This is a genomic window from Fuscibacter oryzae (assembly GCF_016765795.1).
GTDB classification, from domain to species: Bacteria; Pseudomonadota; Alphaproteobacteria; order Rhodobacterales; family Rhodobacteraceae; genus Fuscibacter; species Fuscibacter oryzae.
The window spans coordinates 1-56,515 of sequence record NZ_JAESVP010000010.1 but is presented as its reverse complement, the minus strand read 5'-3'; the positions used below and the strand labels follow the sequence as shown (position 1 = coordinate 56,515).

General features: G+C 62.5%; 53 protein-coding genes and 3 riboswitches (1 of these 56 cut by a window edge). Of the genes, 29 read left to right on the top strand and 24 right to left on the bottom strand.

What is annotated here, in order from left to right:
- Together JI744_RS16555 and cobF are read left to right on the top strand one after the other, a co-directional pair.
- Positions 1-314, top strand: the 3' portion of a protein-coding gene (locus tag JI744_RS16555; RefSeq protein ID WP_202662286.1) for a CbtA family protein. Its footprint begins 472 nt before the window's first position; only the last 314 of its 786 coding nucleotides appear in the window; its start codon lies beyond the left edge, outside the window; its stop codon occupies positions 312-314.
- A gap of 52 nt (positions 315-366) precedes the next feature.
- On the top strand, positions 367-1,155 hold the full coding sequence (gene cobF / locus JI744_RS16550) for a precorrin-6A synthase (deacetylating) (RefSeq protein ID WP_202662285.1): 789 nt from the start codon (positions 367-369) through the stop codon (positions 1,153-1,155).
- Here the strand turns inward: cobF and bluB are convergent.
- Entirely contained in the window at positions 1,128-1,808 is a 681-nt protein-coding gene (gene bluB / locus JI744_RS16545) for a 5,6-dimethylbenzimidazole synthase (protein WP_202662284.1), read from the bottom strand. The genes cobF and bluB overlap by 28 nt on opposite strands.
- Before the next feature lie 52 nt (positions 1,809-1,860).
- A riboswitch (cobalamin riboswitch) is annotated at positions 1,861-2,046 on the bottom strand.
- A gap of 24 nt (positions 2,047-2,070) precedes the next feature.
- Positions 2,071-2,544, bottom strand: a complete 474-nt coding sequence (locus JI744_RS16540) for a 6,7-dimethyl-8-ribityllumazine synthase (RefSeq protein ID WP_202662283.1) — start codon at positions 2,542-2,544, stop codon at positions 2,071-2,073.
- Between the two features lie 75 nt (positions 2,545-2,619).
- Positions 2,620-2,749: riboswitch (FMN riboswitch) on the bottom strand.
- A gap of 146 nt (positions 2,750-2,895) precedes the next feature.
- Here JI744_RS16540 and JI744_RS16535 point away from each other — a divergent pair.
- Genes JI744_RS16535 through JI744_RS16525 form a run of 3 tightly spaced genes read left to right on the top strand, consistent with a single transcriptional unit; the run spans position 2,896 to position 6,031 of the window.
- Positions 2,896-4,395 (top strand): DUF4153 domain-containing protein, encoded by a 1,500-nt coding sequence (locus JI744_RS16535; RefSeq protein WP_202662282.1) that lies wholly within the window; start codon positions 2,896-2,898, stop codon positions 4,393-4,395.
- Positions 4,392-5,066 (top strand): response regulator, encoded by a 675-nt coding sequence (locus JI744_RS16530; protein WP_202662281.1) that lies wholly within the window; start codon positions 4,392-4,394, stop codon positions 5,064-5,066. Before JI744_RS16535 ends, JI744_RS16530 begins: the two co-directional genes overlap by 4 nt.
- Entirely contained in the window at positions 5,063-6,031 is a 969-nt protein-coding gene (locus JI744_RS16525; protein ID WP_202662280.1) for a sensor histidine kinase, read from the top strand. The genes JI744_RS16530 and JI744_RS16525 overlap by 4 nt, the downstream gene beginning before the upstream one ends.
- Before the next feature lie 104 nt (positions 6,032-6,135).
- On the opposite strand, the gene JI744_RS16520 is transcribed toward JI744_RS16525, so the two are convergent.
- Positions 6,136-6,765, bottom strand: coding sequence for a class I SAM-dependent DNA methyltransferase (locus JI744_RS16520; RefSeq protein WP_202662279.1), 630 nt, complete (start codon positions 6,763-6,765; stop codon positions 6,136-6,138).
- Positions 6,766-6,830: 65 nt separating this feature from the next.
- Entirely contained in the window at positions 6,831-7,478 is a 648-nt protein-coding gene (locus JI744_RS16515) for a carbonic anhydrase (protein WP_202662278.1), read from the bottom strand.
- 143 nt (positions 7,479-7,621) lie between these two features.
- On the opposite strand from JI744_RS16515, the gene JI744_RS16510 reads away from it, so the two are divergent.
- The 3 genes from JI744_RS16510 to JI744_RS16500 are packed head-to-tail and all read left to right on the top strand — an operon-like array spanning position 7,622 to position 10,273.
- Positions 7,622-8,008, top strand: a complete 387-nt coding sequence (locus JI744_RS16510) for a hypothetical protein (RefSeq protein WP_202662277.1) — start codon at positions 7,622-7,624, stop codon at positions 8,006-8,008.
- A gap of 57 nt (positions 8,009-8,065) precedes the next feature.
- On the top strand, positions 8,066-9,454 hold the full coding sequence (locus JI744_RS16505) for a leucyl aminopeptidase family protein (protein WP_202662276.1): 1,389 nt from the start codon (positions 8,066-8,068) through the stop codon (positions 9,452-9,454).
- Positions 9,455-10,273, top strand: coding sequence for a C40 family peptidase (locus JI744_RS16500; RefSeq protein ID WP_202662275.1), 819 nt, complete (start codon positions 9,455-9,457; stop codon positions 10,271-10,273).
- 4 nt (positions 10,274-10,277) lie between these two features.
- Here JI744_RS16500 and JI744_RS16495 read toward each other — a convergent pair whose 3' ends face one another.
- Together JI744_RS16495 and JI744_RS16490 are read right to left on the bottom strand one after the other, a co-directional pair.
- A complete protein-coding gene (locus tag JI744_RS16495; RefSeq protein ID WP_202662274.1) occupies positions 10,278-10,619 on the bottom strand; it encodes a DUF2794 domain-containing protein in 342 nt (113 codons plus the stop codon).
- 227 nt (positions 10,620-10,846) lie between these two features.
- Complete coding sequence (locus JI744_RS16490) at positions 10,847-11,842, bottom strand: asparaginase (protein WP_202662273.1); 996 nt, start codon at positions 11,840-11,842, stop codon at positions 10,847-10,849.
- A gap of 169 nt (positions 11,843-12,011) precedes the next feature.
- On the opposite strand from JI744_RS16490, the gene JI744_RS16485 reads away from it, so the two are divergent.
- Both JI744_RS16485 and rlmN read left to right on the top strand, forming a co-directional pair.
- Positions 12,012-12,551 carry an invasion associated locus B family protein gene (locus tag JI744_RS16485; RefSeq protein WP_202662272.1) on the top strand — a complete coding sequence of 180 codons (540 nt, stop codon included), beginning with the start codon at positions 12,012-12,014 and terminating at the stop codon, positions 12,549-12,551.
- A gap of 126 nt (positions 12,552-12,677) precedes the next feature.
- Complete coding sequence (rlmN, locus tag JI744_RS16480) at positions 12,678-13,874, top strand: 23S rRNA (adenine(2503)-C(2))-methyltransferase RlmN (RefSeq protein ID WP_202662271.1); 1,197 nt, start codon at positions 12,678-12,680, stop codon at positions 13,872-13,874.
- Positions 13,875-13,928: 54 nt separating this feature from the next.
- On the opposite strand, the gene JI744_RS16475 is transcribed toward rlmN, so the two are convergent.
- A complete protein-coding gene (locus tag JI744_RS16475) occupies positions 13,929-15,218 on the bottom strand; it encodes a cation:proton antiporter domain-containing protein (RefSeq protein ID WP_202662270.1) in 1,290 nt (429 codons plus the stop codon).
- A 168-nt stretch (positions 15,219-15,386) separates the two neighbouring features.
- Between JI744_RS16475 and JI744_RS16470 the strand changes: the two genes are divergently transcribed.
- Together JI744_RS16470 and JI744_RS16465 are read left to right on the top strand one after the other, a co-directional pair.
- The gene (locus JI744_RS16470; protein WP_202662269.1) at positions 15,387-16,595 is read left to right on the top strand and encodes a winged helix-turn-helix domain-containing protein; all 1,209 of its coding nucleotides are present in this window, start codon (positions 15,387-15,389) and stop codon (positions 16,593-16,595) included.
- Between the two features lie 47 nt (positions 16,596-16,642).
- Positions 16,643-17,140, top strand: coding sequence for a DUF4405 domain-containing protein (locus tag JI744_RS16465; protein ID WP_202662268.1), 498 nt, complete (start codon positions 16,643-16,645; stop codon positions 17,138-17,140).
- On the opposite strand, the gene JI744_RS16460 is transcribed toward JI744_RS16465, so the two are convergent.
- Positions 17,141-18,934, bottom strand: a complete 1,794-nt coding sequence (locus JI744_RS16460; RefSeq protein ID WP_328757481.1) for an ABC transporter ATP-binding protein — start codon at positions 18,932-18,934, stop codon at positions 17,141-17,143.
- A gap of 316 nt (positions 18,935-19,250) precedes the next feature.
- Between JI744_RS16460 and rimP the strand changes: the two genes are divergently transcribed.
- The 6 genes from rimP (at position 19,251) to JI744_RS16430 (ending at position 27,563) form a co-directional block, all read left to right on the top strand.
- Positions 19,251-19,859: a ribosome maturation factor RimP gene (gene rimP / locus JI744_RS16455; protein WP_202662267.1), complete on the top strand. Its 609-nt coding sequence runs from the start codon at positions 19,251-19,253 to the stop codon at positions 19,857-19,859.
- Positions 19,860-19,880: 21 nt separating this feature from the next.
- Positions 19,881-21,506 carry a transcription termination factor NusA gene (gene nusA, locus JI744_RS16450; protein WP_202662266.1) on the top strand — a complete coding sequence of 542 codons (1,626 nt, stop codon included), beginning with the start codon at positions 19,881-19,883 and terminating at the stop codon, positions 21,504-21,506.
- A gap of 22 nt (positions 21,507-21,528) precedes the next feature.
- The gene (locus tag JI744_RS16445) at positions 21,529-22,167 is read left to right on the top strand and encodes an RNA-binding protein (protein WP_328757477.1); all 639 of its coding nucleotides are present in this window, start codon (positions 21,529-21,531) and stop codon (positions 22,165-22,167) included.
- 5 nt (positions 22,168-22,172) lie between these two features.
- Positions 22,173-24,782 carry a translation initiation factor IF-2 gene (gene infB / locus JI744_RS16440; protein ID WP_202662264.1) on the top strand — a complete coding sequence of 870 codons (2,610 nt, stop codon included), beginning with the start codon at positions 22,173-22,175 and terminating at the stop codon, positions 24,780-24,782.
- A gap of 137 nt (positions 24,783-24,919) precedes the next feature.
- A riboswitch (cobalamin riboswitch) is annotated at positions 24,920-25,115 on the top strand.
- A 119-nt stretch (positions 25,116-25,234) separates the two neighbouring features.
- Complete coding sequence (locus JI744_RS16435) at positions 25,235-26,473, top strand: aromatic ring-hydroxylating oxygenase subunit alpha (RefSeq protein WP_202662263.1); 1,239 nt, start codon at positions 25,235-25,237, stop codon at positions 26,471-26,473.
- A 4-nt stretch (positions 26,474-26,477) separates the two neighbouring features.
- Entirely contained in the window at positions 26,478-27,563 is a 1,086-nt protein-coding gene (locus tag JI744_RS16430; protein ID WP_202662262.1) for a hybrid-cluster NAD(P)-dependent oxidoreductase, read from the top strand.
- A 69-nt stretch (positions 27,564-27,632) separates the two neighbouring features.
- Here the strand turns inward: JI744_RS16430 and JI744_RS16425 are convergent, their stop codons facing one another.
- The 4 genes from JI744_RS16425 to JI744_RS16410 form a co-directional block, all read right to left on the bottom strand.
- Entirely contained in the window at positions 27,633-27,773 is a 141-nt protein-coding gene (locus JI744_RS16425; protein WP_202662261.1) for a hypothetical protein, read from the bottom strand.
- 103 nt (positions 27,774-27,876) lie between these two features.
- Positions 27,877-28,275: an 8-oxo-dGTP diphosphatase MutT gene (gene mutT, locus JI744_RS16420; RefSeq protein ID WP_202662260.1), complete on the bottom strand. Its 399-nt coding sequence runs from the start codon at positions 28,273-28,275 to the stop codon at positions 27,877-27,879.
- Positions 28,276-28,345: 70 nt separating this feature from the next.
- Positions 28,346-29,704 carry a bifunctional glutamate N-acetyltransferase/amino-acid acetyltransferase ArgJ gene (argJ, locus tag JI744_RS16415; protein WP_202662259.1) on the bottom strand — a complete coding sequence of 453 codons (1,359 nt, stop codon included), beginning with the start codon at positions 29,702-29,704 and terminating at the stop codon, positions 28,346-28,348.
- A 27-nt stretch (positions 29,705-29,731) separates the two neighbouring features.
- Positions 29,732-30,583: a peptidylprolyl isomerase gene (locus tag JI744_RS16410; RefSeq protein ID WP_202662353.1), complete on the bottom strand. Its 852-nt coding sequence runs from the start codon at positions 30,581-30,583 to the stop codon at positions 29,732-29,734.
- Between the two features lie 187 nt (positions 30,584-30,770).
- On the opposite strand from JI744_RS16410, the gene secA reads away from it, so the two are divergent.
- From secA to JI744_RS16395, 3 genes are all read left to right on the top strand, one after another.
- On the top strand, positions 30,771-33,503 hold the full coding sequence (gene secA, locus JI744_RS16405; RefSeq protein ID WP_202662258.1) for a preprotein translocase subunit SecA: 2,733 nt from the start codon (positions 30,771-30,773) through the stop codon (positions 33,501-33,503).
- Between the two features lie 107 nt (positions 33,504-33,610).
- Positions 33,611-34,609 (top strand): hypothetical protein, encoded by a 999-nt coding sequence (locus JI744_RS16400; protein ID WP_202662257.1) that lies wholly within the window; start codon positions 33,611-33,613, stop codon positions 34,607-34,609.
- A 45-nt stretch (positions 34,610-34,654) separates the two neighbouring features.
- Entirely contained in the window at positions 34,655-36,136 is a 1,482-nt protein-coding gene (locus JI744_RS16395) for a phosphate ABC transporter substrate-binding/OmpA family protein (protein WP_236019509.1), read from the top strand.
- On the opposite strand, the gene radC is transcribed toward JI744_RS16395, so the two are convergent.
- The 4 genes from radC to JI744_RS16375 form a co-directional block, all read right to left on the bottom strand.
- The gene (gene radC / locus JI744_RS16390) at positions 36,108-36,875 is read right to left on the bottom strand and encodes a RadC family protein (protein ID WP_202662255.1); all 768 of its coding nucleotides are present in this window, start codon (positions 36,873-36,875) and stop codon (positions 36,108-36,110) included. The genes JI744_RS16395 and radC overlap by 29 nt on opposite strands.
- A 34-nt stretch (positions 36,876-36,909) precedes the next feature.
- Positions 36,910-38,067 carry a molecular chaperone DnaJ gene (gene dnaJ, locus JI744_RS16385; RefSeq protein WP_202662254.1) on the bottom strand — a complete coding sequence of 386 codons (1,158 nt, stop codon included), beginning with the start codon at positions 38,065-38,067 and terminating at the stop codon, positions 36,910-36,912.
- Positions 38,068-38,136: 69 nt separating this feature from the next.
- The gene (gene dnaK / locus JI744_RS16380; RefSeq protein ID WP_202662253.1) at positions 38,137-40,041 is read right to left on the bottom strand and encodes a molecular chaperone DnaK; all 1,905 of its coding nucleotides are present in this window, start codon (positions 40,039-40,041) and stop codon (positions 38,137-38,139) included.
- Between the two features lie 210 nt (positions 40,042-40,251).
- Positions 40,252-41,073, bottom strand: a complete 822-nt coding sequence (locus tag JI744_RS16375; protein WP_202662252.1) for an ABC transporter permease — start codon at positions 41,071-41,073, stop codon at positions 40,252-40,254.
- 125 nt (positions 41,074-41,198) lie between these two features.
- Here JI744_RS16375 and cysQ point away from each other — a divergent pair, with 125 nt between their 5' ends.
- From cysQ to JI744_RS16335, 8 genes are all read left to right on the top strand, one after another.
- Positions 41,199-41,993, top strand: coding sequence for a 3'(2'),5'-bisphosphate nucleotidase CysQ (gene cysQ / locus JI744_RS16370; protein ID WP_202662251.1), 795 nt, complete (start codon positions 41,199-41,201; stop codon positions 41,991-41,993).
- The gene (locus JI744_RS16365) at positions 41,990-42,778 is read left to right on the top strand and encodes a 3-deoxy-manno-octulosonate cytidylyltransferase (protein ID WP_202662250.1); all 789 of its coding nucleotides are present in this window, start codon (positions 41,990-41,992) and stop codon (positions 42,776-42,778) included. Before cysQ ends, JI744_RS16365 begins: the two co-directional genes overlap by 4 nt.
- On the top strand, positions 42,775-44,046 hold the full coding sequence (locus JI744_RS16360; RefSeq protein ID WP_202662249.1) for a glycosyltransferase family 2 protein: 1,272 nt from the start codon (positions 42,775-42,777) through the stop codon (positions 44,044-44,046). Before JI744_RS16365 ends, JI744_RS16360 begins: the two co-directional genes overlap by 4 nt.
- 119 nt (positions 44,047-44,165) lie before the next feature.
- The gene (gene galU / locus JI744_RS16355) at positions 44,166-45,059 is read left to right on the top strand and encodes a UTP--glucose-1-phosphate uridylyltransferase GalU (protein ID WP_202662248.1); all 894 of its coding nucleotides are present in this window, start codon (positions 44,166-44,168) and stop codon (positions 45,057-45,059) included.
- Between the two features lie 2 nt (positions 45,060-45,061).
- Positions 45,062-46,255 carry a glycosyltransferase gene (locus tag JI744_RS16350; protein ID WP_202662247.1) on the top strand — a complete coding sequence of 398 codons (1,194 nt, stop codon included), beginning with the start codon at positions 45,062-45,064 and terminating at the stop codon, positions 46,253-46,255.
- Positions 46,256-46,357: 102 nt separating this feature from the next.
- Positions 46,358-47,308, top strand: coding sequence for a glycosyltransferase family 2 protein (locus JI744_RS16345; RefSeq protein ID WP_202662246.1), 951 nt, complete (start codon positions 46,358-46,360; stop codon positions 47,306-47,308).
- Positions 47,305-49,008 carry a beta-1,6-N-acetylglucosaminyltransferase gene (locus JI744_RS16340; protein ID WP_236019508.1) on the top strand — a complete coding sequence of 568 codons (1,704 nt, stop codon included), beginning with the start codon at positions 47,305-47,307 and terminating at the stop codon, positions 49,006-49,008. The genes JI744_RS16345 and JI744_RS16340 overlap by 4 nt, the downstream gene beginning before the upstream one ends.
- Before the next feature lie 4 nt (positions 49,009-49,012).
- Positions 49,013-50,422 (top strand): nodulation protein NodH, encoded by a 1,410-nt coding sequence (locus tag JI744_RS16335; RefSeq protein ID WP_202662245.1) that lies wholly within the window; start codon positions 49,013-49,015, stop codon positions 50,420-50,422.
- 6 nt (positions 50,423-50,428) lie between these two features.
- On the opposite strand, the gene JI744_RS16330 is transcribed toward JI744_RS16335, so the two are convergent.
- From JI744_RS16330 to JI744_RS16295, 8 genes are all read right to left on the bottom strand, one after another.
- Entirely contained in the window at positions 50,429-50,893 is a 465-nt protein-coding gene (locus JI744_RS16330) for a PTS sugar transporter subunit IIA (protein ID WP_202662244.1), read from the bottom strand.
- Positions 50,894-50,925: 32 nt separating this feature from the next.
- Positions 50,926-51,501: a ribosome hibernation-promoting factor, HPF/YfiA family gene (gene hpf / locus JI744_RS16325; protein WP_202662243.1), complete on the bottom strand. Its 576-nt coding sequence runs from the start codon at positions 51,499-51,501 to the stop codon at positions 50,926-50,928.
- Between the two features lie 213 nt (positions 51,502-51,714).
- On the bottom strand, positions 51,715-52,473 hold the full coding sequence (gene lptB / locus JI744_RS16320) for an LPS export ABC transporter ATP-binding protein (protein ID WP_202662242.1): 759 nt from the start codon (positions 52,471-52,473) through the stop codon (positions 51,715-51,717).
- The gene (lptA, locus tag JI744_RS16315) at positions 52,473-52,967 is read right to left on the bottom strand and encodes a lipopolysaccharide transport periplasmic protein LptA (protein WP_202662241.1); all 495 of its coding nucleotides are present in this window, start codon (positions 52,965-52,967) and stop codon (positions 52,473-52,475) included. The genes lptB and lptA overlap by 1 nt, the downstream gene beginning before the upstream one ends.
- An 11-nt stretch (positions 52,968-52,978) precedes the next feature.
- On the bottom strand, positions 52,979-53,584 hold the full coding sequence (locus JI744_RS16310) for a hypothetical protein (protein ID WP_202662240.1): 606 nt from the start codon (positions 53,582-53,584) through the stop codon (positions 52,979-52,981).
- Position 53,585: 1 nt separating this feature from the next.
- Positions 53,586-54,566, bottom strand: a complete 981-nt coding sequence (locus JI744_RS16305) for a KpsF/GutQ family sugar-phosphate isomerase (RefSeq protein WP_202662239.1) — start codon at positions 54,564-54,566, stop codon at positions 53,586-53,588.
- Positions 54,547-55,161 carry a ribonuclease D gene (locus JI744_RS16300; protein ID WP_202662238.1) on the bottom strand — a complete coding sequence of 205 codons (615 nt, stop codon included), beginning with the start codon at positions 55,159-55,161 and terminating at the stop codon, positions 54,547-54,549. The genes JI744_RS16305 and JI744_RS16300 overlap by 20 nt, the downstream gene beginning before the upstream one ends.
- 92 nt (positions 55,162-55,253) lie before the next feature.
- Positions 55,254-56,231, bottom strand: a complete 978-nt coding sequence (locus JI744_RS16295; protein ID WP_202662237.1) for a hypothetical protein — start codon at positions 56,229-56,231, stop codon at positions 55,254-55,256.
- Positions 56,232-56,515 lie beyond the last annotated feature (284 nt).

Below are 56,515 nucleotides of genomic sequence, written 5' to 3'. Positions count from 1 at the left end.
TTGCCCCGGAATTGCCCGGCACGCCCGCCGCCGCCCTTGGTGCGCGGCAGGTCTGGTGGTGGATGACGGTCTTGTGCACGGCGGGCGGCTTGGGCCTGTTGGCCTATGGCCGTGGCATGGCCCTTGCCGCTGCGGGTGTGGCGCTGCTTGCGCTGCCACACCTTATCGGTGCGCCCGAGGCAGATGGCTATGCCGGGGTCGCGCCTCCGGAACTGGCAGCCGAATTCGCCGCCCGCGCGCTGGGTATCGGGGCAATCGCCTGGGCCTTTCTGGGGTGGTTCGCCAGCCGCCTCTGGTCAGACAAGCCCGCATGATCCTGCGGCGCGCCGTCTTGACGGCGCGCTGCCTTTCCTGAATGACCGCAGCATGACAGCCCTTCTCCAGCTTTCCCTGATCGGCATCGGCACCGGCAACCCCGATCATGTGACGGGGCAGGCTGTGAAGGCGATCAATACCGCCGACCTGATCCTTTTGCCCCTGAAGGGCGAGGACAAGGCCGATCTTGCCGGTCTGCGCCGTGCGATCTGCAATGCGGCTCTGACCAACCCCGCCACCCGGATCGTGCCGTTCGATCTGCCACAGCGCGACCCGGCAACGCCCGATTATGTAGACCGCGTGAACGATTGGCACGACGCCATCGCGGCGGTCTGGGCGGACCACATCCACGCCCATCTGGCGGCGGGCGGCGGGGCGAATGTGGCGCTGCTGGTCTGGGGTGACCCGTCGCTTTACGACAGTACCCTGCGCATTGCCGAGCGGGTGGGCCGCAGCCTGCCCATGACAGTGCAGGTCATTCCCGGCATCACCGCGATCCAGATGCTGTGCGCCGCCCATGCCATTCCGCTGAATGACCTTGCCGCACCCGTGGTTATTACCACCGGCCGCCGGTTGCGCGGCCATGGCTGGCCGCAGGATGCCGATACGGTCGTGGTGATGCTGGATGCCGGTGGTGCGTTCAGCACGCTGGACCCTGCGGGCACCGAAATCTGGTGGGGTGCCTATGTTGGCATGGCCGAACAGATCCTTGACCATGGCCCCTTGGCCAGCGCCGGGCCGCGCATCGTGGCAACCCGCGCCAAGGCACGGGCTGACCATGGCTGGATCATGGACATTTATCTGATGCGCCGTCAGGGCGTGGCACCCCAGCCGTCCTGAAACACCAGCCCCTCTAGTGGCAGGCGGTCACGCCAGCCTTTGGCCTGTAATTCCGGCTGGGTATAAAGCTCGCTCACATGACCAAGGCACAGATAGGCCACCGGCACCACATGGTCTGGCAGGCCAAGGATGCCGCGCAGCTCTTCCTCGCGGAAGATGCTGACCCAGCCGACGCCCACGCCTTCGGCCCGCGCCGCCAGCCACAGGTTCTGCACCGCGCACACCGTCGAATACAGGTCCATGTCGCGGTTGTGTGTGCGCCCCAGTACCACCTTGCCGCCGCGCGTGCGGTCGCAGGTGATGCACAGGTTGATCGGGGCATCGGTGATGCCTTGCAGCTTCAGGCTGGAATAAAGCGCCCGCTTTTCTTCGGGAAACATCTCTGTCGCTTCGTCATTGGCGCGGGCGAAGGCCGCCTGAACCCGTGCCTTAACACCCGCATCGCGGATGACGATGAAATTCCACGGCTGCATGAAGCCGACCGAAGGCGCGTGGTGGGCGGCGACCAGCAGCCGCTGTACCAACGCTTCGTCAATTGGGTCGGGCAGAAACTGGCTGCGCACGTCGCGTCGAGAAAAGATCGCGCGATAGACCGCGTCGCGCTCATCATCAGAAAAGGCCCCGGCGGGGGCCAGCTTGGACTCTGGTTGCATCGACATATCCCCTGTCAGGCAACGAATGCTGACAGGGCCGCCGTCCGCGCGTCCCCGCCGATCTTGCCTGGCCGGTCTTCTGACTTGGCGTCGCCGGGGCACCGCGCCTTCCCGGGCCGGAACCCAGTGGCATCTTGCGGACCCCTCGGCCTTACAGCGTTGGGCACGTCGCGGGGTTGCACCGCGTTCCCGATTATCCCGGCCTTTGGGGCCGGGCACCAGACAGGGCAGCGCTAACCTGAACGCGCTGCCCTGGCAAGTCTTAGGCGGCGCTGGCCTGACCTTCGGCAGCAAGACGGGCATCCAGATCCAGGATCTGGCGCACGGCATGGGCGGCCTCGGCCCCCTTTTTCACGAAATGCTCGGTGTAAAACGCCGTCAGCTCGGCCACCGGCTGATAGTTATGCGGCGTCAGCGAGACCGAGAAACACGGCACACCGGTTTCCAGCCCCACATTCATCAGGCCGGTCACCACCGCTTCGGAGACGAATTCGTGGTGATAGATGCCGCCGTTCACCACAAAGGCCGATGCGACGATGGCATCATACTTGCCGGTGCGGGCCAGCTTTTTCGCCACCAGCGGCATTTCGAACGCGCCGGGCACGTCGAACGCCTCTACCTTGGCATTGGGCATCAGTTTCGCCGCTTCGGCGACAAAGCCTTCATGGGCACGGTCCACGATGTCATCGTGCCAACGGGCCTTGATAAAGGCGATACGGGGGAATTGGGTCGTCATTTTGCGGAACCTTCCGTTGCTACACAGTCAGGTCCCAAGGCATGTCCCGAATACAGCCGGGTCGCCCCTGCTGCACGCGGTTCTCTTTCATCCGGACTATACCGTCGGCCCCGGAGTTTCACCGGATCTGCTGACCCTTTCCGAAGAAAGGCGCTCGCGGGCTATAACCGCCGGTGGGGAATCGCACCCCGCCCTGAGAACACCGCATCCCTAACACGTCGTTTTTCACCCCGCAACGGTTTGGCTGTGCATGGATGCACCGCCTTGGTGCGCTGCACAAATCCTGCGCAAACCCTGCGCCGGGCCTGCGGGGGGCACCGTTCACTCCTGCCGCGAAACCCGGAGGCAGAGATGACGACGAAACGCCTGACGATCCACGGACTTCCTACTGTATTGGCGCGCGACGGGTGGTGGCTTGGACCAGAGCCAGACGCCGTGCCAGACGCGGCGCCAGAGGCAGGCAGCACCGGGTCTGGCGCTATGGCAGGTCGCAGTCTGTCGCCGCTGGCCAGTCGTGGGCTGGGCCTTGTGGTGCTGGTGGTGCTGGGCGATCTGCTGTTCTGGGGGCAGGTGCCCGGCCTGTCTCTGGCGGTCTTCGCCGGGGCGGTGTTTGGCCTGGCCACGATGCAGGTGCCGGGGCTGGCCAAGGCCCGGCCTGCCGGGTTGTTGGTCTTGGGCCTGTTGCCGGTGGTCGAGTATGTTCAGGCGCTGTCGCTGGCCTTTCTGGCCCTGTCGCTGACGACTGCCATTGTCTGGGCGCATCTGCCGGGATTGACGGCGGGTGGCAAACTGGTCTCGGGTCTGCGCCTTTTGGCCCGGCTGCCGCTGGGGGGCATTCTGGGCCTTTTGCATCTGGTGATGAACCGCTCCGCCCGGCCTGGCAGCATCACGTCGCCGCGCAGTTTTCTGCGAAACTGGGCGGTGCCATTGGGCGGCACGCTGGTTTTTGCCGCGCTGCTGGCCGATGCCAACCCGCTGATCGAACAGGCCTTATCGCTGAATTTCGATGCCGTGCGGCTGATCAACCGTGCGGCCTTTTGGGCAGGCATCGCCCTTCTGGCTTGGCCGCTACTGGATCTGCCTACCCCGGTGCATCTGGCCGCGCGCGCCGTTGCCTTGCCGGGGATCAACGCGGGTTCGGTCTTGCGGGCGCTGGTGATGTTCAACCTGCTGATCGGGCTGCAAAGCGGGCTGGACCTGTCAATCTTGCTGGGCGGCGCGCAACTGCCGCGGGGGATGAGCTTTGCCGCCTATGCCCATCGCGGGGCCTATCCGCTGCTGGCGACCGCGCTTTTGGCCTGGGCTTTTGCCCTGTCGGCGCGGCCCTATCTGGGCGAACATCGGCTGATCCGACCGCTGATGCTGTTGTGGCTGGGGCAGAACATGGTGCTTTGCGCCTCGGCCCTTTTGCGGCTGGATCTTTACGTGCAGGCCTATGGGCTGACCTATCTGCGGATTCGTGCCGGGATCTGGGTCGTGCTTGTCGCCGCCGGTCTCTGGCTGTGCCTGTGGCAGGTGGTGCAGCGTCGGTCGAACCTGTGGCTATTGTCGCGGGTGGCGGTGATGGGGTTGGCCACGCTTTACCTGTGCAGCTTTGTCAATTTCGCCGCGTTGATTGTGCGCCACAATCTGGCCCAGCCCCGCGGTGATGCCTGGTATACCTGCGCCCTTGGCCCCACCGCTGCTGCTGCCATTGCCGAAGCCATGGCGCAAAACCCCCAACTGACGCTGGACTTGCCCGGCTGTGCCCCTGATGCGCCCCAGATCACTGGCTGGCGGGATTGGGGGTTTCGCAACTGGCGCGTCGACCGCTATCTTGCGGCCCATCCGGTTGTAAGGTTTGTTCCGTGAAGATTCTGATCGTCGATGACGACCCTCGCTTGCGTGACCTGTTGCGCATTGCAGTTGAGCGGGCAGGCTTTACCGCCGTCACCGTTGCCGACGGGCAGGCCGCCCTTGTTGCCGCCCGCCGCGATGCCCCTGACCTGATGGTGCTGTATATCGGTTTGCCAGAGATTGACGGGTTCGAGGTGTGTCGCCGCCTGCGCGCCACCTCTGACCTGCCGGTCCTGTTCTTGACGGCGCGGGATGATGAGGTGGACCGCATCGTCGGCCTTGAGCTTGGCGCCGATGATTACGTCACCAAGCCCTTTTCGCCCCGCGAAGTGGTGGCCCGCATCCGCGCCATCCTGAAACGCACCAGCGGCGCGGGGCAGGGCCAAACCCTGCGCCACGGGTCCCTTGTGCTGAACCGGGCCGCCGCCGCTTGCCACATCGAGGGCCAGCCGATCCCGCTGACCGCGACCGAGTTTCGCCTGCTGGATCATCTGCTGTCCCACCCGGGTCGCCTTTGGCCCAAGGCGCGGTTGATCGACACAATCTGGGGCACGGGCAGTCAGGTGTCGGACCGCACGTTCGACAGCCATCTGCGTAACTTGCGGCAAAAGCTGGCAGTTGCGGGTCTGCCTGATGTCATTGAAACCCTGCATGGGCAGGGCCTGCGGCTTGGGGCGGTGGAATGACGGCGCGGCGCTGGCGGCCCTCGCTGGCCTTCGTTCTGGGCGGGGCTTTGTGCGGCACGTTGGGCCTGTCTTTTGCCGGGCTGCTGGCGCTGCGCAGTCTGGGGCCGCATCTGGGCTATGCCAATGCCGCCGCCGCACTGGGCCTTGCCATCCTGCTGGCCACCGCCGCCTTGGGCTGGCTACTGGTGCGCCTTCTGCTGCGCCCGATCCACGCGCTGGAGGCGTTTGCTTTGTCGGTTGAACAGAACCGCGCGCCGGAACCCCCCGCCCATTTCGGTACGCAGGAGCTGCACGCCACCGCCCGCCGCGTGATTGCCATGGCCCACGCCCTGCGCGATCGCGAGGCGACGATCCGCGCTTTCACCGATCACGTCACGCATGAGGTGAAAACCCCTGTCGCCGCGATCCATGCCGCCGTTGAACTGCTGCAAGACGGCTCGCTGTCGCCGCAAGACGCGCAACTGGTGGCGCAGATCGACGGCGCGCAGGCCCAGATTCAGGCGCAACTGGCCGTCTTGCGACAGGCCGCGCAGGCGCGTGAGGCGCGCTATCTGGGCCAGACCACGCTGGCCGACCTTGCACCCGCCCTGCGCAGCGATTTCCCCACGCTGACCTTTGGTATCGAAGGCGGCAGCCATGCCCTGCCCATGGCCGCACCCGGCCTGCTGGTCGTGCTGCGTCAGCTTCTGGCCAATTCGGTCAGCCATGAGGCGACCCATGTCTCCCTTGCCGCGCTGCACCATCCGGATGTGCTGATGCTGGAGGTCTCTGATAATGGCTCCGGCATCTCTCCCGGCAATGCCGCGCGCCTGTTCGAACCCTTTTTCACCACCCGCCGCGATCAGGGTGGCACAGGCATGGGCCTGACCATCGCCCGCAACCTGCTGGCCGCCCACAATGCCGGGATCGAGGTCGCGGCCAGCGACACTGGCGCCCTGTTTCGGCTGATTTTTCCCACGGTCTAGGACGGACCGATATTGCGCCCACTTGCCTTGGCGAAGGCCATCGCCTTCGCCACACGATGCAGCGGGAACCTGAGCCGCCCGGACATTAGCAGACAGCCGAACCCCTAAACCCGCCGGAACACCATCACCAGCCCCCGGTCATCCTTGTGCGGATGGTCGGCGCCCTCGTAAATCGCAATATCGCGGAATGCGACCGGCGTGATCTGCCCCAGCGCAACCATTCGTGCCAAAGCCGAGCCAAAGCCCGCCCCGTCAAGCACCGGTGCAATCGTGCCACAGGCAAAGACAGCGCCGGGCCGGGTGATGCGCAGCAGTTCGGGGAAACATTCCGGCCCGACATGGCCATGGGTGAAGGTGCCGCAGGAAATCACCGCGTCATAGCTTCCACCGGGAATCTCCAGCACTTTGGTCAGATCGCCCAGCATCAGGGCGCGGTACAGCCCCTTGCCGCGCGCGACCTCCAGCATCTCGGGCGTGATGTCCAGGGCATCGACCGTATGGCCACGCAGTGATTCTGCCACCAGCCCGGTGCCCGCGCCAATATCCAGAATTTCCGCATCGGCCCCGATTTCATCCTTCAGGATCGCCGCAATCTCACGCGGGGCGATATAGCCCCAGGCCGCGCCAAAGCTGTTGTCATAGCTTTCGGCCCAGGCGCCATACATGCGCTTGGCATCTTCGGGGCCGTCGATCTGATAGGCCTCGTCCAGATCGTAACCGTCATCCAGCGACATGGCATTCCTCTTGCGATTGGGTGCCAAGACCCTGATCACAAGCCCATGACGCCAGAATGACAGGCCTAGACGTTGACGAACCCGCCGCGCGCCGGGTCAAACTGCTGCAACTCGCCCTCGCCGGTGTTGTTCCACAGCCCGTGGATCGTCAGCTTCTCATCTCGCACCGCATCGGCGACAAAAGGGAAGGTCATCAGGTTTTCCAGGCTGACCAGAACCGCCTGATGTTCCAGCGCGCGCAGGATGTCATCCTTGCCCAGATGCGCCACGCGGTCGAAGCCGGGGCGCAGAATGTCCATCCAGCGGCCGACGAAGCTGGTCTTTTCCTCCAGCTGCGGGGCATGGCCGGTGCACATATCGTGACACCCCTTCACGCCGCCACAGCTTGAATGGCCCAAGACCACAATATGCGCGACCCCCAGCGAGGTGACGGCATATTCCACCGCAGCCGAGGTGCCGTGGCGTTCCCCGTCCGGGGTATAGGGTGGCACAAGGCCCGCGATGTTGCGGTGAATGAAGAACTCGCCTTCATCCGCGCCAAAGATCGAGGTGACATGCACGCGGCTGTCACAGCAGGAAATCACCATCGCACGGGGGTGTTGGCCGCTTTCGGCCAGACGACGATACCAGGCCTTGTTGTCCTGATAGGTCGTCGCGCGCCAGCCGTGGAACCGGCTGATCAGATAGGAGGGCAACGGGCGGGCAGCGTCCATCTTGTCATCCTTTCAGGTCTCTTGCCCCCGTCTAGGCTGCAATTGCAGAAAATTCGAGAGGATTCTTTTTCGGCCCTCAACGAAATCTTCAGCCTGTTTCGGCAGCATCAACCTTGGGTGTGAACAATAATCGGGTGAGTGTGATGGCCGACAATGTCGTGGCCCTCAGGCCAAAGGAATGCGTGCGTCAGGATGCCGAACCGATCGCAACGATCTATCGGAACCTGGGCACCGCATCGGCCGAGCAGGTCGTAACGCGGGAACTGGGCGAACTGGCGCTGACCATGGCGGGGTTGGCGCAACAGGTGCGGGGGCATCAGATCAAGGATCTGCCGCGCCACCTGCGCCATTTGCAGCGCATGGCGGAATCGCTGGGGCTGGTCAGTCTTGGCCTTGTGGCGCTGGATGTGCAGGATTGCCTGCGTCGCGCGGATTCCACCGCCTTCACCGCCGTCTGGGCACGGTTGCTACGGATCGCAGAGCGGTCTTTGGCACCAGACAAGGACTTGCTGGACCAGACCTTTCGCTGACCTCTTGCGGCGGCGCACGGGGCAGTGCAGCTTCGGGGCATCACGAAGGATGCCCCGATGACCCCGCAATTTGCCGATCCCGCAGCCCCCAGCCGCCCCTTGCATGTCGTCTCTGCCGAAGGGCTGGCCGCGTTTCTTGATGCCCAGCCGCCTGCGGTGAAGGCCTGGCTGACCGCTACGGGGTTTGATGGGGCGCTTGGCGAGCTGCGGCTTATCCCCGCTGCGGATGGGCAGGTGACGGCGGCTGTGGCGGGATACGGCAACGCCAAGGCGCGTGCCCGGACCCGCTTTGCTTTGGCCAAGGTGGAGGCGGGTCTGCCCGCGGGAAACTGGCATCTTGCGGGGGATCTGACAGCCGATCAGCAGGCAGAGGCGGCGCTGGCTTTTCTGTTGCAATCCTATCGGTTCGATCGCTATCGCCCCGGCAAGCCCGCCGCCGAAAGCGTGCGGCTGAAATTGCCGGACGGGCTTGATGCCGCTCGCCTGACCGCGATGGCCGAGGGTGAATTCCTGACCCGCGACCTGATCAACACCCCGGCGCTTGATCTGGGGCCGGATGATCTTCAGGCGGCGTTCTTCGCTTTGGCCGACCGCTTTGGCGCGACGGCGACTGCAATCGTCGGCGATGACCTGATGGCGCAGAACTTTCCCATGATCCACGCCGTGGGCCGTGCCTCACCCCGTGCGCCCCGGTTGCTGGAAATGCGCTGGGGTACAACTGGCCCAGCGCTGACCTTGGTCGGCAAGGGTGTGTGCTTTGATACCGGTGGCCTGAACATCAAGACCGGCAACTCCATGCTTTTGATGAAGAAAGACATGGGCGGTGCGGCGACCGTGCTGGGGCTTGCCCATATGATCATGCGCCTTGGCCTGCCGTTGCGCCTGCGCGTTCTGGTGCCTGCGGTGGAAAACGCGATCTCTGGCAACGCTCAACGCCCGCGTGACATTCTGACCAGCCGCAAGGGCTTGACGGTCGAGGTCAACGATACCGATGCCGAGGGGCGTCTGGTGCTGGCCGATGCCCTCGCCTTTGCCTGTGAGGAGCCTTGCGACGCGCTGATCAGTATGGCAACGCTGACCGGGGCCGCGCGGATCGCAGTCGGCCCCGATCTGGCGCCCTATTACACCGATGATGAGGTGATGGCGCAGGCGCTCGAATCCGGTGCGCGGACGGGCTTCGATCCGGTCTGGCGGATGCCGTTCTGGACACCCTATGACCCCATCATCGAACCCGGCATCGCCGACCTGGACAATGCGCCCGGCTGGGGCTTTGGCGGCTCGATCACCGCCGCGCTGTTCCTACGCCGCTTTGTCGAAGGGCCGCGTTACATGCACTTTGACATCTATGGCCACACCCCCGCCGATCAGCCTGCCCGCCCCAAGGGCGGCGTGGGGCAGGGCGCGCGGGCGCTGCTGGGGGCTTTCCCCACCATTCTGGGGCTATAGATGGACCGCCGCCTGACCCCTGCCACCGCCCGCATCGCGCACAGTTCCTTGCGCGGCAAGGTTGATGCCCCCGCCTTTACCGATGGGCAAAGGCTGCACGTCACCACACCGGTGGCCGATCTGTGCGTCAGCCCCGGCGGCGCGCGCGACCGTCAGCTTTTGCTGGGCGAAAGCTTTACGGTGATCGACCGGGACGCAGGCCATGCCTTTGGCTTTGCGGTGAAAGACGGCCATTGCGGCTGGCTGGATCAAAGCGCCTTGGCTGAAACCGCCAAAGCGACGCATTGGGTTTCGGCCCCCGCCACCCACCTTTACCCCGAACCCCGGGTTCAGGCCCGCGAACTGACCAGCCTGTCGCTGGGCGCCCGCGTTGCCGTGCTGGCCGCGGGCGAGAAATGGACGGAGACCACCCAGGGCTTCGTTCCCACGCGCCACCTTCGCGCCTTGGGCAATTGGGCCAGCGACCCGGTGGCCGTGGCCGAAAGCCTGTTGGGCACGCCCTATCTGTGGGGCGGCAATTCCCGCGCGGGCATCGATTGTTCGGGTCTGGCGCAACTGGCTTATGGCCTGTGCGGTGTGGCCATTCCCAGTGACAGCGATCTGCAACAGACGGCAGGCCATCCGGTCGCCGAAGGGGCCGAACAGCGCGGCGACCTGATCTTCTGGAAGGGGCATGTCGCGATCATCGTCGATGACACCCGGCTGATCCATGCCAACGGCCATACAATGTCGGTCGCTTATGAGGGGATTTCCGTCTGCATCGCCCGCGTGATGGCACAGGAAAACCGCCCCGTCATCGCCCGCCAGCGCCCAAGCTGATCCTTCACTCTACGGGGCGTACCTTTTCCAGCACCCGCAGCACTGCCGCCAGATCATGGCCGCGCCGCAGCACCTGCCCTTCGCTGCCAATAACCGCATACATTCCTTGCCGGGCACGCAGTTTGGGGCGCTTTTCGATCCGGTACAGCGGATATTCCGCCGTGCGCCGGAAGATCGCGAACACTGCCACATCGGGCAGCGCCGAAATCCCGTAATCGCGCCATTCGCCCGCCGCGACCATCCGGCCATAAAGGCCCAGAATCACGCCCAGCTCTTGCCGTTGAAAGCTGACCTGCTCTGGCAGGTGCGGGGAATGGGGAAAAGGGGTCGGCGATTGCACCGTCATGGGTAAATGTTACCCCCTTGGCGCCATTGGTCAAGCCTTGGAAATACTGACACCGAATGGCCCAGAAATCATCCGGGCCTGACCTTGGCGCAACCCAGACAGCGACATATTCCGGCGTCAAAAAAGCTGTGTAACCAGTAAGAAGCGCGGCGTTCTTGCCCCTGATCGCTGCGTGACGTGCTGGTGAGGGCCGCCCTCGACCGCAAGGTCGGGGGCTTTCCCTTTTTCTAAAGAAATCCGGCCGACAGCCGCAATTCGCCGGTGTGCAATCCGCGCCAGTTGCGCTGTTCGGCGGGCAGGCGCTTTTGCGCTGCCGGATGGGCCGCGTCCAGCACACCGATCCGCGCCAAAATGGCCGTGATCGCCGCCTCAGAGGCACGGGAATTGCCGTCTTCGATCTTCAGCGCGATGCCCAGCTTTTTCTCGGGGATGATCGCCACGAACACGGCCTCTGCGCCGGTCTTGATCGCCACCTTGCCGCCCATTGCCCGCATCAGCTCGGTGCAGGCGCGGCCCTCACCAGCGACCAGTTCGGGATATGTTGCCATGGCGCGGGTCAGCCGGTGCATTGCCTTTTGCCGCGTGTTCCCGTCCTCGCTGGCCGAGGCGAAAGCCGACATCGACCGCGCCAGCCCGGTGACCGAACAGGCAAAGTTCGGGGCCGAACAGCCGTCAATGCCCCAACCGGCGCTGGTCTCGTTTGTGACTTCCTCGAAACTGGCCTTGATCGCCTTTTGCAAGGGGTGGTCCAGCTCCACATATTCCGGGCCAACGCCAAGATGCTTGACCACGGTCAGAAAGCCCGAATGCTTGCCAGAGCAATTGTTGTGCAACTGGCAAGGCTTGTCGTGGTGGCTGATCAGGCGGTCACGCTCGGCATGATCCAGCGGCTCATGCGCGCCGCAGCGCAGGTTGGCTTCGCCCAAGCCCAGATCTTTCAGCCATTTGCCAGCCATCTCCACATGAATGGCAGCGCCCTGATGGCTGGCGCAAGACAGCGCCAGATGCGCCTCGGTCAACCCATGGGCATCGGCGGCCCCGGTTTCCAGCAAGGGCAGCGCCTGCAACATCTTGCAGGAGGATCGCGGAAAGATCACTCGCCCGGGGTCGCCCCAGGCTTCGACAATCTGCCCCGCCTCATCGCAGATCACTGCATGGCCCAGATGGGTGCTTTCCAGCAGCCCCCCGCGCCACAATTCCACCATCGGAATGGCCTTGCCCATGCCTTTTCCCCCTCACAGATGCGCGAATTCATGCCCAAGGGGCTTTCGCCGATTGGCCTTTTCCGGTTATGTCTGGAATATCGAGCGAAGAAAACCCGCTGCATCAATCGGCCAGGCAAGACCGGGCCCTGCGGGACCGAGGCATGAACAGCTTGGAGGCTGTGAGACAATGATGAACCGGATGGTCAGCGCGGCCTGCACCGCCGCCGTGGTGATGACCGCAGGCATCGCCCAGGCGCAGGAATCGAACAACCAGGTCGCGGTGAAAACCGACTGGAGTGTGTTCACCGAGGAAAACCCCAAGGAATGCTGGGCGGTTTCGGTGCCGAAAGAAACGGTGAACATCAAGGACGGCAAGCCCGCAACCGTGCGGCGTGGCGATATCCAGATGTTTGTCACCTTCCGCCCCGGCGCCCAACCCGAAGTGTCTTTTACCGGCGGCTATCCCTTCGCCCCGGAATCGACCGTCAAGATGGAGATTGACGGCAACACGTTTGATCTGGTCCCCGGCACCACCTCGCCCGAGAATGAATGGGCCTGGCCGCAAGCGGATGGGTCGCAGAACGATGCCGCCATCCTTGCCGCCATGCAAAAAGGCAATTCCGCCGTGATGTCGGCGCGGTCGGGCAAGGGCACCCAGACCAAGGATACCTTCAGCTTGCGCGGTTTTACTGCCGCGATGGACGAAGCCGCCAAACGCTGCAAATAAGCCGCGTATTCCGCGACACGGCGCCCCCGGTTTTCCGGGGCGCTTTCGTTTTTGCCGCGAATCGCCTAAAAGCCGCCAATCCGCACCCAGATCGCCTGTCGCAAGGCCAAACCCAAGGATCTGACCATGACTGACTCCGCCTCGAACGCGGCATTCGCCCCCATTACCCAAGATGTTCACACCATCCCGCGCAAACTGCCCGAGGGTGGCAAGCTGAACCTTGTCGGCCTGACGCGCGATCAGTTGCGCGCCGCTCTGATCGAGGCCGGAACGCCGGAACGGCAGGCCAAGATGCGGCTGGGGCAAATCTGGCAATGGGTCTATCACTGGGGCGTGCGCGATTTTGCGGCGATGACCAATCTGGCCAAGGATTACCGCGCCCTGCTGGCCGATCATTTCACCATTGAAATCCCGCAGGTGGTCAGCCGTCAGGTCTCTGCCGATGGCACCCGCAAATACCTTGTTCGCATCGCTGGCGGGCATGAGGTTGAGGTGGTCTATATCCCTGAAGAAACCCGCGGTACCCTTTGCGTGTCGTCGCAGGTGGGTTGCACGCTGACCTGTTCCTTCTGCCACACCGGGACGCAGAAACTGGTGCGCAACCTGACGGCCGGTGAGATTGTGGGGCAGGTCATGTTGGCGCGCGACGATTTGAACGAATGGCCGCAGCCGGGCGACCCCAAGGATGAAACGCGGCTTGTGTCAAACGTCGTGCTGATGGGTATGGGCGAGCCGCTCTATAACTTTGACAACGTCCGCGATGCGATGCGCGTGGTGATGGACGGCGAAGGCATCGCCCTCGGTCGCCGCCGGATCACCCTGTCGACCAGCGGTGTGGTGCCCGAGATTGCCCGTGCGGCCACCGAAATCGGTTGCCAGCTTGCCGTCAGCTTTCACGCGACGACTGACGAGGTGCGCGACAAACTGGTGCCGATCAACAAGCGCTGGAACATCAAGGCCCTGCTGGATGAGCTGCGCGATTACCCCAAGCTGTCGAACAGCGAGCGGATCACCTTTGAATATGTCATGCTGAAAGGTGTGAACGACAGCGACGCCGACGCCCGCCGTCTGGTGAAACTGATCGCGGGCATTCCGGCCAAGATCAACCTGATCCCGTTCAACGAATGGCCGGGCTCCCCCTATGAGCGCAGCGATTGGGAACGGATCGAGGCGTTTGCCGACATCATCTACAAGGCCGGTTACGCCAGCCCGATCCGCACCCCGCGCGGCGAAGACATCATGGCCGCCTGCGGCCAGTTGAAGTCGGCCACCGAACGGTCGCGCAAAACCCGGGCCGAGATTGCCGCCGAGGCGGGGTTGTAAGCCTAGGCCCCCCAGCAGCGGGGAAGGAGGGGGTAAAGGGCGCTCAACAGCCGCTCACGCCGCCTTGGGCGTATCCTCTGCCGTATCTCCCTCGTCTGCATCCCCCACGGGTTTCGGGGTTGGCTTTTCGGGAAACACCAGCTTGTCCAGCCACTTGAACATCAAGGGGTTGACCAGAATAGACACCAGCGCCCCGGCCACCACCAGATCGCGCGCCATCACAGGCACGATCCACAGTTTGACCCCCATCACGATCAGGATGAAGGAAAACTCACCAATCTGGGCCAGGCTGGCACCAATGGTCAGCGCGGTTTCGCGGTCGCGGCCAAAGGCGCGCACGATGGCATAGGCGGCAACTGCCTTGACCACCACGATGATCAGCACCGTGACCAGCAGCGAGAAGGGCTGCGTCCATATGATCGACGGGTTGAACAGCATCCCCACCGAGACGAAGAACAGCACCGCGAAGGCATCGCGCAGCGGCAGCGTTTCTTTCATCGCCTGTGTGGACAGGGTGGAGGTAGACATGACCATCCCGGCAAAGAACGCGCCCAAGGCAAAGCTGACGCCGAAAAAGGTGGAACTGGCCCAGGCGATCCCCAGCGCAATGGCCAGAACCGACAGGCGGAACAGTTCGCGCACCCCGGTATGGGCGACGTAATGCAGAATGGCCGGAATCGCCTTGGTGCCGATGATAAGCATGATGGCGACAAAGCTGGCCACCTTGACCGCCGTCAGCATCAGCGTGGCCGCCACCGGGCCAAAGCCCAGCCGCGCCACGGCCTGCGCGCCCTCTTCCACCGGGGCCGAGATACCGCCCAAGAGGCCGGCCAGCGGCGGGATCATCACCAATGCGATGACCATGACGAGATCTTCCACGATCAGCCAGCCCACCGCGATATGGCCGCGTTCCTCTTTGACAATGCCGCGCTCTTGCAAGGCGCGCAGCAGCACGACGGTAGAGGCGACCGACAGGGACAGGCCAAAGATCAGTCCGGCACCAATGCCCCAGCCCAAGACCCAGCCCAAGGCAGCACCCGCCGCAGTCGCCACGGCGATCTGGCCGATTGCGCCGGGAATGGCGATCATCTTGACGGCAAGCAGCTCTTTCAGCGAAAAGTGCATGCCGACGCCGAACATCAGCAAGATCACCCCCAGTTCGGCCAGCTCGCTGGCAATCTCCTGATCTGCGACGAAGCCCGGTGTGAACGGCCCCAACACAACCCCCGCCATCAGATACCCCGCCAGAAGCGGCAGCTTCAGCCGATGGGCAAAGACGCCAAAGATGAAGGCCAGCGACAGGCCAACAACCAATGTGGTGATCAGGGGAGTCTCATGGGGCAAAAGCGGCACCTCTTTCTGCAATAACTTACGGGATCATGCCCAAACTAAGCCCCCGGCCCCCATGTTCAAGAGAGGGTTTCGCCCTTTGGGGTCACGATTTCGGCGTGAATGTTTCAGCATGTTACCACAGGCCTTGATCGGGGTCGCCGACATGCTACCGATGGTCGCATGAATGCCATTCCCCTTTTGCCCAACGCCCTTGCCCGTCGCTTGTTCTTGCATCGCCACGGGCTTGGTGATGCGCCAGTCGGTCCTGCCAGGGGGGCCGCGTTGTGCGAGGTGATCGACCGCATCGGTTTTGTGCAAGTGGACAGCATCAACACGGTCGAACGGGCGCATCACATGATCCTGTGGTCGCGCCGTCCCACCTACCGGCCCCCGGCGCTGAAACGGCTGGCCGAGAAGGACCGCGCGCTGTTCGAGCATTGGACGCATGACGCCTCGATCCTGCCGGTCGCCGTTTTCCCGCATTGGAAGCATCGTTTTGCCCGTGCCAATGACCGGCTGCGCACCAACTGGCACCGCTGGTTTTCCGATGGCTACGAGGGGCAGCTTGATACCATCCTGAACCGTGTTGCCGCCGAAGGCCCCGTATCCTCGACTGAGGTGGGCGAGGGTGAGGAGCGGCGCGGCGGCTGGTGGGAATGGCACCCGTCGAAAACCGCGCTGGAATGGCTGTGGCGCACCGGCCAACTGTCGGTTACCCGGCGCGAGGGGTTTCGCAAATATTACGACCTGACCGAGCGGGTCATCCCCGATGCTCACCGCTTGCCAGACATCCCCACCGGTGACCACATCGACTGGGCCTGCTCTGCCGCGCTGGATCGCCTTGGCTTTGCCACCACCGGAGAGTTGCAGGCCTATTGGAATGCGATCACGCCGGATGAGGCGCGGGCCTGGGCCAAGGGCGCGCTGGCCGCCGGTCGCCTGATCGAAGTTGACATCGAAGGCTTCGACGGCAAACCCCGTCGCAGCCTTGCCCGCCCCGATCTGCTGGCCCATGCCGCCACCCTGCCGCCCGCGCCCAATCGCCTGCGCATCCTGTCACCCTTTGACCCCGCGTTGCGCGACCGGGCGCGTGCGGAGCGCCTGTTCGGCTTTTTCTACCGGATCGAGGTTTTCGTGCCCGAGCCCAAACGCCAATACGGTTATTACGTCTTTCCGGTGATGGAGGGCGAGCGCCTGATCGGCCGGATCGACGCCAAGGCCTTTCGCGACCAAGGCGCACTGCGCGTCCGCGCCTATTGGCCAGAGGCGCGCCAGACCATGCCCAAGGCGCGGCTGGCAAGGCTGGAGGCCGAACTGGTCCGCCTCGCCGATTTTGCGGGTTGTGAGAGGGTGGAATTCACCGAAGGCTGGCTGCGCGACGGAAGCTGACCGGCCCGGCGTTTCACCCGCAGGAAACGCCCAAGCCCGGAACCCTCATGTCGCGCCTGTTTCATACCTATGCCACGCCCCTGATCACGGGGCTTTTCCTCGTCTCCCTCATCTCTGGGATCGCGCTGTTTTTCCACATCGGCCCCGGCGGCTTTCACGCTATGCACGAATGGCTTTCCATGGTGCTGATCGTGCCCTTCATGCTGCACATCTGGAAGAACTGGCGCCCGATGACCGCCTATCTGCGCCGCGCGCCCATGGGTTATGCGCTGGTTCTGTCATTGGGGGCGGCGCTGTCGTTTCTTTACCCGACCGGGTCGCCCGGTGGGGCAGGGGGCCCACCGCAATTCGCCTTTGCCGAAAAGGCGCTTGCCGCCACCCCCGCCGAACTAGCGCCCGCGCTGCATGTCACGACACAGGCGCTGACCGATGCCCTTGCCGCACAGGGCATTCCGGCACAGCCCGACACGTCGCTTGCCAAACTGGCCACCGATGCGGGCAAGACAAACGCGCAGGTTCTGGCCGTGCTGAACGCGCTGCCGTGATTATTCGGTCAGGGCGCTGGACTCAAAAAGCGCCCTGAACCGCCCGCCCATGGCCAGCAATTCTTCCAGATTGCCCTCTTCCACCACCCTGCCCTCTTCCAGATAACAAATCCGGTCGGCGTGGATCACGGTAGACAGCCGATGCGCCACCATGATTGTGGTCCGCCCTTGGGTCAAAGCGCGCAACCCGTCGCGCACGCCACGTTCCGACAGGTTGTCCAAGGCACTCGTCGCCTCGTCCAATATCAGGATCGAGGCGTTTTTCAGCACCGCCCGCGCAATCGCGATGCGCTGGCGCTGCCCGCCCGACAGGAACGCGCCATTCTCGCCGATCGGCGTGTCATAGCCCTGATCCAGCGCGGCGATGAAATCATGCGCCTGCGCCACCCGTGCGGCCTCTTCCACCTCGGCATCCGTGGCCTCTCGCCGCCCCAGCCGAATGTTTTCGCGCACCGAGTTGGAAAACAGGAACGTCTCTTGCCCGACATAAGACACCGCCGCCCGCAGCGAGGCCGTTGTGGCGGCCCGCAGGTCCATGCCGTTGATCGTTACCGCCCCGCTGGTCGGGTCTTGCAGACGCAAGATCATGTTGAGCAGGGTTGATTTACCGCCACCCGACGGGCCGACAAAGGCGATGGTCTGCCCCGCCTTGCAGGTCAGGTTCACATGGTCCAGCGCGCGCTTGCCGCCCTGATATTCGAAGACCACATCGTCAAACCGCACCTCATGCGGCGGCGGGGGCAGGGGCCGGGCATCTGGTGCCTCGGTCAGCACCTCTTGCCGGTCCATGATGTCGAACACCAGTTGCACGCTCACCAGCGCCGCCTCTACCTGCACGCGGGTTTGCGACAGCCGCCGCGCCGGGTCATAGGCCATCAACAGCGCGGTCACGAAGGACATAAGCTGCCCCGGAGAGGTCGTGGTGCCGCCCGCCAGACTGGTGGTGGAAATCAGCAGAATCCCGGCAATGCACAGGCCCGCCAGCACATCCAGCATCGGCACGGTGATGGATTGCAGCCGCACCATCGCGTTCTGCCGCCGCTCCACCTCGCGCACGGCGGTGGTCATCCGGTCGGCCATCAGCCCTTCCAGATGGAAGGTCTTGATAATGCGAACCCCCGCCGCCGTTTCCTGCAAGATCTTGTAGATCTCGGAAACCGAGGTCAGTTCCTTGCCCGCCACGTTGCGCACACGGGCCAGAATGACCCGCAGCCCCAGCGCCGCAATCGGGCCGACAATCAGGAACAGCACCGACAAAAGCGCATGCTGCCAGAACATCACGGCCAGCAGGCCGACAAAGGTCAAAAGATCGCGCACCAGCCCCAGAACCACCGCGTCGATCAACGCCCGTGACGCCGCCGCCCCTTGGGTCACCCGCATCAGAATGTCCGAAGAATCGGTGGCGCTGAAAAAGGCCGCGTCCTGCCGCAGCAGTTTCCCGAATACGCGGGTTTGTATTTGCGCAACAATCCGGTTGCCCGCCTTGGCCAGCATGACCTGTTGCAGATAGGTCATCGCGCCGCGCACAAGGAAGGTCAGCGCAACCGCCCCCGCGACCAGCATGATCTTTTGCCGGTTGCCGGGTGACGAAATCGCATCGAAAAACGCCTGCATGATCCAGGCCGAGGCAGCGGTAGCGGCCGCAACCCCCACCATGGCCAAAATAGCCAACGCATAGGTAAGCCGTTGTCCTGGCACGTTTTCCAGAAAGACCCGCGCCACAGCACCCTGCGACCAGCCCCGGCCCAAAAGCCGCGCCAGAAGGCCCGAAAAAGTTCGACCGATAACAGACACGGCGTGGTTTTATCCTCAGATGATCCCGCAGCCCTAGCGCAGACGCAGCCAAAGGGCAAATACGGGCTTGACTGGGTGGCAGGCGGGTGACGGGCCGTGGCAGATCAGGGAAAGCCGGGCAAAAAATTGCATGCGATTGATATGAAGTGATAAATCAGGATTTTGATGCGTAAGACCGCGCCAGCCTACAGGAAGTTCTTGCATCTTTCCGCCCTCCGGCCTATATGGCCTCCAACAGCGCGTCCGGCCTCCACCCCCGGATGAACCGAACCACACCGACGGGCCGCTGGTCCGTCTTTTTGTTTTTGGAACCTACATGAGCGATCTTATCGCCAAAACCGCCATTGACCGCCGCTTGGCCGACCTTCTCGGCCCGGTGATCGAAGGCTTGGGCTTTGAACTGGTCCGCATCCGCCTGATGGGCGGCGGCGGCAAGGCCCGTATTTTGCAGATCATGGCCGACCGCCCCGATGGCGGCATTGGCGTGGATGAGCTGGGCGACATTTCCACCGCTGTTTCTGCCGTGATGGATGTGGAAGACCCGATCGAGGAAAACTACACGCTGGAACTGTCTTCGCCCGGCATCGACCGCCCCCTGACCCGCCTGAAGGACTTCGAAATCTGGAAAGGCTGGGAGGCCCGGATCGAGACCACCGAACTGATCGACGGCCGTCGCCGCTTTAAGGGCGGGCTGATGGGGGTCGAGGGCGACGAGGTTCTGATCGAGATCGAAGAGGGCGGGCAAGACCTGACCATCGGCCTGAAATTCGACTGGCTGTCGGATGCCAAGCTGATCCTGACCGATGAGTTGATCGCCGAGATGCTGCGCCAGAAAAAGGTTGCCGAACCTGCTGATGGCGAGTTTGACGAAATCGAAGACACCGACGGGGACGACGAAGAAGCCCCCGAACCGACAAAACACTGATTTAAAGCCGGGAGAGACCCAATGGCGATTACTTCTGCCAACCAGCTTGAACTTCTCCAGACCGCCGAGGCGGTTGCCCGCGAGAAGATGATTGACGCCGAACTGGTCATCCAGGCGATGGAAGACAGTCTCGCCCGGGCCGCCAAGTCGCGTTACGGCGCGGAAATGGATATCCGTGTCAAGATTGACCGCAAGACCGGCCGCGCCACCTTTTCCCGCGTCCGCACCGTGGTTGAGGATGAGGCGCTGGAAAACCACCACGCGCAACTGACCGCCAAGCAGGCCAAGTCTTACCTTGCCGATCCGCAGATCGGTGATGAGATCGTGGACGAGGTTCCGCCTGTCGATCTGGGCCGCATCGCCGCGCAATCGGCCAAGCAGGTCATCCTGCAAAAGGTCCGCGAAGCCGAGCGGGACCGTCAGTTCGACGAATTCAAGGACCGCAAGGGCACGATCATCAACGGTCAGGTCAAGCGCGAGGAATACGGCAATATCATCGTTGATATCGGCCGTGGTGAAGCGATTCTGCGCCGCAACGAAAAGATCGGCCGCGAAGCCTATCGCCCCGGCGACCGCATCCGCTGCTATATCAAGGATGTGCGCCGCGAACCGCGGGGCCCGCAGGTTTTCCTGTCGCGCACCGATCCGCAGTTCATGGCCGAGCTGTTCAAGATGGAAGTGCCGGAAATCTATGACGGCATCATCGAGATCAAGGCCTGCGCCCGCGATCCGGGGTCGCGCGCCAAGATTGCCGTGATTTCCTATGACAACTCCATCGATCCCGTCGGCGCCTGCGTCGGTATGCGCGGCAGCCGGGTGCAGGCTGTTGTGAACGAGCTTCAGGGCGAAAAGATCGACATCATTCCGTGGAATGGCGATCAGGCGACGTTCCTTGTGAACGCGCTGCAACCTGCCGAAGTTTCCAAGGTCGTGTTCGACGAAGAGGCTGGCAAGATTGAAGTCGTCGTGCCGGATGAGCAGCTTTCGCTGGCCATCGGTCGTCGCGGCCAGAACGTACGTCTGGCCAGCCAGTTGACCGGCATGGACATCGACATCATGACCGAGACCGAAGAATCGGCCCGTCGTCAGGCCGAGTTCGCCGAGCGGACCAAGCTGTTCATGGACACGCTGGACGTGGACGAGATGATGGCGCAGCTTCTGGTCTCGGAAGGGTTCACCAACCTTGAAGAAGTGGCCTATGTCGATCTGGACGAACTGCTGTCGATTGACGGGTTCGACGAAGGCACCGCCGCCGAATTGCAGGCCCGTGCCCGCGACTATCTGGAAGAGCAGGCCAAGAAGGCTCTGGCAGCCGCCCGCGCCGCTGGTGTTGACGAGGCGCTGATTGCATTTGACGGTCTCACTCCCCAGATGCTGGAGGCGTTGAGCAAGGAAGGCATCAAGACGCTGGAAGATTTCGCGACCTGCGCCGACTGGGAACTGGCCGGTGGCTGGACCACCGAGAACGGCCAGCGCAAGAAGGACGAAGGCATTCTGGAAAAATTCGAGATGAGCCTCGAAGAAGCCCAGCATCTGGTGATGACCGCACGGGTAATGCTGGGTTGGGTCGATCCGACGCTGGCGGAGGTGGCAACTGAAGAGGATGCCACCGAAGAGGGCGCCGAAGACGAGGAGGCCGAGGCCTGATCGCAGGCCTCGGGGGACAACCGTGACACGCGGTGGCCGGGAAGATACGCGCGAAGAGCCGGAACGTAAGTGCATCGTTTCGGGGGAAAGCCAGCCGAAGGCGGGTCTGATCCGGTTTTGCGTCGGGCCTGACGGCATGATCGTGCCCGATGTGCTGGGTCGTCTGCCCGGGCGCGGTATCTATGTTGCGGCGGATCGGGCGGCGATTGCAAAGGCGGCGGCAAAGGGGCTGTTTTCCCGCGCCGCGCGTCAGCCGGTCAAGTCGCCCGAAGGGTTGGTCGATCTGGTCGAGGCGCTGCTGGCGCGTCGGGTGGTCGATCTGATCTCGATGGCGCGCAAAGCGAGCGGTGCCGTTACGGGATTTGAGAAGGTCAAGGACTGGCTGGTCAAGGGCAAGGCGCGAATCCTTGTTCAGGCCAGCGACGGGTCGGAACGCGGCAAGGACAAGCTGTACCCGCCTGATGGGGATGAAAGCCGTTTTATCGGCTGTCTGACCTCGGGGGAATTGGGTTTGGCTTTCGGTCGCGAACGTGCGATACACGCCGCGCTTGCGGCTGGTGGACTCACGACCCGTGTTGTAGAGGAAGCGGCAAGGCTGGCTGGGGTGCGCGTGCAAACCGGGCAGCAGGATGGCGGTGAGACCGCCTTGAAGGATACGTAGGACGCATGAGCGATACTGACGGCAAGAAACCCCTCGGTCTGGGTGGGGCCCCGCGTTCGGGGCAGGTGAAGCAAAGCTTCTCCCATGGCCGGACCCATGCGGTGGTGGTCGAAACCAAACGCAAGCGGGTGGTTGTTCCAACGCCGGGGCAAAAGCCTGCCGGTGGCTCCGGTGGCAATGCCACCAATCTGGGGGATCCGTCCAAGCGGCCCGCAGGCATTACCGATGCCGAAATGGAACGGCGCCTGACGGCGTTGCGCCAGGCCAAGGCACGCGAACAGGAAGAAAGCGCCAAGCGCGCCGAAGATGAGCGCCTGCGCGAAGAAGACCGCCAGCGTCGCCGCGAGGAATTCGAGGCCAAGGAACGCGAAGAGCGTGCCCGCGAGGCGGCCCTCCGGGCCAAGGCCGAAGAGGAAGAGCGTGCCCGTCAGGAAGCGGCGGCTGAAGCTGTCGCCAAGGCGGCACAGCGCAAGGCCGACATTCTGGGCACTCAGCGCCGCCAGCCGGCCAAGCCCGAACCAGAGCCTGCCGCTGCTGCGGTTGCTCCGGCCACCAAAGACCGCTCGACCGGCGTCAGCCGTCCGCGTCCAGGTGCCGATGGCGCAGCCCCGGCCCCCGGTGGCGAGGCAGATCGCAGCGCCAAGCCCGGCTTGTCGCCGCGCAAGACCGACCGCGAGCGCGAAGACCGCGACCGTGGCGCGAAGAACAAGGGTGACGAAGGTCGCCGCTCGGGTAAGCTGACCCTGTCGGATGCCGTCTCGGATGAAGGTGGGCGTCAGCGTAGCCTTGCCGCGATGAAGCGCAAGCAAGAAAAGGCCCGTCAAAAGGCCATGGGCTTCAACAAGCCCGAAAAGCAGGCCCGCGACGTGCAGTTGCCGGAAACCATCGTTGTCAGCGAACTGGCCAACCGGATGGCGGAACGCGCCGCCGATGTGGTCAAGGCCCTGATGAAAATGGGCATGATGGTTACGATGAACCAGGCCATCGACGCCGACACGGCGGAGCTTGTGATCGAGGAATTCGGCCACAGAGCTGTCCGCGTGACCGATGCCGACGTGGAACAGGCGATCGATACCGTTGCCGACAAGAGCGAAGATCTGGTCACCCGCCCGCCGATCGTGACGATCATGGGCCACGTTGACCACGGTAAGACCAGCCTGCTGGATGCGATTCGCAAGGCCAATGTGGTGTCTGGCGAAGCCGGTGGCATAACCCAGCACATCGGTGCCTATCAGGTGAAAACGCCGAAGGGCAGCCTTGTCACGTTCCTGGATACGCCCGGCCACGCCGCGTTCACCTCGATGCGGGCCCGTGGCGCGCATGTGACGGATATTGTGGTGCTGGTGGTTGCGGCCGATGACGCCGTGATGCCCCAGACGATTGAGGCGATCAACCACGCCAAGGCGGCCAAGGTGCCGCTGATCGTGGCGATCAACAAGGTCGATAAACCCGATGCGAACCCGCAAAAGGTGCGCACGGACCTGTTGCAGCACGAAATCGTCGTCGAGGCGATGTCGGGCGATGTGCAGGATGTCGAGGTTTCGGCCAAGACTGGCAAGGGTCTGGACAATCTGCTGGAAGCCATCGCGCTTCAGGCGGAAATTCTGGAGCTGACGGCCAACCCGAAGCGCGCGGCAGCCGCCGCCGTGATCGAGGCCAAGCTAGACGTGGGCCGTGGCCCGGTCGCCACCGTTCTGGTGCAAAGCGGAACCCTGAAAAAGGGCGACATCTTTGTGGTCGGCGAACAGTGGGGCAAGGTGCGCGCCCTGATCAACGACAAGGGCGAAACCGTCACCGAAGCCGGTCCCTCGGTTCCGGTCGAGGTTCTGGGCCTGAACGGCACGCCGCAAGCCGGTGATGTGCTGAACGTGGTCGATACCGAAGCGCAGGCGCGCGAGATTGCCGACTATCGTGAGAAGGCGGCAAAGGACAAGCGCGCGGCGGCGGGGGCTGCGACCACGCTGGAACAGCTTATGGCCAAGGCCAAGGCCGACCAGTCGGTTTCGGAACTGCCGGTTATCGTGAAGGGCGACGTTCAGGGTTCGACCGAAGCGATCATTCAGGCGCTGGAAAAGGTTGGCAACGAAGAGGTGCGCGTCCGCGTGCTGCACTACGGTGTCGGCGCAATCACCGATTCGGATGTGGGTCTGGCAGAAGCCAGCGGCGCGCCGATCATCGGGTTCAACGTGCGGGCCAATGCCACGGCGCGCAACTCTGCCCAGCAAAAGGGCGTGGAACTGCGCTATTACTCGATCATCTACGACCTGATCGACGACATCAAGAAAGCCGCCTCTGGCCTGCTGAAAAACGAAGTGCGCGAGCATTTCATCGGCTATGCCAAGATCCTCGAGGTGTTCCGCATCACGGGCGTCGGCAACGTCGCAGGCTGCCTTGTCACCGAAGGGGTGGCGCGGCGTTCGGCGGGGGTGCGTCTCTTGCGCGACAACGTGGTTATCCACGAAGGCACGCTCAAGACGCTCAAACGCTTCAAGGACGAGGTCAAGGAAGTGCAGTCCGGTCAAGAATGCGGCATGGCGTTTGAACGCTATGAAGATGTCCGGGCCAACGATGTCATCGAAATCTTCGAACGCGAAGAGGTCAAGCGGACGTTGTGATGCCTTTTTAGGCATGAATATCTTTGGGCGCGGCACCGAAAGGGCCGCGCCCATTTGCTTTTTTGCGGTGTTTCTGGCACGCTGTCGCTTGCCGCGCCACAATGTCGGAATCCGACCATATAGTCTGTTTGCGGCATGTATCTTTGGCCGATCAGGGTGCCGCTGGCAACAGCGGAGAATTGGGAAGCCGGTCGGATACCGGCGCTGCCCCCGCAACGGTAGGAAGGACGACACAGCAATCGCCACTGGGGGGAGGAGCCCTTGGGAAGGCGCTGTGTCAGGCCGACGGGCCAACCTTCAAGCCCGGAAACCAGCCTTGAGACACGTCAAACCGCGGGCGGCGGTGGGGACGGACGGCGGCATTCCTCCTTGGGGCCGCAGGGTCCGTTCCTGTGCAAAGCCTGCAACAGCCAGCCAAGTTCTGCACGGGTCGTGCTGAGAAAAGGACCAAGATGCTTTCGCCCGCTGAAACCCTGATGCAAATTCTGTCCCGCAGGCCCGACCATGCCCTGTCGCATGACCTGTATTGCGATCCGGGGGTCTACAAGACCGATCTGGAGCAGATCTGGTACAAGGAATGGCTGTTCGCGCTGCCGGCCTGCGAAATTGCAAAGACGGGCAACTTTGTCACCTTCAACGTCGGGGCCTATCCGGTCGTGGTGATTCGCGGCGCCGATGGGGCGATCCGCGCCTTTCACAACGTCTGCCGCCACCGTGGCCAGCGGTTGTGTTCCAAGGTCGTCGGCTCGACGCCGAAGCTGGTCTGCCCCTATCACCAGTGGACCTATGAACTGGATGGCACGCTGCTGTTCGCCCGCGACATGGGCCCTGATTTCAAGCCCGCCGACCATGGGCTGAAACCTGTCGCCTGCCGCGAGGCCGGTGGCATGGTGTTCGTGTGTGTCGCCGCCAACCCGCCATCCTTTGACGAGATCGCCGGGCATATGAACCGCTATCTGGCGCCCTCGGGCCTTGCCGATGCCAAGGTGGCCTATTCCTCGACCATCGTGGAAAATGGCAACTGGAAGCTGGTGCTGGAAAACAACCGCGAATGCTATCACTGCGGCGGCAGCCACCCGTCGCTGTGCCGGACCTATTCCGACAATCCGCGCATGACGGCGATGGACGGCCCCGATTCGGCCAGCGATGAAATCATGGCGCATTGGTCGCGGTGCGAGGCCGCGGGCCTGCCGTCGCGCTTTATCATGCACGACGATTCCCAGTGGCGTCTGGCGCGCATTCCGCTGCTGAACAATGCGGAAAGCTATACGATGTCGACCAAGCACGCGGTCGAAAGGAAGATGGGCGCGATGCCATTCTATGACGCGGGCAGCCTGCTGTTCTTCCACTATCCCAACACCTGGAACCACTTCCTTGGCGATCATGCCATCGTGTTCCGTGTGCTGCCGATCAGCCCGACCGAAACCGAGGTGACGACCAAATGGCTGGTTCACAAGGATGCTGTCGAGGGCGTCGACTACAACATCGAAGACCTCACGCGGGTCTGGATCAACACCAATGACGAGGATCGTCAGGTGGTCGAGGAAAACCAGAAGGGCATCCTATCGCCCTCCTATGAACCCGGCCCCTATTCGCGCATTCAAGAGGAAGGCGTGATCCAGTTCATCGACTGGTATTGCAAAACCATGACCAACCGTCTGGCCCCGCGCCCGGCGCTTGCGGCGGAGTGATCGGATGAGCCTGCCAAAGTTTCAGTCTTTCGGCGAAGCGGCCTGGAAGGATTCCGAGCCGCTGGAATGCGCCATGGTGGTGCCGGAAACCTCTGATTCCGCCACATTCACCTTCCGCGCGCCTTCGGGCGCGTGGTTTGACTACAAGCCTGGCCAGTTCATTACGCTGGAGCTACCCTTACCGGGCGGGACGATTCCCCGGACCTATACGATCTCATCCAGCCCGTCGCGGCCCCTGTCGCTGTCGCTGACCGTCAAGGCGCAGCGGGATTCGATCGGCACGCGCTGGATGCTGGAGCATCTGAAACCGGGGGTGCGTATCAAGGCATTTGGCCCGGCGGGGGTGTTCAGCTTTGCCCACCACCCGGCCAAGAAGTATCTGTTCATCTCTGCCGGAACCGGCATCACGCCGGTGATGTCGATGACCACCTGGCTGTGGGATACCGGGCAACAGCCCGATATCTGTTTTGTTCATGCTGCGCGGCGCCCGTCGGAGATTTTGTTCCGCGAACGGCTGGAGCATATGGCCAACCGTACGCCGGGTATCCAACTGCATTTCGTGGTTGAAGGATTGGATGAATTCCGCGCCTGGCCCGGTTATCGCGGGCGGCTGAACCAGATCATGGTTGGCCTGATGGCCCCGGATTATCTGGAGCGCGAAGTGTTCTGCTGCGGGCCGGAACCCTTCATGCAGGCGGTGCGCGACATGCTGAATGCGCTCGGCTTTGACATGAGCCGCTATCATCAGGAAAGTTTCCAGGCGGCGGCAGAGACCGAAGAGGAGGCGCAGGCCCAGAAGGCGGGCGATGTGGTGCCTGATCAGACCGCCACGGCCGAGGTAACCTTTGCTGTTTCGGGCAAGACAGCGGCCTGCACCCAGACCGATACGGTTCTTGCTGTTGCGCGCGCCAATGGCCTGAACATTCCGTCGGGCTGTACCTTTGGCCTGTGCGGCACCTGCAAGGTGAAGAAAACTGCAGGTGAGGTGCATATGGTCCACAACGGGGGCATCAGCGACGATGATGTGGCGCAGGGCTATATTCTGGCCTGCTGCTCCAAGCCGATGGGCGCGGTCACGGTCGAGGCCTGATCCGGGGTCTATAAAAAAACAAAGCCACGCCATCACTGGCGTGGCCCGAGGTGTGACGCCGTTTTGCCCTTAGTTTGGGCGAACGACCGGCACTTCTCGGCCAACGAAGGTCTTGTCGTCAACCTTCACCATGATCTTGCCGTCAGACAGTTGGCCTACAAACAGGCCCTGCACCGAAACACAGCTACCAATAGAAATCGTGCGAAGCATTTGTTCCTCCCCCCAGATTGAACGCTGCTGGTTGAAGTATTAGACACAATCGTAAAGGAAGTCACAAGATTTTCGCAGTTTTGTAACTGTCCTGACAAAATTATTACAGCCAGTCGCGCAGAATCGGGATCAGGGGCAGATCGGCAGGCGGCATGGGGTAGTCGCGCAGATTGTTGGGGCGCACCCAAGCCAGGGTCTGGCCCTCTTGGGCAAGCGGAATCCCTTCCCAGCGGCGGCAGGCGAACAGCGGCATCAGCAGGTGGAAGTCGGGGTAGCTGTGGCTGGCAAAGGTCAGCGGGGCGAGGCAGGATTTCCAGGTGTCGATGCCCAGTTCCTCGCGCAGTTCCCGGATCAGCGCCGCCTCGGGCGTTTCGCCGTGTTCGACCTTGCCGCCGGGAAATTCCCACAGGCCGGCCAAGGACTTGCCCTCTGGCCGTTGCGCCAGAAGCACGCGGCCTTCGCTGTCGATCAGGGCAACGGCAGAGACGAGAAGGGTTTTCATTCGGGTGCCCTATGAAGAAGGCCGGGGGCGCTGCCCCCGGACCCCCGGAGTATTTATGCCAAGAGGAAGATCAGGAGCGGTAATCCGCGTTGATCTCGATATAGCGGCTGGTCAGATCGCAGGTCCATATGCTGCGCTTGGCCTTGCCCAGCCCCAGATCGACGGCGATCACCAGTTCGGGCTGCTTCATATAGGCGGCGCCGTCTTCCTCGCGGTATTTCGGGTTGCGCCAGCCTTTTTGCGCCACAAGGATGTCGCCGAATTTGATGGTCAGGCGGTCACGGTCGGCCTCGGCCCCCGATTTACCAATTGCGGCGACGATGCGCCCCCAGTTCGGGTCTTCGCCCGCGACTGCGGTTTTTACCAAGGGTGAATCCGCAATGGATTTGGCGACGCGGTAGGCGTCTTGATCGGTGGTGGCCCCCGTCACGCGGATTTCGACGAATTTGGTGGCGCCTTCACCATCGCGCACGACCTGATGCGCCAGATCGCGCATCACATCGGCAAGGGCCGTTTCAAACGCCTTGGCCACGGCGCCTAGCACCGGGGCGGCGGCGGATTGACCGGTGGCGGCAACCAAGAGCGTGTCGGAGGTCGAGGTGTCGCTGTCGACCGTGATCGAGTTGAAGGTGGCACCCACGTTGCGCGAGACCATCTTTTGCAGCGAGCTTTGGCTGATCTTGGCGTCGGTGAAGATATAGACCAGCATCGTCGCCATATCAGGTGCGATCATGCCCGAGCCTTTGGCGATGCCCGAGATCACGATGTCGCCGCCTTCGCCCTTGATCATGGCGGTGGCACCCTTGGGGAAGGTGTCGGTGGTCATGATGGCATGCGCGGCGAATTCCACCGCATCTTCGGTCAGGCCCGCGACCAGAGCGGGGATTTTCGCGGTGATCTTCTCGAAGGGCAGGGGCTCACCGATCACGCCGGTGGAAGATGAGAACACTCGGCTGGCCGGAATACCCAAGGCCGCTGCCACCCCGCCGGTCACCTCGGCCACGGCCTTGTCACCCATAGCGCCGGTGAAAGCGTTGGAATTGCCAGAGTTCACGATGATCGCCGCGCCTGCGCCCGCAGGCACCCGCGCGGCCAGTTTGGTCTGGCAATCGCGCACGCAACCCGAGCGGGTGGAGGATTTGGTGAAGGCACCGGCCATCACCGTGCCCGGCGCAAGGCGGACCAGCATCACATCTTTGCGGTTTTGGTATTTCACCCCGGCCTCGGCCGCGGCGAATTCGGCCCCGGCGATGCGGGGCAGGGTGGGGAACCGGGCGGGGGCAAGCGGCGAGACCGGCTTGGCCGCCTTTTTCACCGCCGAAACTGCGGTCTCGACAACGGATTCAATGGCGGCAGCCCCTTCGGAAATCAGCTTTTCAACCTCTTTCTGAAGCGAGTTGGCCTTGGCCTTCCATTCCTTCTTGTCCATCGCCCTGTTCCCTTTTGGTGTACTGGATTACTTGTCCAGAAGTTCGGTCTTGGTCAACAGGGCCGGGTCCAGCTTTTCACCGGGCTTTTCGATCTTGGCGGCCTTGGTCAGTTCTTCCACCTTGGCTTCGACGGCCTTTTGCTGGATCTCGCTGGCCAGTTCGTCATGCAGGTCTTCCAGCGTGGGCTGCTTGGCAGCACGGGTTTCGCTGACCAGAATCAGATGATAGCCGAAATCGGTCTTGATCGGGCCGACGACGGTGCCGACCGGGGCGGCAACAACGGCATCCTCGAACGGCTTGACCATCATGCCCGGACCAAACCAGCCCAGATCGCCGCCATTGGCCCCCGATCCGGTATCGGTCGAGTTGGCCTTGGCCAGTTCGTCAAACTTGGCGCCGCCCTCAAGCTGCTTTTTCAGGTCGTTGGCCTTTTCTTCGCTGTCCACCAGAATGTGGGCGGCGTGGTATTCGGTCTGGGGCTTGGCGTCCTTGAAACGGGCGTCATAGGCGGCTTTCAGCGCCTCATCCGTCACGGCACCGGCTGCTGCTGCCTGAATGACGATGTTCGACAGATAACCGCGGGTTTCATTTTCCAGTTGCAGGGTCTGGGTCGGAGTCAGTTTGCCATCAAGCGACTGTTCCAGCACGGTCTGCTGCACCAGTTGATCCAGCAGGCCCTTGTAAAGCACATCGGGTGGCAGGCTTTTGTATTGATCGGGCAGGCCTTCGCGGGCGGCGATCATATGGCCCAGTGTAATGGTTTTGCCATTGACGGTGGCGACGACGGTGGCCGCCGTCGGCGCATCTTCGGCATGGCCGGGAAGGGCAAGCCCAAGGGCCAGAACCGCCCCGGCCAGAAATTGCATCGTTTTGGCCATCATTCACAACCCTCTGATCGTGCTGCGACCCGGCGCAGCGTTGACTATCAAGGGCCCACCCCTTACATCGCACGGGTCGCGTGCGAGGGGTCTGCCCGGTCCTGATGCCCTTCTATGGAAGGCTGTACTGCCGAGCAAGCCATGAGCCTCACACGATCATGTCAGGATCATTCGGGTCGGAGAGAACATGCTGGGTATTGGTGCGCTTGCACGCAAGGTTTTCGGCACGCCGAATGACCGCAAGGTAAAATCGGTGCAGCCCCTGGTCGCCAAGATCAATGCGCTGGAGCCGGAATTTGCCGCGCTAAGCGATGAGGGGATCATCGCCAAGACCCGGGCGTTTCAAAAACGCGTGCAAGAGCAGGGCGAGGATCTGGATGATCTCTTGCCCGAAGCCTTTGCCAACTGCCGCGAGGCGGCGCGCCGCGCTTTGGGCCTGCGGGCCTTTGATGTGCAGTTGATGGGCGGGATTTTCCTGCATCAGGGCAACATCGCCGAAATGCGCACGGGCGAGGGCAAGACCCTTATGGCGACCCTTCCGGCCTATTTGAACGCGCTGGCGGGCAAGGGCGTGCATGTCGTCACCGTGAACGACTACCTGGCCAAGCGCGACGCGGAATGGATGGGCAAGGTTTACGGCCATCTGGGCCTGACGACCGGCGTTGTTTACCCCTATCAGGAAGAGCAGGAAAAGCGCGGCGCGTACCGGGCCGACATCACCTATGCCACGAACAACGAGCTGGGTTTTGACTACCTGCGCGACAACATGAAGGGCAGCATCGAAGAGATGGCGCAGCGCGGCCATTTCTTTGCCATCGTGGACGAGGTGGACAGCATCCTGATCGATGAGGCGCGCACCCCGCTGATCATCTCTGGTCCGTCGCAGGACCGCAGCGAGTTGTATCAAAAGGTGGACGTCCTGATCCCGCACCTGACCGAAGCGCATTACAAGCTGGATGAAAAGGCCCGCAACGTCACGCTGACCGAAGAGGGCAACGAGGCGATTGAAACCCTGCTGTCGCAGGCCGGTCTGCTGCCCGAGGGGCAGAGCCTTTATGATCCCGAAAGCTCGACCCTGGTGCATCACGCCACCCAGGCGCTGAAGGCGCACAAGCTGTTCACCAAGGATCAGCAGTATATCGTGCGTGACGGCGAAGTGATGCTGATCGACGAATTCACCGGGCGTATGATGCGTGGCCGCCGCCTGTCGGACGGTCTGCATCAGGCGATCGAGGCGAAAGAGCATGTGGCCATTCAGCCCGAAAACGTGACTTTGGCCAGCGTGACCTTCCAGAACTACTTCCGGCTTTACGCCAAGCTGTCGGGCATGACCGGCACGGCGCTGACCGAAGCTGACGAATTCATGGAGATCTACAAGCTGGGTGTGGTCGAGGTGCCGACCAACCGCCCCGTCCAGCGCAAGGATGAACATGATGCGGTTTACCGCACCGCGCGCGAAAAAAACGAAGGTATCGTCAAGATGATTCAGGAGGCCCATGCCAAGGGCCAGCCGATCCTTGTCGGCACCACTTCTATCGACAAGTCTGAATCGCTGTCGGCCCTGCTGACGGCGGCGGGCATTCCGCACAATGTGCTGAACGCGCGTCAGCACGAGCAAGAGGCCAAGATCGTGGCCGATGCGGGCCGCTTGGGCGCTGTGACCATCGCCACCAACATGGCCGGTCGCGGCACCGACATTCAGCTTGGCGGCAACGTCGAGATGAAGGTGCTGGAAGAAATTGCCGCCAACCCCGAAGCCCACCCAGACGAGGTGCGTACCCGGATCGAAGCGGAACATGCCGACGAAAAGGCCAAGGTGATTGCCGCTGGGGGCCTGTTCGTGCTTGCCACCGAACGCCACGAAAGCCGCCGCATCGACAACCAGTTGCGCGGTCGCTCTGGCCGTCAGGGCGACCCGGGCCGGTCGTCGTTCTTCCTGTCGCTGGAAGATGACCTGATGCGGATTTTCGGGTCCGAACGTCTGGACAAGGTGCTGTCCAGCCTGGGCATGAAGGAAGGCGAGGCGATTGTTCACCCTTGGGTCAACAAGTCGTTGGAACGCGCGCAGGCCAAGGTGGAAGGTCGCAACTTTGACATCCGCAAGCAGCTTTTGAAGTTCGATGACGTGATGAATGACCAGCGCAAGGCGATCTTTGGCCAGCGCATGGAGATTATGGAAGCCGAAGATCTGGACGAGATTGCCCGCGACATGCGCCATTCGGTGATCGATGATCTGGTCGATGCCTATCTGCCGCCGAAAAGCTATGCCGACCATTGGAATGCCCAAGGCCTGCGTCTTGGCATCGCCGAAAAGCTGAACCTCGATCTGCCGGTGGTGGATTGGGCCGCCGAAGAGGGCGTGGATCAGGATGTGATGCGCAAGCGGATCACCGAAGCCTCTGATGCGCAGATGGCGCAAAAAGAGGATGCCTTCGGCCCCGAAACCATGCGCAACATCGAAAAGCAGCTTCTGTTGCAGACCATCGACGGCAAATGGCGCGACCACCTTTTGCGGTTGGAGCATCTGCGTTCGGTCGTGGGGTTCCGCGGCTATGCGCAGCGTGACCCGCTGAACGAATACAAGACCGAGGCGTTCCAGTTGTTCGAACACATGCTGGACGGGTTGCGGCAGGATGTGACGCAACGCCTGTCGATGATCCGCCCGATCACGCGTGAAGAGCAGGCGGCCATGATGGCCCAGATCGAAGCGCAGCAGGCCGCCGCACAGCAGCAGCCCGAAGAGGAGAGCCCCCCCGTGATTGTTTCCGCCCCGGATGCCCCAGTTTCGGCGCCGCAGGCAGAACGTCTGGCCGGTTTCGACGAATCGGACCTAACAACCTGGGGTAATCCTTCGCGGAATGACCTTTGCCCTTGCGGATCGGGTGAAAAGTTCAAACATTGCCACGGTCGTCTGGCCTGAATCTGGCCAGACTGCCGGATTCCCGCCACCCTGACGGGAAACATTCCAAGGTTTTGCCACGCCCTCGCCCCGTTTGACGCGCAGATTTTGCCTGTCATTCGGGGGCGATGGTGAAGATGTTGGAGTGGAAGCGCAGAATCGCACGGGTTGTTGCCGTGCTGTCGGTCGCACTGGCGGCTGGTCATCTGGTGCAGACCAAGGCCGCGCAGGAACAGGCCCGTCATTCGCTGGAGGCGACGCCAGAGGCGATCGAGCCGGTGGCTGCCGGGCCGGAAACCACCAAGCCACGGCCTGTCACAGCAGAGCTTTTGCCAATGCCCAAGGTGCCGCTGGTGGTGCTGGCGCCGCCTGTCATGCAGCAACCCGTCTTGCCTGCCCCTGCGGCTGCCGATCCAGCCCCCAAGGTTGATCTGGCGGTGCAGCCGGGCGTACAAAGCTGCCCCGTTGCGCTGGACCTTGTGGCCGAACCGGCTGCGATGATTGGGGTCAGTCTTGTTGCCGCCTGCCACAGCAACCAGCGCGTGGTGGTGCAGCAAGAGGGCCTGACCTTTACCGCCATGACCAATGCCACGGGTGGTCTGTTTCTGGACATGCCTGCCCTGACGACCGACGCCTTGGTGGCCGTGGTCTTTGCTGATGGTACCCGCGCCACAAACCGGATCACCACGCCCGAACTGGCCGGGCTGCGCCGCTTTGCCATTCAGTGGCAACAGGACGACGCCTTTTTGCTGCACGGGTTCGAAGGCGGCTCTGGCTACGGCACGCCCGGCGATGTCTGGGCCGAAAACACGCGTTCTCCTTCGGCATTGCTGCCTGCCACGCAGGGGTTCATGACGCTTTTGGGGGATAACGCCGCTCCGACTCCTTTGCTGGCGGCGGTTTACACTTATCCTGCCGACAGCAGCGTTCACTCTGATATCGTGGTCGAGGCGGCGATTGAACCCGCCACCTGTGGCCGCGAACTGCTGGGCCAGACGCTGATTTCAACCGGCGGCAAGGTGCAGGTGCAGGATCTGGCGGTCACGATGCCGGATTGTGACGCCGCAGGGGGTTATCTGGTGTTGAAGAATCTTGCCCCGACGACGAATATCGCCGCCGCGAACTAAAGGTCGGGCGGAATACAGATGACGGGCTTTGCAAGATGCGCGGCGATGATCGCCGCGCTTCTTATTGGGGGGGCTGCGTTGGCGCAGGACGTCACGTTGACCTCTCGCGACGGGGCGCTTTCGGTGGCGGGCACCTTGCAGGGCTTTGATGGAGAGTTCTATCGGCTGGATACCGGCTATGGCCCGCTGACAGTGGATGCCGCTGGCGTTTTGTGCGACGGGCCGGCATGCCCGGAACTCACGGCGCCGAAATCGGTGGTGCGGATTGTGGGGGCGGCCGATCCGGGGCGGATGTTGCTGCCCGTGGTGCTGCGCGCCTTTGCCGAGGCGCGGGGTTTGCGACTCGAGGAGGCCGAGGCGGTGATCCGCCTGTCCGACCCGGTAACCGGCAAAGTGTTGGCAGAGTTCAGCTTTCAGCCGTTAGCGCCTTCGGACGCGCGGGCGGCCATGCTGGCCGGGCGCGCCGAATTGATGCTGGCCGCCGCAACCGAGCCTGATTTCGGCTCCAAATCGGTGGCGTTGGATGCGCTGATCCCGATCGTGGCGCCCGACAATCCGATGCCCGGTATTTCCACCCCCGATCTGGCCAGCGCCCTTGCCGGAGAGATCACCAATTGGGCCCAGATCGGTGGCCCCGACATGCCCTTGGTGCTGCATGGGCTGGAAGCTGACAGCGATCTGGCTGCTGCCCTGTCGGCGCGGCTGGGGCGCGAGATCGTGGCGACAGTGATGCACCCCGACCTCGCCAGTCTGGCAGAGGCGGTGGCGCGCGACCCGTGGGCGCTGGCGGTGACGGGTCGGGCCAGTGCGGGGCGCGCGCGGGTGCTGCCGCTGTCGGACACATGCGGCTTTCCGCTGTTGCCCGATCCGCTGGCCGTCAAGGCCGAGGATTACCCCCTGACACTGCCAGTCTATCTGCTGACGCCACGTCGCCGCCTGCCCCTTGCCGCGCGGGAACTGCTGGAATTCATGGCCACGCCCCATGCGCAGGCGGCTGTGGCGGCGGGGGGCTATATCGACCGCGGGATAGAGCGTGCGCCAATGACCAAGGACGGCCTGCGACTGATCAACGCCATTCAGGGCGCGGGGGAAGATACCACGCTGGAAGACCTGAAACGGCTGGTCGGTCTGATGGACGGGGCGGACCGGCTGTCCTTCACCTTCCGGTTTCAGGATGGGGCGTCCGATCTGGACCGCAACAGCCAGGACAACCTGAAAGACCTGGCGCAACTGCTGGAGGCCGGGGCCTTCAAGGGGCAGACCCTGATGCTGGCAGGCTTTTCCGACGGTACGGGGGCGGCCAAGGCCAATCTGGACCTGTCGCGTGACCGGGCGGTGCGGGTTTTTCTGGAGTTGAAAGAGGCCGCGCCGGGCCTGAGCGAAGATCAGTTGCCCCGGATCGAGGCCTTTGGTGAGGCGATGCCGATGGCCTGCGATGAAACCGCCGCAGGTCGCCGTTTGAACCGGCGGGTCGAACTGTGGGTGCGCCCGGCCTTTGTTAAAGATACCCCGCCGAGCGAAAACTGACCTCACGGCTTTTGCCGATGATCAGATGGTCGTGCAGGGTGATGCCCAGCACCTGCGCGGCATCCTGAACCTGTATGGTCATGCTGATGTCTGCCTCGCTTGGGGTCGGATCGCCCGAGGGGTGGTTATGCACCATGATCAGCGCGCTGGCGTTCAGTTCGAGCGCGCGTTTGACCACCTCGCGTGGGTAGACTGGCACATGATCGACGGTGCCCTTCGCCTGTTCTTCATCCGCGATCAGCACATTCTTTCGGTCGAGGTAAAGGATGCGGAATTGCTCGGTATCCCTATGGGCCATCGCGGTGTGGCAATAGTCGAGCAGCGCGTCCCAGGATGAGAGCACGGGGCGATTGATCACCTTGGCCCGCCTCAGGCGCTGCGCGGCGGCTTCGACGATCTTCAACTCTTGTACCACGGCGTCGCCCACACCCATGACCATGGTCAGGCGGGCCGGAGAGGCCGAGATCACCCGGTTGAAATCGCCGAACGTGTCCAGCAGACGCCGGGCCAGAGGCTTAACATCGTGCCGGAGAATGGCGCGGAACAGAACCAGTTCCAGCATTTCATAATCGGGCAGGGCGGCAGCACCGCCTTCCATAAAGCGGCTGCGCAGGCGTTTGCGGTGATCGGCGATATAGCTGGGCAGTTTGCCGGGCAGGGGCGATGCCTCTGCCTCGTCCGCATCACCCGGCATATCAAACAGCGACCGCCCGGAATCATTGAAGCCATGGTTTGCCATGGCTTCAATCTGCGATCACATGGTGAAGAAAGGGTTAACTGCCCTTCATTCCATCCCAGAAACCTTTGACCTTGGAGAAGAAGGTTTTGCCTTCGGGGTTGTTCTCTTCCGACAACTGCTCGAATTCTCGCAGCAATTCTTTCTGCCGCGCGGTCAGGTTGACCGGGGTTTCCACCGACATTTCGATCAGCATGTCACCCGACCCGCCGCCGCGCAGGGCGGGCATGCCCTTGGCGCGCAGGCGCATCTGCTTGCCTGTCTGGCTGCCTGCGGGCACCTTTACCCGGCTCATGCCGCCATCAATCGTGGGCACCTCAACCTCGCCACCCAGTGCGGCGGTGGCAAAGCTGACCGGGACGCGGCAATAGAGGTTCACCCCGTCGCGCTGAAAGATCGGGTGATCCTTGACCTCGATGAAGATATAAAGGTCGCCCGTGGGGCCGCCGCGCAGACCGGCCTCGCCCTCACCCGCCAGGCGGATGCGGGTACCTGTTTCCACCCCTGCCGGGATGTTGACCGAGAGAGAGCGATCTTTCTCGATCCGGCCATGGCCGGCGCAGTTCTTGCACGGATTCTTGACGATCTGACCCGCGCCGTTGCAGGTGGGGCAGGTGCGTTCAACGGTGAAAAAGCCCTGCTGCGCCCGCACCTTACCCATGCCAGAGCAGGTCGGGCAGGTGACAGGTTCTGCCCCGCCTTCGGCCCCGGTGCCTTTGCAAACATCGCAAGCGACGGAGGTCGGCACGTTGATGGTTTTCTGAACGCCCTTGAACGCCTCTTCCAGCGTCACGCGCAGGTTATAGCGCAGGTCAGACCCGCGCTGCGACCGGGCACGCCCGCCCCCGCCCGCCCCGCCGCGACCGCCCATGAAATCGCCGAACAGATCCTCGAACACATCCGAGAAGGCAGAGGCAAAATCGCCCTGGGCAAAGCCGCCGCGCGGGCCGCCACCGCCGCCCATGCCATTTTCAAAGGCACCATGGCCAAAGCGGTCATAGGCAGCCTTTTTCTGATCGTCTTTCAGAACGTCATAGGCCTCGTTCACATCCTTGAACTGGGCTTCGGCGTTCGGATCTTCCTGATTGCGGTCGGGGTGCAGCTCTTTCGCTTTTTGGCGGTAAGCCTTCTTGATCTCGTCGGCCGATGCGCCGCGAGCCACCCCAAGAACATCGTAGTAGTCACGCTTTGCCATGGCAAAACCCCAATGAGGGGAACGCTGAGGGCGGCCGCTTGGGCCGCCCTTTGCTGGTTCCCAAGCGGTTTACTTCCGCTTGTTGTTGCCCATGTCTTCGAAGTCGGCGTCGATGATGTCGTCATCCACGTCGCGCGGACCGGCTTCATCACCACCTGACGCATCGGCCTGCGCCTTGTAGATCGCCTCGCCCAAGCGCATTGCCGCTTCGGTCAGGTTCTGGATGCCACCCTTGATCTTGCCCGCATCTTCGGTCTTGAGGGCTTCTTCCAAGGGGCCCATCGCCAGCTCGATCGATTCCACGGTCGAGGGATCGACCTTGTCGGAATGTTCGGCCAGCGATTTGCGGGTCGAATGCAGCAGGCTTTCGCCCTGGTTCTTCGCCTCGACCAGTTCCTTGCGGGCCTTGTCGGATTCGGCGTTCGCCTCGGCGTCGCGGACCATCTTTTCGATGTCCTCATCCGACAGACCGCCCGAGGCCTGAATGGTGATGGCCTGTTCCTTGTTGGTGCCCTTGTCCTTGGCTTTCACCGACACGATGCCGTTGGCATCGATGTCGAAGGTCACCTCGATCTGGGGCACGCCACGCGGGGCGGGCGGAATCTGTTCCAGGTTGAACTGGCCCAGCATCTTGTTGTCGGCGGCCATTTCCCGCTCGCCCTGGAACACCCGGATCGTCACGGCGTTCTGGTTGTCTTCGGCGGTCGAGAAGATCTGGCTTTTCTTGGTCGGGATCGTGGTGTTGCGGTCGATCAGACGGGTGAACACGCCACCCAGCGTTTCGATGCCCAGCGAAAGCGGGGTCACGTCCAGCAGCACAACGTCTTTCACGTCGCCTTGCAGAACGCCGGCCTGAATGGCGGCACCGGCGGCAACCACTTCGTCCGGGTTCACGCCCTTGTGCGGCTCTTTCCCGAAGAACTTGGTCACTTCCTCGATCACGCGGGGCATCCGGGTCATACCGCCGACCAGAACCACCTCGTCAATGTCGCTGATCGAGATGCCAGCATCCTTGATCGCGGCCTGGCAGGGCTTGATCGACTTTTTGATCAGATCATCGACCAGGCTTTCCAGCTTGGCGCGCGTCAGTTTGACCACCAGGTGCAGCGGCTGCCCGGTGTTGCGGTCCATCGAGATGAACGGCTGGTTGATTTCGGTCTGGCTGGCCGAGGACAGTTCGATCTTGGCCTTTTCTGCCGCCTCTTTCAGGCGCTGAAGGGCCATCTTGTCCAGCGTCAGGTCAACGCCGTGTTCCTTTTTGAACTCATCCGCCAGATAGTTGACGATGCGCATGTCAAAGTCTTCACCGCCAAGGAAGGTGTCCCCGTTGGTGGATTTCACTTCGAACAGGCCGTCGTCGATTTCCAGAACCGTGATGTCGAACGTACCGCCGCCAAGGTCATAAACCGCGATGGTGCGCGATTCTTTCTTGTCGAGGCCATAGGCCAGCGCGGCAGCGGTCGGTTCGTTGATGATGCGCAGCACCTCAAGACCGGCAATCTTGCCTGCGTCCTTGGTAGCCTGACGCTGGGCGTCGTTGAAATAGGCGGGCACGGTGATAACGGCCTGGGTGACGGTTTCGCCCAGATACGATTCAGCCGTTTCCTTCATCTTTTGCAGAATGAAGGCCGAAACCTGCGACGGCGAATACTTTTCGCCACGCACCGAAACCCAGGCATCGCCATTGCCACCATCGACGATGGAATAGGGAACAAGCTTTTTGTCCTTTTCCACCTCGGCATCGCCGATGCGGCGGCCGATCAGGCGTTTCACCGCAAAGACGGTGTTCGAGGCGTTGGTGACAGCCTGCCGTTTTGCAGCCTGACCCACCAGACGCTCGGTTTCGGTGAAACCGACGATCGAAGGCGTGGTGCGTGCGCCTTCAGAGTTTTCGATGACCCGGGGCTGCGAGCCGTCCATGATGGCGACGCAAGAGTTCGTCGTCCCGAGGTCAATACCAATGACTTTGGCCATGTGTGGTCCCTTTCCTTCGGCGATATGTGGGGGCGGAACCCGATAAGGCATCCCGTCCCGATCCCATGTGAGACCCGGAGGAGGTGGCCCTCATCCGGCTTCTGGGCGTATATAGGGGGGCCGATTTGGGCCTGCAAGCGGCGGCAGGGGCCAAGTTGTGATGAATCCGACACGAACCGTGCGGTGAAAGGTGCAATTGCCGTCAGGGTGCTAGCGCCGGGCGCTCCAGCTTGCCGAAACGTGGCGCGAGGTGAAGCGTTCACCCAAGAGGCCGACGAACAGAAGAACCACGGTCACCACGACCGGATATTGGATCGAGCTATAATGCGGTGTGTAATTCAGGAACATGAAGCCGCGGATCTGGTCGATGATGTGGAACAGCGGGTTCCAGATGAAAAATACCAGAATGTGCATGGGCGTCACGTTCGCCAGAAATAATTTGCCCGAAAACACCATGTCGGCCTTGGTATAGGCCATTGTGAGTACACCGAAGAAATCGGGTGCCCAAGGCACCAGCGCCTTGAAGACCAGTCCGATTGCACAGCCCGACAGCCAAGCCAGCAGATACATAAGCAAAACGCCCACCGGTTCATCCACCGTGACCGGGTGCCACAGCACATGATAGCCGTACATGATGACTGCCGCCGATAGGGTTTGCATGTAAAGCGCGCTGAGTGCCGAGGCGCTGATCGAGACGATGGTGTTCATCGGACCGTGTTTCATCATGGATGAGGTCGGACCTTCGGCGGACGAGACCGCCCGTATGGCGCGCGAATGGGTCATATAGCTGAAAATGCCCGACATGATGTACATCATGCGGTCGCCCCGTACCGGGGCGTTGTTGTTGCCCATCAGGTTGTAAAGCAGCATCATGATCGCGATGCCGACGACCGATTGCGAAATCGCCATCAACAGCCCGATGATTGCATTGCCATGCGATTTCCGTATCCGGCGTACGGTGGCGTGAAAAATCAGCTCACTCAGCGCAACCGCGCTGTGAAAGGGGGTAACCTTTGCCTCGGGCCGGAACATCTGCGCTTCCTCATGGGGGAGGCCCCATATTCGCCGGGAAATCTTGCTGTTCCCTTGATGGCGCATGATAAGGGCAGAAATCAGGTTAATCAACGATGCGCGCATGAGCCGCGCAGGGGGCATTCATGGATTTCGACCGGCTGATTCCGATTCTTCGTCGTCTGGCGCTTGAGGCTGGTGCGCGGATCATGCAGGTCTATGACGGCCCCGATTTCGCGGTGAAGGTCAAAGGGGACCAAAGCCCGGTGACCGAGGCGGATGAGGCGGCGGATGCCCTGATCTCGGCCGGGTTGCGCGCGACTTTCCCGGATGTGGTGCTGATCACCGAGGAACAGGCCGCCAGCCATGCCCTGACCGCCAGCACCTTTCTGATCGTTGATCCCTTGGACGGCACCAAGGAATTCGTGCAACGGCGTGGCGATTTCACGGTGAACATCGCCTATGTGCAAAATGGCGTGCCGGTGCGCGGTGTGGTCTATGCACCCGCTCAAAAGCGGCTGTTCTACACGTTGCCGGGTGGCACGGCGGTGGAAGAGACCGGCGATTTCGCCCTTGATACCCCCGGTGCGCTGCATTCCATCCGGGTCAGCCAGCCTGACAATGGCGCGCTGATGGTTGTCGCCTCGAAATCGCACCGCGATCAGGCGACCGATGACTACATCGGGAAATACGCCTTCAAGGACATGAAGTCGGCGGGCAGCAGCCTGAAATTCTGCCTTGTGGCCACGGGCGAGGCCGATCTCTACCCCCGGCTTGGCCGCACAATGGAGTGGGACACCGCAGCGGGCGATGCCGTTCTGCGCGGGGCGGGGGGGCAGGTAGTGCGGTTCGATGACCATACACCTCTGGCCTATGGCAAGCCCGGCTGGGACAACCCGTTCTTCATCGCTTTCGCCCCCGGTGTGGAGTTGAAGAAATGAGCGTGCTGATCGCGATTCCCGCCCGCTATGCCAGCACGCGCTATCCCGGCAAACCCTTGGTCAGCCTGAAGGGGCCGGACGGCGAAAAGACCCTGATCCGCCGCAGTTGGGAGGCGGCGGTGGCCGTCCAGGGCGTGGACCGGGTGGTGGTGGCCACCGACGACACGCGCATCGCCGACCATGCGACGGGCTTTGGCGCCGAGGTGGTGATGACCTCACCCGCCTGCCAGAATGGAACCGAAAGGTGTGCCGAGGTGGCTGCGGCCCTGCCCGGCTATGACGTGGTGGTGAACCTGCAAGGCGATGCGCCGCTGACCCCGGCTTGGTTTGTCGAAGATCTGGTGGCAGGTCTGCGGGCCGACCCAGAGGCCGATATTGCAACCCCCGTCCTGCGCTGTGATGGCCGGGCGCTGAACGGCTTTCTGGCCGACCGTCGGGCGGGCAGGGTGGGGGGCACCACGGCGGTGTTCGGTGTGGGTGGCCGGGGGCTGTATTTCTCCAAGGAAGTGATCCCCTACACCGGCAAGACCTATGCCGACGAAGACCCGACGCCAGTGTTCCACCATGTCGGCGTCTATGCCTATCGCCCTGCCGCCTTGCACGCCTATCCATCATGGCCGCTTGGCCCGCTGGAGGCGTTGGAGGGGCTGGAGCAGCTGCGCTTTCTGGAAAACGGCCGCAAGGTGCTGTGCGTGCAGGTGCAGGCCCGCGGGCGGCAGTTCTGGGAGTTGAACAACCCCAGCGACGTGCCGGTGATCGAGGCGATGATGGCCGCGATGGGATGACGCCGCCCGACGCCAGCCCTGATGACGCTAGTGTTGTCATCGTCAGCCGCCATCGGGCGGCCTCGCTGGCGCGCTGTCTCGTGGCGCTGTCTCAGCAGGATCATCCCCGGTTCGAGGTGATTGTGGTTGCCGATCCTGAAGGGCTGGCGGCGGCACAGGCCACCGGGCTGGGGTTGAAGCTGGTGGGGTTTGATCAGCCCAATATCTCTGCCGCGCGCAATCTGGGGCTGGCGCAGGCCGCAGCGCCTTTGGTGGCCTTCATTGACGACGATGCGGTGGCAGAGGCGACGTGGCTTTCGCGTCTGGTGCGGCCCTTTCACCTGCCCGATGTGGTCGCCTCCACGGGGTTTGTGCGCGGGCGGAACGGAATCTCCTATCAATGGCGTGCGGCATCGGTGGATGCGCGGGGGCAGGACCACCCGCTGGAGGTGCCGGAAGAGGGCGCGGTGCTGCCCTCGCGTCCCGGCTTTGCGGTCAAGACCGTGGGCACAAACTGCGCCTTTCGCGCCGCCGCTTTGCGCGCGGTCGGTGGGTTTGATCCGGCCTATCGCTTCTATCTGGACGAGGCAGATGTGAATCTGCGGCTTGGTCCGCAGGGTTTGACCGCCATTGTGCCACTGGCGCAGGTTCACCACGGGTTCGAAGCTTCTCCCCGTCGCCGGGCGGACCGCGTGCCGACCGATTTGCAAGAGATTGCCGCCTCAACCGCCGTCTTTTTGCGCCGCCATGCGCCGGAGGCGCTGGGCGGGGGGCTGGCTTTGTTGCGCGAACAGCAAAAGGCGCGGCTTGATCGCCACCGCAAGGCGGGGCGGCTGACTGTGGCTGAGGTAACGGCCCTGCTGAAAGGATTGGAGCAGGGCTGGGCCGATGGGGAGAGCCGCGCGTTGCGCGAATTTGCCCCGCTGCGAGCAGTCACGCCGGATCTGAAACCCTTGGCCGATACCGGGCCACGTCCGGGCCTTGTGCTGGCGGGGCGCATCTGGAGCCGGCGGCGATTGCTGCGCGAGGCCAAATTGAAGGCCCCGCAAGCCATTGTCACTGTTTACAGTTTGTCACCAACGCCCCGCCGCCATTCGGTGCGATTCGATCCGCACGGCTTCTGGTTGCATCAGGGCGGCCTGTTCGGGCAGGTTTTGCGCGCAGGCCCACGCCTACGGCTGCTTGGTTTTGGCGCAAGAATTCGCCTCGAATGCCGCTATTGGGCGAAATTTCGGCCAATGGATGCGGAACCTTGCCGAGAGGGGAAATTTATCGGCGATGAAACCTGATCGGCGCCAAAAAACTATGCTATCGCAGCGCAGCAAGCGTTATGCTGCATCCGTCAGGGCGCATTTGCGCCGGCATGAGGACAATTGTTATGGCACCTGAGCAGGCCAAGAAGAAATCCATGAAACACCGGAAAGTTACCAAGGCCGTCTTCCCCGTTGCGGGAATGGGCACCCGTTTCCTGCCGGCCACCAAGTCGATCCCGAAAGAGATCATGACCCTGGTTGATCGCCCGCTGATCCAATATGCGATTGATGAGGCAAGGGCTGCGGGCATCAAGGAATTCATCTTCGTCACCTCGCGCGGGAAATCCGCGCTGGAGGATTACTTTGACCACGCGCCCGAACTGGAAAGCGCGTTGAAAAAGGCGGGCAAGGACCAGCTTCTTGAGGTTCTTAAGGAAACCAACATGGATTCTGGTGCCATTGCTTATGTGCGCCAGAATCGCGCGCTGGGTCTTGGCCATGCCGTCTGGTGCGCCCGCCGTCTGATCGGGGATGAGCCGTTTGCGGTTCTGCTGCCCGATGACGTGATCGCGGCCGAAAAGGCCTGTCTTGCCCAGATGATGGAAGCCTATGAGAACACTGGCGGCAACATTGTTGCTGCGATGGAGGTTCCGCCCGAAAAGGCCTCGTCCTACGGCGTTCTTGATATTGCCGAGGATATGGGGTCGATCGTGCGTGCCAAGGGCATGGTCGAAAAGCCCAAGAAGGAAGAAGCGCCTTCGAACCTTGCGGTGATCGGGCGCTATATCCTGCAACCTTCGGTGATGGATAACCTGAACAAGATCAAGCAGGGTGTCGGTGGCGAGATTCAGTTGACCGATGCGATTGCCGAAGAGGTGCCGAAGGGCAACGTCTATGGCTTCCGCTTCCGCGGTCAGCGCTATGATTGCGGATCGAAAGCAGGTTTCTTGCAGGCGACCGTGGCCTTTGGTCTGGCGCGCCCCGATCTGCGGGAAGAGTTCAACGCTTATCTGCATGACATGATCGCCCTGCAACAGGCGGCGCAGTAACCTTGGTCGCAGGCCCGGCGCGGCTGTTGGACCTGACGCGCAGTGTGTCGCGTCTGGGCCGGGGGCCGATGACGGGGATTGATCGGGTAGAGGCGGCATGGGCCGCCGAACTGGTGAAACAGACAGAACCCGCCCTTGCGCTGATCCGCACGGGGGCGGGTTTTTTGTTGCTGGACCGCGTGGGGATGGCGGCACTGCTCACCACCGATCTGCCCGCGCGGGCGGATGGTCTGGCGCGGCTGACGCATCGCAGGCACCCCGCTTGGGCGCGGGCCGAAACGCTGGCGCGGCGGCTGGCGGTGGCACGGTGCAGCCGTTTTGGCCTGGCGCGGATGGTGCGGCGCTGGTGCCCTGCCGGGGGCATCTATCTGAACCTTGGCCATGCAAACCTTGTGCCCCGCACGTTGCGGCAGGTTCAGCGCGGCGGGCTGAAGGTGACGGTTCTGATCCATGACACCATTCCGCTGGACCACCCCGATCTGGTTCGCGTGGGCAGTCCCGATGCCTTTCGTCGCAAACTGGCGGCGGTTGTGCAGCATGCGGATCGGGTGATCCACCTGACCGCTGCCACCCGCCAGTTGACCGAGGGGCATTTTGCCCGATTGGGCCGGGTGCCGCCCGGCTGCACCGCGCCGCTGGGTGTCATGCCTGCGCGGCCCGACCCTGCCGCGTTGCCCGCCGGGCCGACCCTGTCGCGCCCCTACTTCGTGGCTTTGGGCACGATTGAACCGCGCAAAAATATTGGCCTGTTGCTGGATGTCTGGGACGTGCTGGCCGCCCCGCCCCAACTGTTGCTGATCGGCGCGCGCGGCTGGGCCGGGGCCGACCTGCTGGCGCGGCTCGACGCATTGCCGCCGGGCGGTGCGATCACCGAACTGAACGGGCTGCCCGATGACGCGGTTGCCGCCTTGCTGGCCGGTGCGCGGGCGCTGCTGTTTCCCAGCCTGGCCGAAGGCTACGGTCTGCCCCCGTTAGAGGCGGCGGCGCTGGGTGTTCCGGTGCTGGCGCTGAAACTGCCGGTAATCCATGAGACTCTTGGCGACTATCCGGTTTACCTGAACGATTCCAATCGGTATTCTTGGGCAACAAAGATAGAAGAACTGGTTCAGACGACAGAACGGGCAGGTCAGACAGACGCAAGGATTGTGCTTCCCACGTGGGAGGCTCATTTCAACGCGGTCTTAAGCCCTGCCTGACAGGATGTGCCAGAGAGCGTCTGGCAGCAGGGTGAGGCGGGGGTGAAGTTACTGTCTCAATATGTCTTGCGACTGGCCCGCAAGCGGTGGCTTGTGCGTGCAATGCGCAAGCGTCGCGAATTGCAGCCCGTGGTTGATCGCACGAACCTGATTTCCCGCGATGGTATTCTACTGTTTTCGACGCTGCGCAACGAAAAAATTCGTCTGCCGTTTTTCCTGCGCTATTACCGCGACCTTGGGGTCAACCATTTTCTGTTCGTTGATAACGACAGCGACGATGGCGGGCGCGAATATCTGGCGCAGCAGCCGGACGTCTCGGTCTGGACCACAAGTGCCAGCTATAAACGGGCGCGCTTTGGCGCTGACTGGCTGAACTGGTTGCAGCGCAAATATGGCCATGGGCATTGGACGCTGGTGGTCGATGCGGATGAGTTCTTTGTCTATCCGTTCTGCGATACCCGACCCCTGCGGGCGCTGACCGACTGGCTGGATGCATCGTCGATCAAGTCCTTTTCGGCGATGCTGTTGGATATGTATCCCAAGGGCCCGTTCGATGCGCAGCCTTACAGCGAAGGGCAAGACCCGCTGGAAATTGCCAATTGGTTCGATAGCGGCAATTACGTCATCAACCGCAACCGCAAATTCGGCAACCTGTGGATCCAGGGCGGCCCACGGATGCGGATGTTCTTTGCCGATGCCCCCGAACGTGCGCCTGCGCTGAACAAGGTGCCCTTGGTCAAATGGCATCGCAGCTATGCCTATGTCAGCTCAACCCATTCGCTGCTGCCGCGCGGGCTTAACCAGGTTTACGACGAATGGGGCGGCGAAAAGGCCTCTGGCGTGTTACTGCACGCCAAGTTCCTCGACACGTTCGGCACCAAGGCGGCAGAAGAGATGGCGCGGCGCCAGCATTATGCCAACAGCCACGAATACCGCGCCTATAGCCAGGTCATCGGCACCGAACCTGACCTGTGGTGCAAATGGAGCGAAAAGTACATCAACTGGCGCCAGCTGGAGATTCTGGGCCTCATGTCCAAGGGGAACTGGGCATGAAAAGCGGCTCGCTTGGCTTTGTGATGCTGTGCCACACCGCGCTGGACCGCGCGGCGCAAGTGGCGCGGCACTGGGCCGAGCGGGATTGTCCGGTGGTGATTCATGTGGACAAACGGGTTGGACGCAAGGCCCATGCGCGACTGCTCAAACAGTTGGAAGATCTGGGGAATGTGCGGTTTTCGCGCCGTCATTCCTGTGAATGGGGCACCTGGGGGCTGATTGCCGCGACGCAAGACGCAAGCGAAGTGATACTGGCCGAATTTCCCGGCGTGCGGCATGTCTACCTTGCGTCGGGGGCCTGCCTGCCGCTGCGCCCGGTGGGCGAGTTGATCCGTTATCTTGATGCCCGCCCGCGCACCGATTTCATTGAAAGCGTGACGACCGAAGATGTCGGCTGGACGGTGGGGGGGCTGGATGTCGAACGCTTTACCCTGCGCTTTCCCTTTAGCTGGCGCAAGCAACGGCGGTTGTTTGACTGGTATGTCCGGGTTCAGCGCCGCGTCGGTTTTCGCCGTAAGGTGCCTGCGGGGGTGGTGCCGCATCTGGGCAGCCAATGGTGGTGCCTGACGCGGCAGACGCTTTCGGCCATTCTGGAAAACCCGGATCGAGATGAGATTGACCGCTATTTTCGCCGGGTTTGGATTCCCGATGAAAGCTATTTCCAGACCTTGGTACGGCAGGTTTCCCCCAATGTCGAAAGCCGGTCTTTGACGCTGTCGAAGTTCGACTTTCAGGGCAAGCCGCATATCTTTTATGACGACCACCTGCAAATCCTGCGGCGGTCGGATTGCTTTGTCGCGCGCAAGATCTGGCCCCATGCCGACAAGCTTTACCGCAACTTCCTGACCGACAATGCCAGCGCGCAAGCGGCAGAGCCGAACCCCGGCAAGATCGACCGGTTGTTTTCCAAGGCGGTCGAACGGCGCACCAAGGGCCGCGCAGGTCTTTACATGCAAAGCCGCTACCCCAACGAAAACTGGGAAAATGGCCGCACCGCTGCACCCTACGCCGTTTTCGAAGGCTTCACCGATGTGTTCGAGAATTTTGAGGTCTGGCTGGGCAAGACCACCGGCACACGTGTACACGGCCATCTGTTCGCGCCCGATCGGGTAGAGTTTGCCGGGCGCGAGACGGTTTATAATGGTGCCCTGTCCGATAGCGCGACCTTGCGCGACTATACCCCCAAGGGGTTCTTGACCAACCTCTTGTGGAACACGCGCGGAGAGCGCCAATGCCTGCAATTCGGGCCGGGCGACAATCAGGCGCTGGCCACCTTTATGGCGGGCGATCCAAATGCCCAGATCTCGGTGATTTCGGGGGCCTGGGCGGTGCCGCTGTTCCATTCGAACAGGAATTTCAGCGATATCCGGCGCGAGGCGGCGCAGTTGCAAAAGATCGAAGCGGAGTTTTTGGCCATGCTGCGCAGCCCTTGGGCCAAGGCGCGGGTGCGGGTCTGGACGCTGGCGGAATTCGTGGAAAACCCGATGGAGCCGTTGCAAACCGTGGTGGATGAGATCAGCCCGCGCTCGATGCGGCGGCTGACCGAGGTGCCGCGGCTGACCGACCTTAGCGGCTTTGGCCAGTTCTTGCAGAACCTGCGCAATCAGGGGATGCAGCCGGTTCTGATGGGAGAGTTCCCGGTGAATGACGATCTGCGCGGCAATCCACCGCGCCGTGGCCGCCCCTATCTGGTGAACTGACCGGATGCCAACCCTGCGATTCACCAGCTTTGTCGTGTTCGCCGAAATGCGGACAGGATCGAATTTTCTGGAAGCCAATCTGAACGATCTGGCGGGCGTCAGATGCCATGGCGAGGCGTTCAACCCCTATTTCATTGGCGGGGAGGGCAAGCAAGAATTGCTGGGCGTGTCGCTGGATCAGCGCAACGCCGATCCGCGCAGCCTGTTGCGCGCCATGGTGACGGGCACCGACGGGATGTCTGGGTTTCGCTATTTCAACGACCATGACCCGCGCGTGTTCGATCTGGTGGTGAATGATCCGGCGGTGGCCAAGATCATCCTGACGCGCAACCATCTGGACAGCTATGTCAGTTGGAAAATCGCGATGGAAAGCGATCAGTGGTGGCTGGCCAACACCAAGCATCTGAAAACCGTGCGGCCCCCGTTCGATCTGGAGGAATTCACCGCTCGGCTGGATGTATTGCAGCAGTTCCAGCGCCGCCTGACCCACCAGTTGCAGGCCACCGGGCAGACCGCGTTTTATATCGACTATGATGATATCCTTGATCTGGATGTGCTGAACGGTCTTGCCGCCTTTCTGGGGGTAGAGGCGCGGTTGCAGGCATTGAACTATCGCTTCAAGAAACAGAATCCCGAACCGATTCTGGACAAGGTGTCGAACCCCGCCGAAATGCAGGCGGGGTTGGCCAAGGTCGATTTCTTTGCCCTAAGCCACAGCCCCAGTTTTGAGCCGCGCCGCGCCGGTGCCGTGCCCAGCTATCTGGCGTCAGAGGTACAGCCCCTGCTGTTCATGCCGATCAAGGCCGCACCAGAGGCAAGGCTGCGCAAATGGCTGAACGCGATGGGCGGGGTGCAGACGGGCATGGACCGCCAGTCCCTGCGCCGCTGGCGCGAGGGCAATCCGGGCCACCGCAGCTTTACGGTGCTGCGCCATCCGCTGGCGCGCGCGCATGCCGCCTTTTCCGATTTCGTCGCGCGCGAATGGATGCCGGAGCTGCGGCCCTATCTGAAGCGGGTTCACAAGTTCACCCTGCCGCCCAAGGGCAAAGGCTTTGCCAGTGCCGCCGAATATCGCGAGGGTCTGTTGGTGTTTCTGGACATGATCCGCCACCTGCACAACGGCCGGACCGAACTGCGCACTCCGCCGCATCTGGCGACCCAAGGAACCATCTTGCAGGGCTTTGCCTCCTTGCAGGGCCCTGATCTGGTAATCCGTGAAGACCGGCTGGCCGAGGGCGTTGCCTGGCTTTCGGCGGAAATCGGGCGGCCCTTGCCTGCCTTGCCCGCCGCCGTAGCGACCGGGCCTTATGCGCTCGACAGCCTTTATGGCCCCGATCTGGAGGCCGCGGCCCGCGCCGCCTATGGCCGGGACTATACGGCTTTCGGCTTTGGCGACTGGCAGCCCGGCTTCTGAACCGGATCAGGCGGCCTGAATCGCCTTTGCCTCGGTCAGAATGGCGTAAAGTTTGGCCGGATCACTGTTGGCGCGCAGCTTGGCGCAAACTGACGCGTCGCGCATGGTACGACTGACCAGCGCCAGCGCCTTGAGGTGATCGACGCCTGAATCCTTTGGCGCCAGCAGGCAGAAGGCCAGGTCGATCGGCTGACGATCCACGCTGTCATATTCCAGCGGTTTTTCCAGCCGCACGAACAGCCCGACGATCTGGGTCAGCCCTTCCAGCCGGGCGTGGGGCAGGGCGATGCCGTTGCCCACCCCGGTTGGCCCCAGGCTTTCGCGCTCCTGCAAGCCGTCAAAGGCTTGGGCCGCATTCAGGCCATAGGCCTGGGCGGCGACCTCACCAAGCTCTTGAAACAACCGTTTCTTGCTGGTCATCTGGCCCAGCACACGCACGGCGCCGGGTGTCAAAAGCTTGGCAAGGTTCATGCCTGTTCGTCCTTTTGGCCCTGAACCGGGCCTTATTTGCTGTTGCGCGGATCGATCCAGCCGATGTTGCCGTCATCCCGACGGTACACCACATTCACGCCGCCATGTCCTTCGTTGCGAAAGACCAAAAGACGCTGCCCGGCAAGCTCCAGCTGCATGACCGCCTCGCCCACGGTGATTGACGGAATCTTCGTCTCCATCTCGGCGATGACAATCGGCTGTAGCGCGTCGGTATCTGCGTCTTCCGGCTCCTCGGTTGGCGCGAGGATATAGGCGGAGCCGCCCTCGAATTCAACCGGCTCTACGCGGTTGGTATGATGGTTGCGCAGGCGCCGCTTGTACCGGCGCATCTGCTTGTCCATCTTTTCGCGGCAGCTTTCAAAAGCGGCATAGATTTCGGTGGCATGGCCCTTGGCCTGCACCGTCAGTCCGGTAGACAGATGGATCACCGCTTCGCAGACGTTTTCATGCGCAACGCGCGAAAACACCACCGTGGCATCGGTCGGGCGCTGGGCGTATTTCTCTATCACCTCGCCCAGTTCGGCCTTCACATGGGTCTGAAGGGCTTCACCAATGTCGATTTGTTTTCCGCTGATCTGGTAGCGCATGATGCCTCCTTTACATATGCGTAGAAGTCCCCGGCACGGGTTGCCGGGGCGGGGTTTTCCCATTGAGAGAAAGGGGAAATTCTGCCCAGTTCCCATCTGCGGCGGGGCCGGTGGCGGGCCGCTTGTGTCATTCGGGTCTGGGCGCATATCGCGTGCATCCCCTTCATTTGGGAACGCCGCCCTGCGCTTGTCAATAACGGTGTGACAGCATCGTCAAATGATGCGGAAATTCTCGCCCAGATAGACGCGGCGAACCATCTCATCCTGAACGATTTCCTGCGCCGTTCCGGTTTTCAGCACAGTGCCGTCATGCAGGATGTAGGCGCGGTCCACGATGTCCAGTGTTTCGCGCACGTTATGGTCGGTGATCAGGACGCCGATTCCCCTGCTTTTCAGATCATGCACCAGGTGGCGGATTTCGCCGACGGCGATCGGGTCCACCCCGGCGAAGGGTTCGTCCAGCAGCAGGTACTTCGGCTCCGCCGCCAGACAGCGGGCAATTTCCACCCGCCGCCGTTCGCCGCCCGACAGGGCCAGCGCGGGGGCATGGCGGATATGGGTGATGGAAAACTCGCCCAGCAACTCTTCCAGCCGTTCGCGGCGCTTGTGGCGGTCGGGCTCGCGAATCTCCAGAACGGCCAGAATGTTGTCTTCGACCGACAGGCCGCGAAAGATCGAGACCTCTTGCGGCAGATAGCCAATGCCCAGCCGGGCGCGGCGATACATCGGCAGCGATGTCACGTCGCGCCCGTCAATGGTGACCTTGCCGCGTTCCGGGATGACCAGTCCGGCGATGGAATAAAAGGTGGTGGTCTTGCCGCAGCCGTTCGGGCCAAGCAGTGCCACCACTTCGCCTTGCCGCAGATCCAGCGACACATCGCGGATCACCGGGCGGCGTTTGTAGCTTTTCTGCAACCCGCGAATCGACAGACCCTGCGCCGAGGGTGCCTCGGTCGCGTGATCGGGCGACATCAGTTGCCCCCCGGCACGAAGGTTGTGGTCACGCCGCCCTCCATCCGGCCGGTGCCGGATTTCAGATCGACCGACAGTTTCTGCCCCTTGATCGCGGCGGCCCCTTGGGTTAGCACCACATCGCCCGTCATCACCACGGCCCCGGAGGCGATGGTATAGACCGCCTCGTTCCCCTTGGCGGCATCGGTTGCGTTCACCAGCAGCACGTTGCCGGTGGCATGCAGCGACTGCACCTGCTTTTGGTCGGCGGCATAGGTGACGGTCACCTTGTCAGCCGACAGCTTCATGGCGCCTTGGGTGACCAGCACGTTACCGGCAAATTCCGCAGCGCCATTGGTCTGATCGACCGACAGGCTGTCGGCCTTTACCTCTACCGGCTGAGAGGGATCGCCCTTCAAACCACCGAATTTCAGGTTCGTGCCCTGCGCAAAGGCCGCATCCGGCCCCAGCAGAAGGGCGACGCAAAGGGCGATAAGGGCAAAGGGCTTGATCATGGGAAATCCCGTCATTTCGCCGGTTGGTATAGCAAGTGGACGTTGCCGTTGAAAACCAGAAGATAGCCGCCGCCTTGGCCCTTCTGGTAAAGTTTCATCCGATCTGCCGTCAATTTGCCCATCGGGGCGTCTGCCGTGACGGCGCCGCGGCTTTCGGCCCAGGTCCGATCCAGCGCAAGGCCGAAGCCGGCGCTAATCACAGTATAACCTGCAGAGGATTTCAGCGTCACCCCGCCCGCCAGTTCCGCGCTTTTGGCGACATTGTCCACCTCGGCGGTTCCTGCGGTAATGTCAGTGGTGGAGCCGTCTGGCGTGGCGAGTCTGCCAGTGATGCCCTTGGCCGTGCCGCTGCCATCGGGGCGGGGCCGGGCCTCGGCCATGTTCAGGGTCAGTGCAGCACCGTCGGCGGTTACCCCCGACAGGCCCGCATCGGTCAGCCGGGGTTCGCGCAGACGGTCCTCGATATCAACCTTGGCATAGGGGATGGCATCTTCGGGGTTGATCTGGCGCGAGAACAGGAACAGCGACGACAGGATGGCCAGCGCCAGCAGCGGCAGCGCGATCTTCAGCACGGCGACAACGCGCGAATGCAGGTTGTCGCGAGCCTGAAACACCATGTCAGACCACCCCTGCGCGCAGGCAGTCATGGATATGAACGATGCCCAGCGGCTGGCCGGGGGCCTCATCTGCCATGACGAAAAGGCAGGTGATCTTTTTGTCATTCATCAGAGCCACAGCCTTTTCGGCCAGCGCATCGGGCGAAACAGTGCGCGGGCCGCGCGTCATCACATCGCCCGCCGACAGGTCCAGCAGGCCGTTCATATGTCGCCGCAGGTCGCCATCGGTGATGATGCCCTGTAGCCAGCCGTCGGCATCGGTGACCCCCACCACGCCATAGCCCTTGGCGCTGATTTCCAGCAAAGCCTCGCTCATCGGGGCGTCATGGTTGATCAGCGGCAGGTCGGCGTGCATCAAATCGCGCACCTTCAGCAGCTTGGCACCCAGTTTACCGCCGGGGTGGAACATGCGAAAATGCTCCGGCGTGAACTTGCGATGCTCCATCAGTGCCACGGCCAGCGCATCGCCCAAGGCCAGCGTCATGGTGGTGGAGGTGGTGGGCACGATGCCGGTATCGCAAGCCTCTGGCACGGCGGGCAGCAGCAAGGCCACCTCTGACTGGCGGGCAAGGGTCGAATCTGGTTTGCCGGTGATGCCGATCATCGGAATGCCAAAGCGACGGGTATGGGCGATGATGTCGGCCAGTTCCGCTGTCTCACCCGAATTCGAGATGAGCAGCGCCACATCGCCCTTGGTCACCATGCCCAGATCGCCATGGCTGGCCTCGGCGGGGTGAACAAAATGGGCAGGCGTGCCGGTGCTGGCAAAGGTTGCCGCCATCTTGCGCGCAATATGGCCCGATTTGCCCATGCCGGACACGATGACCCGCCCTTCGGCAGACAGGATCAGCCGAACCGCCGCGCCAAACCCGTCGCCAAGGCTGTCGCCAAGCACGGTCAGCGCCTCGGCTTCGCGTGCGATGACGCGGCGACCGGTGGCCAGAAAGTCGGTGACCAGAAAATCAGTGGTGGAAGAGGTCATTCGGTTCGTCCCAGCCCAGAAGGTCCAGCTCCGCCCGTGCGGGCAGGAAATCGAAACAGCGTTGCGCCAGATCCATCCGGCCCTCGCGGTGCAAGATCGCCTCCAGCGCGTCTTTCAGCTTGTGCAGATACAGCACATCCGATGCCGCATAGTCCTTTTGCGCATCGGTCAACACGGCAGAGCCCCAGTCGCTGGTTTGCTGCGCCTTGGAAACATCCACGCCGACATATTCCATCAGTAGGTATTTCAGGCCGTGGCGATCCGTATAGGTACGGATCAGCTTGGATGCGATCTTGGTGCACCAGACGGGCGCGGTGCGCACGCCAAAAGCTTTTTGCAAGGCGGCCACGTCGAACCGGCCAAAGTGGAACAGCTTCAACACCGCCGGATCGGTCAGCAACCGTTCCAGATTGGGCGCGCTGGTCTGGCCACGGGCGATCTGCACCAGATGGGCGTTACCGTCGCCGCTGGACAATTGCACCACGCACAGTCGGTCGCGGCGTGGGTCAAGGCCCATGGTTTCGGTGTCGATGGCGACCACGGGGCCAAGGGTCAGGCCGTCGGGCAGGTCGTTCTGGTGCAGATGGTTGGCCAAGGTGCGGGGTTCCGTCAGATGGGGTCGCAGCCTCGATAGACCCGGCGGGGGCAGAGGGTCAACCGCTGCCCGCCGATCATGGCAAAAGACGGCTACAACAGCCCGCTGATCATCATTCGGGTGGCTGTCAACGGCACGCCGCGCGTGGTTTTGCCGGTCATGGTGAACTTGCGCTTCTTGGAATCCTGCAAGCCTGCCATGAAATCTTCGTCCACATCGGCGCTGTTCCAGAAGACCTGCACGCCGAACATGCCCTTCATTGCGAACGATCCCACCGTTCCGGGCCGCATCGGCGGGGCGTAAAGGTTTGCGGGCGGTTCAGACGAGTAATATACTTTGTTCGGCGCCTCGAAGTAGTAATACCACACCTCGTAAGCGCCTTCTTCGACTTCCCACCAGCCGCCCAGCCAATGGGGCACGGGCTTGCCCGCGTCGATCAGCGCCTTCATGTTTACCCAGCCTTGAAGGGCATCAGGCCGCCAGTCGTGGCGCTTGCGCTTGATCGCATCATAGCCATTGCTCGGTCCGCCCTGGCCGGATTCAACCGTGTACCAATTTGCGCCCTCGACATAGAGCGACACGCCCATGTGGTTCAGGTTGGTGCCGTTGTGGTCGGATGACTGCGCGAACATGCGGAACACATCGCCATAATTTGGCATGGCTCCACTGCTGGCAGGCACCCAGCAATGGCCAAGGCCATAGCGCGTCAGCCAGTCGGCAATATCAAACCGGCCCACCCCATCCTTTGAGGTATAGCCCATTGCCACCGCGCATTTTGAACAGAACTCGTTGCAGGTGGTGGTGCGGTCGTTGACCCATTTGTCGAGCAAGCTGCGCTGGCTATAGCCGGTCATCCGCTGAAAATCGGGGTTCGTCACGATGCCATCAGCGATGGCTTTCACATCATCCGACGAAAATTTGCCTTTCGCCGTGGTCAGGGTTTTCGATCCCTTGCCGGTTGACCGTACCTCTGGCGTCTGGCCGGGCAGATCGCCGACATAGGGCGGAACGGTCGAGATGAACTTTTCCAGCTTAAGCTGGTAGTCTTCCGTCAGGGCTGGTGCCGCCATGGTTTCGCGCTCCGCAAACACAGGCAGGCATAATTATGCCTGACGGCAATATTACGGCATCAAATTGGGAAGTCACGGGCTGAAAACCAAAAGACCGCCCCAAGGGCGGTCTTTTGAGTGTTGGTGCTCAGAATAGGCAGGGCACCAATAATGCACCAAAAATGACCTGCCCCCCGGTCGTCCCTCGTTCATAACGAGAGTCCTTGGGGTTGATAGTGGTCGGTTTCGGGTTGGGCAAGCGCGCCGGGCGCGGAGCCCTCAGATTGCTCAAGCGCCCGGCGCGC

Coding starts and splice junctions, on each gene's coding strand:
- cysQ (WP_202662251.1), top strand. CDS start 41,199: ATGGATTTCGACCGGCTGATTCCGATTCTTCGTCGTCTGGCGCTTGAG.
- JI744_RS16465 (WP_202662268.1), top strand. CDS start 16,643: ATGTCGCGCCTGTTTCATACCTATGCCACGCCCCTGATCACGGGGCTT.
- JI744_RS16525 (WP_202662280.1), top strand. CDS start 5,063: ATGACGGCGCGGCGCTGGCGGCCCTCGCTGGCCTTCGTTCTGGGCGGG.
- infB (WP_202662264.1), top strand. CDS start 22,173: ATGAGCGATACTGACGGCAAGAAACCCCTCGGTCTGGGTGGGGCCCCG.
- JI744_RS16490 (WP_202662273.1), bottom strand. CDS start 11,842: ATGGGCAAGGCCATTCCGATGGTGGAATTGTGGCGCGGGGGGCTGCTG.
- JI744_RS16395 (WP_236019509.1), top strand. CDS start 34,655: ATGATCGCCGCGCTTCTTATTGGGGGGGCTGCGTTGGCGCAGGACGTC.
- galU (WP_202662248.1), top strand. CDS start 44,166: ATGAAACACCGGAAAGTTACCAAGGCCGTCTTCCCCGTTGCGGGAATG.
- lptB (WP_202662242.1), bottom strand. CDS start 52,473: ATGTCGCCCGATCACGCGACCGAGGCACCCTCGGCGCAGGGTCTGTCG.
- hpf (WP_202662243.1), bottom strand. CDS start 51,501: ATGCGCTACCAGATCAGCGGAAAACAAATCGACATTGGTGAAGCCCTT.
- JI744_RS16375 (WP_202662252.1), bottom strand. CDS start 41,073: ATGTTCCGGCCCGAGGCAAAGGTTACCCCCTTTCACAGCGCGGTTGCG.
- JI744_RS16535 (WP_202662282.1), top strand. CDS start 2,896: ATGACGACGAAACGCCTGACGATCCACGGACTTCCTACTGTATTGGCG.
- secA (WP_202662258.1), top strand. CDS start 30,771: ATGCTGGGTATTGGTGCGCTTGCACGCAAGGTTTTCGGCACGCCGAAT.
- JI744_RS16410 (WP_202662353.1), bottom strand. CDS start 30,583: ATGGCCAAAACGATGCAATTTCTGGCCGGGGCGGTTCTGGCCCTTGGG.
- JI744_RS16400 (WP_202662257.1), top strand. CDS start 33,611: ATGGTGAAGATGTTGGAGTGGAAGCGCAGAATCGCACGGGTTGTTGCC.
- JI744_RS16425 (WP_202662261.1), bottom strand. CDS start 27,773: ATGCTTCGCACGATTTCTATTGGTAGCTGTGTTTCGGTGCAGGGCCTG.
- JI744_RS16330 (WP_202662244.1), bottom strand. CDS start 50,893: ATGAACCTTGCCAAGCTTTTGACACCCGGCGCCGTGCGTGTGCTGGGC.
- JI744_RS16520 (WP_202662279.1), bottom strand. CDS start 6,765: ATGTCGCTGGATGACGGTTACGATCTGGACGAGGCCTATCAGATCGAC.
- JI744_RS16430 (WP_202662262.1), top strand. CDS start 26,478: ATGAGCCTGCCAAAGTTTCAGTCTTTCGGCGAAGCGGCCTGGAAGGAT.
- JI744_RS16345 (WP_202662246.1), top strand. CDS start 46,358: ATGCGCAAGCGTCGCGAATTGCAGCCCGTGGTTGATCGCACGAACCTG.
- JI744_RS16360 (WP_202662249.1), top strand. CDS start 42,775: ATGACGCCGCCCGACGCCAGCCCTGATGACGCTAGTGTTGTCATCGTC.
- radC (WP_202662255.1), bottom strand. CDS start 36,875: ATGGCAAACCATGGCTTCAATGATTCCGGGCGGTCGCTGTTTGATATG.
- JI744_RS16505 (WP_202662276.1), top strand. CDS start 8,066: ATGACCCCGCAATTTGCCGATCCCGCAGCCCCCAGCCGCCCCTTGCAT.
- JI744_RS16435 (WP_202662263.1), top strand. CDS start 25,235: ATGCTTTCGCCCGCTGAAACCCTGATGCAAATTCTGTCCCGCAGGCCC.
- JI744_RS16540 (WP_202662283.1), bottom strand. CDS start 2,544: ATGACGACCCAATTCCCCCGTATCGCCTTTATCAAGGCCCGTTGGCAC.
- JI744_RS16295 (WP_202662237.1), bottom strand. CDS start 56,231: ATGGCGGCACCAGCCCTGACGGAAGACTACCAGCTTAAGCTGGAAAAG.
- JI744_RS16500 (WP_202662275.1), top strand. CDS start 9,455: ATGGACCGCCGCCTGACCCCTGCCACCGCCCGCATCGCGCACAGTTCC.
- JI744_RS16335 (WP_202662245.1), top strand. CDS start 49,013: ATGCCAACCCTGCGATTCACCAGCTTTGTCGTGTTCGCCGAAATGCGG.
- lptA (WP_202662241.1), bottom strand. CDS start 52,967: ATGATCAAGCCCTTTGCCCTTATCGCCCTTTGCGTCGCCCTTCTGCTG.
- nusA (WP_202662266.1), top strand. CDS start 19,881: ATGGCGATTACTTCTGCCAACCAGCTTGAACTTCTCCAGACCGCCGAG.
- dnaK (WP_202662253.1), bottom strand. CDS start 40,041: ATGGCCAAAGTCATTGGTATTGACCTCGGGACGACGAACTCTTGCGTC.
- JI744_RS16485 (WP_202662272.1), top strand. CDS start 12,012: ATGATGAACCGGATGGTCAGCGCGGCCTGCACCGCCGCCGTGGTGATG.
- JI744_RS16365 (WP_202662250.1), top strand. CDS start 41,990: ATGAGCGTGCTGATCGCGATTCCCGCCCGCTATGCCAGCACGCGCTAT.
- rlmN (WP_202662271.1), top strand. CDS start 12,678: ATGACTGACTCCGCCTCGAACGCGGCATTCGCCCCCATTACCCAAGAT.
- JI744_RS16310 (WP_202662240.1), bottom strand. CDS start 53,584: ATGGTGTTTCAGGCTCGCGACAACCTGCATTCGCGCGTTGTCGCCGTG.
- JI744_RS16495 (WP_202662274.1), bottom strand. CDS start 10,619: ATGACGGTGCAATCGCCGACCCCTTTTCCCCATTCCCCGCACCTGCCA.
- JI744_RS16515 (WP_202662278.1), bottom strand. CDS start 7,478: ATGGACGCTGCCCGCCCGTTGCCCTCCTATCTGATCAGCCGGTTCCAC.
- bluB (WP_202662284.1), bottom strand. CDS start 1,808: ATGCAACCAGAGTCCAAGCTGGCCCCCGCCGGGGCCTTTTCTGATGAT.
- JI744_RS16470 (WP_202662269.1), top strand. CDS start 15,387: ATGAATGCCATTCCCCTTTTGCCCAACGCCCTTGCCCGTCGCTTGTTC.
- JI744_RS16510 (WP_202662277.1), top strand. CDS start 7,622: ATGGCCGACAATGTCGTGGCCCTCAGGCCAAAGGAATGCGTGCGTCAG.
- argJ (WP_202662259.1), bottom strand. CDS start 29,704: ATGGACAAGAAGGAATGGAAGGCCAAGGCCAACTCGCTTCAGAAAGAG.
- JI744_RS16305 (WP_202662239.1), bottom strand. CDS start 54,566: ATGACCTCTTCCACCACTGATTTTCTGGTCACCGACTTTCTGGCCACC.
- cobF (WP_202662285.1), top strand. CDS start 367: ATGACAGCCCTTCTCCAGCTTTCCCTGATCGGCATCGGCACCGGCAAC.
- dnaJ (WP_202662254.1), bottom strand. CDS start 38,067: ATGGCAAAGCGTGACTACTACGATGTTCTTGGGGTGGCTCGCGGCGCA.
- rimP (WP_202662267.1), top strand. CDS start 19,251: ATGAGCGATCTTATCGCCAAAACCGCCATTGACCGCCGCTTGGCCGAC.
- JI744_RS16340 (WP_236019508.1), top strand. CDS start 47,305: ATGAAAAGCGGCTCGCTTGGCTTTGTGATGCTGTGCCACACCGCGCTG.
- mutT (WP_202662260.1), bottom strand. CDS start 28,275: ATGAAAACCCTTCTCGTCTCTGCCGTTGCCCTGATCGACAGCGAAGGC.